This is a genomic window from Ralstonia sp. AU12-08, assembly GCF_000442475.1.
GTDB lineage: Bacteria > Pseudomonadota > Gammaproteobacteria > Burkholderiales > Burkholderiaceae > Ralstonia > Ralstonia insidiosa.
The window spans coordinates 1-51,415 of sequence record NZ_ASZV01000062.1 but is presented as its reverse complement, the minus strand read 5'-3'; the positions used below and the strand labels follow the sequence as shown (position 1 = coordinate 51,415).

The following is a 51,415-nucleotide window of genomic DNA, read 5'->3' as shown; positions in this document are numbered from 1 at the left end:
GATTCTGCCCCGCCCGGCGGGGCCGACAGCGGAAGTCGACGCGCGGATTGCGGACGTGGTGACGCTCGGTGAAAATCGCATCGGCAAGCGGCGCCCGCTATGGTTGGACCTCGGTGGCATCGCCAAAGGCTTTGCCGTCGACATGGCCGTCCTGAGTTTACGGCACCACGGCATCCGCAGTGGTGCCGTTTCGGCTGGAGGGGATCTGCGCGTCTTTGGCACACATGCGCAGCCCATCCACGTACGCAGTGCCAACGCGCCGGCTCGGCTGGAATTACTCGGTATGCTCGCCCACGGGGCCGCGGCCACCAGCGGTCACTATTTCGCAGAAAGCTTCGGATTGCCTCCCGGTACTGAGTCCATTCGATCGCAACAAATACTGACGGAGGCGCCCTGCGCAGAGCGGACTGTCACCGTTATCGCTCCTCGCTGTATCTGGGCGGACGCTCTTACCAAGGTTGCCATGCTTGCGGGCACGACGGCCCCTTCCACGATCCGCGCGCTATCGAGTTATCACGCACACGTTGTTGCATCATGACGCAATCCTCGCATCGACATCCGCTTAAAGGGACAGGCATCCGCTTGCATCCGTATCACTATTGGCTTGCTCTCGCCGTATTACTAGCGGTAGCGGTGTCTGGACTGGTGTGGACAGTTTTGCATGACCTGCTTCAATGGGCGGATGCGCCGGTCGTCCGCCAGATACTGCAATTGCACGGCGCCTTTGCGTTCTGCAGCCTGATTCTCTTCGGTTCCATGCTGCCGCAGCACATCCGCTTCGCGTGGGTCGCGCGCCGCAACCGCGTGACCGGCACGTTGACGGGAATCGTGTTCTTGCTGCTGACCATCAGCGCCTATGGTCTGTATTACGGCCCCGAAGATTGGAGTGGTCTTGCAAAGACTGCGCACCTTGTGATGGGCATCGCCGCTGTTGCGGCCGTTCCCCTACACATGCTCATCGGCCGGAAGCGCCACGAAGGCTATCGTGCGTCGGCGAGCAAGAGTGCGCGGCACTAGAGCGATTGAAGCGGATTGATGAGTCAGTCCAGCGAGCACGTGCAGCGAATGCCTCGACGTGCAAAAAAGCCCCGGAGGTGCGCTCCGGGGTGAGGGGGAAAGCCCGGAAGGGGGTGTTCCGGGGTTGAGCTTTCAGTTACTGGTGACCGCCGTCCGTGTAGGGATCGCGTGTGCCCATCGAATGCGCGCCATCGGTGTAGATGTCGCGCGCTGCGCGTCCACCATCGGTATAGGGGTCGCGCTTGCCCATCGCGTGACCGCCATCGGTATAGGGGTCGCGCGCGCCGGTAGCCATTGACGCGTTGGCGACGTTGATACCGAGCGCCAGCAACGCTGCCCCCATCAATGCGGATTTTTTCAGGATGTTCATCGCGTTTTCCTTCTTCAAGTTGAAACAAGACACTGCTATGCCAATGCAGTGTAGAAGGCTGGGGCTGACAGAAACGTGACCCTCGTATTACAAGTGCGACAGATCAGCGAGATTGATCCGGTATGCCACCTTCAATGCACGGCACGACAGGCGTCGGCGCATGTCTCGCAGGCACGCGCGCACTGCTGACAGTGCTCGTGGGAGTGCTTGGCACACTCGGCGGCGCAGGCTTGACAGATTTTCGCGCACAGCTCGCATATTGCAGTGGCTTGGGCGCTGCCTCGCGCCATCACGCCCACGGCGGCTTCGCAGATCTCAGCGCAATCGAGATCCAGCCGAATACAGGTGCTCAATGTCAGAACGTCCTTCTCGGTCAAGCAGGCGGTGGCGCAGTGCAGGCACGCCACGCGACACGCGGCGCATTCGTCGATGCAGGCTTGGAAGTGTTGGTGAGGCATTTGGGTTCTCCTTGATTGCCGACGTGCCGGAATGGCACGCTGCATGTACAGCAAGGAAAAAGCCTGGGCCTGGCCCCTGACGGGGAAGCGTTATCGCCATGTTGTGATGCACGCACAACCTTTCAAAGGCGTCATGCTCACGCAAGACTTCGGGCAGCTTGCACGACACATTGGCCGCCATAGGGGCCGACCTGACGGATGATGTCAGCGAGCGTGCCCCCCCAAAGTTCAGCAGCGGATCGGCAGCCGGACGGTGAATCGAGTGCGATCGTGCACGCGTGTGGCAGAAATGGTTCCCCCATGGGCGAGAACGATTGCTTTGGTGATAGCCAAGCCAAGGCCTGCTCCGTCCGATTCTGGGCGCGCACGCGACTTGTCTGCGCGAAAGAAGCGCTCGAAGATGAACGGCAGCACGTCGGGAGCAATCGCCTCGCCGTCGTTGTCGATCGTCACGGCGAGGCCCTCCTCGGTTGGCGTGATGGAAACGATCACACGGCCGCGCCTGGGTGTGTGCCGTATCGCATTCGACAACAGATTGCTGAAGGCGCGTCTGAGCATGAGCCGATCGCCACGCAGTTGCGCTTGTCCTTCCACTTGCAACTGCACGGCTTTGTCCTCCGCGAACGCGTCGTAAAACTCAAAGAGTGCGCGCACCTCGCCGGCAAGCTCGATCATCTCGGCACTGGGCAGCGTCAGGTTGTGCTCCATCTTGGCCAGGTAGAGCATGTCCGACACCATCCGAGCCAAACGCTGCAGCTCTTCTACGTTTGAAGCAAGGACGTCTCTGTACTTTGCAGGTTCGCGAATTTGTGAGAGAGCCACTTCGGTTTGCGTCAGCAGGTTGGTGATCGGTGTGCGTAGCTCGTGTGCGATATCGGTCGAGAAGTCGGTGAGTCGCTGGAAATCGCCCTGCAAGCGCGCGAGCATGCCGTTCAACGTCACGCCAAGATCGGCAACCTCGACCGGTACCATATCGACCGGCATCCGTTCGTCCAGGCGGTCCGCCGTCACAGACTTCGCCCGCGAAGCCATCGCGCGCAGCGGCAACAGCCCCCGCCGGGCCGCCCACCATCCAAATAGGCCGCTCGCCAGGGCGGCCAATGCGATGTAGAGCGTCAACGTCTTCCGAAACGCGCGTAGGAAATGCGCATGGATCTCAGTATTGATGCCCACCAATACATCCAGCGCACCGTCGTCGCGCAGCGGCACTTGCATATGCACCCCCCGGTATTGCTTGTCGCCCTGCTGCCAAACAAGGGCCCCGGAATGACGGCCTGCCTTGCGTAGCACGGCCAACACCTCCGCAAAGTCAAAGTCGGGGGTGGCAAACAAGGCCTGACCCTGTGGCGCCTGGACTCGCACAATCAGATCCGTGCGGTGCTGTAGCACGTCGTTGAGCCGACTAGAGACCTCGGGTGCAGAGCTACTCTCAACCACCCGGCGAATAACGTTCACGTTCTCGCCCAACGCCGTAAAGTCTTCCACTGCAAAATGCTCCTCCATGGCCAGGGCGATCAGAATGCCGAGGCCCAACAACATGGCCGCTGATGACAAGGAGAAATACGCGGTCAGCCGCGCCGTTAGTGAATGGCGCCTCATTACTCCCCGTCCTCCGGACCTTCGAGGACATAGCCCATGCCACGGACGGTATGGATCAATTTAGGTTCGAAGTTATCGTCGATTTTGGCGCGCAGGCGTCGAATGGCGACGTCGATCACGTTAGTGTCGCTGTCGAAATTCATGTCCCAGACTTGGGAGGCGATCAGGGACCGGGGCAACACCTCGCCATGACGGCGGGCTAGCAGTTCCAGCAGCGAGAACTCCTTACTGGTCAACGTGATTCGCTGACCGCCACGGGAAGCACGACGGCGAGTCAGATCCAGCACCAGGTCGGCCACCTGGATGCGTTCTGCAAGCGATGGCGCACTGCCTCGTCGAAGCAGAGTTCGAACACGCGCGAGCAATTCCGCAAATGCAAATGGTTTGACCATGTAGTCATCCGCGCCCAGCTCCAAGCCCTTGACCCGATCAGCGACGCTATCGCGCGCGGTCAGAAACAGCACCGGCACAGCCAGTTCAGTTGAGCGCAGTGCGTGCAGGATCTGCCACCCTTCGAGATCGGGCAACATCACGTCAAGAATCAAGAGGTCATAGTCGCCCGTCATTGCAAGATGTCGGCCGTCCAAGCCATTGCGGGCAAGGTCCACAACAAAGCCGGCTTCCGACAACCCCTGCTGCAAATATTCGCCGGTCTTGGATTCGTCTTCGACAACAAGGAGCTTCATGTCTGTCTCTTTATTACTTATGGCGCACGAAAAGTGCGACCGGTATCGTGTAGCGTACATGGAGCGGCATGGTTGCTGACCAACCTGACCAATATGTAATGTTTCGGTCAGGTTAAGGTAGCCTTGGAGTGATTAGGCTGCTCCTGCCGTACAAATCTCATCAGGGACTTACGCAAGGAATAAAGAGATGCGCAGCAATCGTGCAATGGGCGTGGTGCTTCCGAACCTTCCGCGGAGGCGATTTGTGCAAGGCTTGGCCGCCGGAGGGGTGATCGCTGGCCTGGGCTTGGGCGGGATGCCCGCGCGGGCGTCGCAGGCCCAGGGCACAGCCTTTGGCACCGCGCCCGTGCTGCGGGGCACCGAATTCGATCTGGTGATCGCTGAGACCCCAGTGAACTTTACCGGCAAGCCAGGCATGGCGACTACCATCAATGGCATGCTGCCTGGCCCAACGTTGCGGTGGCGTGAAGGTGACACGGTCACCATCCGGGTGACCAACCGTCTGCCGGAGCCCACGTCAATTCATTGGCACGGCATCATTCTGCCGTTCCAGATGGACGGCGTACCCGGGATCAGCTTTTCCGGCATCGCCCCGGGCGAGACATTCACGTATCGTTTCAAGGTCCAGCAGAGTGGCAGTTACTGGTACCACTCGCACTCCGGCTTCCAGGAAATGACAGGACTATATGGCGGTATCGTTATCGATCCCGCTGGCGAGGACCGCGTGCGGGCCGATCGCGATTACACCGTCTTGCTTTCCGACTGGACGGACGAGGATCCGATGCGCGTCCTCACCAAGCTTAAGATCCAAGGCGACTACTACAACTATAACCAGCCGACTGTGGTCGATTTCTTTCGCGATGTCTCCCGTGAGGGATGGACATCTGCCATGAACAAACGGCAGATGTGGAACCAGATGCGCATGAATCCGACCGATTTGGCGGATCTCTCCGGCGCGACGCTGACCTACCTCATGAATGGCGTGACGCCAGCGGGGAATTGGACCGGTCTATTTTCTCCAGGCCAGACGGTACGGTTGCGCTTCATCAACGGCGCCGGCAACACGTTCTATGACGTTCGCGTTCCGGGCTTGAAGATGAAGGTAGTGCAGGTTGACGGACAGGATATCGAACCGGTGTCGGTCGATGAGTTCCGCTTTGGCCCTGGCGAGACCTGCGACGTAGTGGTCTCTCCGACGGATGAGGCCCACACAGTGTTCGCGCAGACGATGGACCGGACCGGATATGCCCGGGGCACTCTGGCCGTGCGCCAGGGCGTGCAAGCCCCTGTGCCAGCGGTCGACAAGGCTGAATGGCTGACGATGGCGGATATGATGGGCGACATGGGAGGCATGTCTGGCATGTCTGGCATGTCTGGCATGTCTGGCATGTCTGGCATGGACCATGGCGGCATGGCAATGGCTCACAGCCAGCATGGAGCGATGCCGGGCAATGCCGCAAACTCCTTGAAGGTGCCGAGCAAGAAAGCCCGTCATGCGCGTACAGAGTACGGTCCCAGCACCGACATGCATGTCGATATGGCGCGGACCAACCTCGACGATCCCGGCATAGGGCTGCGCAACAATGGGCGACGTGTGCTGGTCCTGCAGGACATGCATACGATCGGCGGCCCTATGGACGCCCGCAGCCCTCAGCGCGAGGTGGAGTTACATCTGACCGGCAATATGGAGCGCTACGCGTGGTCGCTCGACGGAGTGGAGTTCGGCAAATCGACCCCCGTTCATTTTCGCTATGGGGAACGTCTTCGCGTCATTCTTCACAACGATACGATGATGACGCACCCGATGCACATGCATGGGATGTGGAGCGAACTTGAGGCGCCGGACGGCACATTCTTGGCGCGCCGACACACGATTCCGGTGCAGCCCGCGCAGCGCATTAGCTTCCTTGTCACGGCTGACGCTCTTGGCCGATGGGCTTGGCACTGCCATCTCATGCTTCATATGGATGCAGGTATGTTCCGTGAAGTGATCGTCGCCTAAGCCCGGATCGACAAGTCAAATGACCACGCATAAGCACGTTAAGACAGCACTGGCAGTTGCCTTGGCCCTTGTCAGCATCAGCGCCGCATCTGCACAGGAATCTACAGCGACCTACGACACCATGGCGCCAAGCTCGGGCGCCGACACTCAGCCAGCAGCCCGCGGCTCGATGCAGGGCATGGACCACGGCTCGATGCAGGGCATGGATCAGGGCTCGATGCAGGGCATGGACCACGGCTCGATGCAGGGCATGGATCAGGGCTCGATGCAGGGCATGGATCAGGGCTCGATGCAGGGCATGGATCAGGGCTCGATGCAGGGCATGGACCACGGCTCGATGCAGGGCATGGACCACGGCTCGATGCAGGGCATGGACCATGGCTCGATGCAAATGCAAGGCGGCTCGGCGCCACCTGATGCACGGGATCCGAATGCATACTCGGGTGGATATCAACTGGGTGTTGGCAAGTACGCGCTGAGCAACACCCGCCAACTCATGATGGCCGATGAACACAATTTCGGATCGTTCTTAATTGATCGCCTGGAGTGGGTGCGGGGGCCCAACTCCAATGCCGCGTCTTATGAGGCCCAAGCGTGGTACGGAAGCACTTACAACAAGGTTGTGCTGAAGGCGGAAGGCGATGTGAAAAAAGGTCGACTCGAGGAGGCGCGCACCGAGTTGCTGTGGGGGCACGCGATCACGACGTTCTGGGACACCCAGCTTGGGATCCGAAACGACGTCGGCTCGGGGCGTCCAGCGCGGAACTGGGCGGCTTTTGGCGTGCAAGGTCTGGCGCCATACTGGTTCAACATCCAGGCCACGGCATACGTTGGTAACAGTGGTCGTACTGCGCTGCGGCTGTCCACGGAGTATGAATTGCTGCTGACCCAGCGCCTCATCCTACAACCGCGCGTGGAGGCGAACCTCTATGGGAAAAATGATCCGGTTCTGGAGATCGGCAGTGGCCTGTCTAGCGCTAGCGTCGGACTGCGTTTGCGTTACGAATTCAGCCGGCAATTCGCGCCTTACATCGGCGTTGAGCGGTACCAGACGTTTGGCAACACGGCCAATATGATCAGGGCTGATGGAGGCCGCAGTGGCGAGACTCGGTTTGTCGCAGGCCTGCGAGTTTGGTACTAGTCGTTTTCTTTTTCACCACCAGTGGAGGTATTGATATGTTGAACCATCGTTACATTGCCAGCATTGTTGTCGCGGCCTCGGCCATTCTCGCCAGCACGGCTGCATTTGCGCATCCCAAGCTGTTGTCTTCCACGCCCGCCGACAAAGCCGAAGTAGCCGCGCCGGCAAAGATCGAGCTCAAGTTCTCGGAGAGTCTCTCGACGCAATTCTCGGGGGCAAATCTGGTGATGACGGAAATGCCCGGCATGTCGGGGCAAGATGCCATGAAGGTTGCTGCAAACGTCTCAGCAGGCGACGACCCCAAGACAATGGTCATCACGCCTGCCAAGCCCTTGATGACCGGGACGTACAAAGTCGAATGGCGCGCAGTTTCATCGGACACTCACCCCATGACGGGGAATATTTCGTTTAAGGTCAAGTAAAACCATGGCAGACGATTGGCTCAATATCGCCTTGCGGTTTGCGCTGTATCTGGATTTGACGATCCTGTTCGGTGTCTCGCTGTTCGGCGTGCAAGCGTTGCGGCCCGATCACCGAGCATCGGCGATTGCGCGTCGATACGTCTGCACCGTTGGAACCACTGCCGCCTTGGGCATCCTCCTGTCGCTGTGGAGCATCGTGGTGATGGCCAAAGCCATGACCGGTGCCACCGAGTATGGCGCCCTAACTAGCCATATCTTCGGCATGATCCTGACCACCACTACGGTCGGACTGGCCTGGATTGCGCGCTTGGTGGCGCTAGTGAGCTGCCTGGTCGTCGTTGCTTGGTTGGCAAAACGCCCGATACCTCATTTTGGGTTGTGTGCCGGCCTGGGCGCCGTGGCGCTCGTCACCGTCACTTGGGCTGGGCACGGGGCGATGCACGATGGTGCGACGGGATATCTTCATCTTGCATCCGATATTGCCCACGTCCTGGCCGCTGGGGCATGGGTCGGCGCATTAGCAGCGTTTGTGCTCCTGGCTTCCATGCGGCACGCGGCCTCAACGGAAGCGGTCGAGATTCTGAGCCATACGTCCAATGGCTTTGCCCGTCTTGGGACGTTGATTGTCGCCACTTTGCTCGCGACAGGGGTGTTCAACTATTGGCTGATCGTAGGCCCGACACTTGACGGACTCTTCTCTTCCCTTTATGGGCGTCTGTTGCTGCTCAAACTCGCCCTGTTTGGAGCGATGCTGGGCTTGGCAGCGGCCAATCGCTATCGATTGAGTCCACAGCTGGAGACGGCATTGGACGTAGGCGACCACTCTGACGCGGTTATAGCGCTGCGCCGAAGCCTTTGCATGGAGGCGGGACTCGCCGTAGTGATTCTCGCTGCGGTCGCTTGGCTTGGTGTGCTGTCGCCGCCGGGAACCTAGGCGATTTTGGCTGCACGAGAATAAGTACTATGACAAGACTATCGGGTATCAAGACTGTCTCAGCAATGAGGCGTTCCGTCATTGCAGGACTGGTGCTTTTGCCTGCCTTGGCTTGGGCACAAAAGACTGCATCCAAGACCCAGATTGAGGTCTGGAAGACACCAGCGTGTGGATGCTGCCGGGATTGGCTTTTGCATTTGCGGAACAACGGTTTCGAAGTGGTTGTACACGACGTCGAAGACACGGTCGAGGCAAGACAAAAAGTCCGCATGCCAGCGCGCTATGCCTCCTGTCACACCGGCCTTGTTCAAGGCTATGCGCTTGATGGCCATGTTCCGGCCCGTGAGATTCGGCGATTGCTGCGGGAGAGTCCATACGCGATTGGACTGGCGGTCCCTAGCATGCCAATTGGCGCGCCAGGTATGGACAGCCCTGCATATGACAATCGACACATGCCTTATAACGTCTTGCTGGTCGGCTTGGATGGCAACGCAACCGTATTCCAGCCGTATAAGTGAATGCGCAAAAAGCGTTTGGCGAAGTGCAGTCGGCTCCTTGCACATGTCGAGGAAATCTCCAGTCGAACCCTTGCGCAGTGAGGTGTTGCCCAATGGGTGGCACGCGTGAGAAACATGTCGGTTGCAGACCTTCCAGTCAACGTGCTGGCGACAATGGCGCTCGTCTTCGTAACATGGATTGCGCTGCTCATAGGCTTCGCCTGGTACTTGCGCAGAAAACGCGGAGCAAAGCATCCGTCAAATACACGTGCCGATGTCAATAGGCGCCGCCAAAACAAGAAATCCCGTTGTCGACGCTAACTACGCGATCATGGAGAAAAACGTCGACGTACCTAAGGACCCGCTTCAAAACTCTTTACGCGAGCGCTGGCGCAGAGCACACGGTGGCGGCATGATGGTGGACATGAAACAGACGACCTTGGGTCTGGACTGGACCAACAAGCGCACCAGGAAGCGCGATTTCTTGACTGAGATGGAGCGCGTCGTTCCGTGGACCACACTGGTGGGCCTCATCGAGCCGCACAGTCCTCGCGCCAAGACTGGCAGGCCGCCTTTTGCCATCGAGACCATGCTGCGGATTCACTTCATGCAGAACTGGTTCAGCTTCAGCGATATGGCAATGGAAGAGGCGCTGATCGACACGCCGCTGTACCGCGAATTCGCGCGACTGAACGTCGATGCCGACCGCTTGCCGGATGCGGTCACCATCCTGCGCTTTCGTCATTTGCTGGAGGCGCAAGATATCGGCACCAAGATGCTTGCTGCGGTCAACGACCTGCTGAGCGCGAAAGGCCTGATGCTCAAGGCAGGTACGGCGGTGGATGCGACGCTGATCTCGGCACCGAGCTCGACCAAGAACGGCACCGGTGAGCGCGACCCAGAGATGCAGTCGACCCAGAAGAGCGGCAACTGGTACTTCGGGATGAAGGCGCATGTGCGACCTGCAAAGTCGCATGAGTTCCTGTTTCACGAGGTAAGTTATCGATGAAACCGGTTGTTCCATCAACCGTTCCCTACCCGGACATGCTGAGCGGGCAACTGCTCGGTGTGAAGCTCCGGGGACAACGTACCCGCCGGATTAGCCGGTACTCGGTCCCGCGAGGGGCGTGGAAACTGCCAGCACAGAGGCGGTGAGGGGCTAGGGACGAGCGGTAACGATCAACACATGTGAACTTCCGTTAAACGTCGTCATCATTGAACAAGCCAAATGTGCTGACAGGCTTGAGCCAAACGGCAAGCGGCAAGGCATGGTCTTTGTGTGCTGGACCATCATGGACGGAACGCCGCCGGCGAATAGGAAGGATCCGACCCGCTCTGAAACTCATGTGGAACAGGGTAAGCCCGTAACGTTGCCTCCCAAGGCAGGCGAACCGCAAGGAACGTTGTTGGCGTTGCGGGTATAGGAACACGGAAAAAGCGAAGGCCTTCCTGTAATGGGAAGGATACCGACTGCGACATCGTCGGACGCGAAAGCGTCACCAGCACGCAGTGCTCGGTGCCATTTGAAGACCAGGTTCGGATTCAGCCCGTGCTCCATCGCCAGACGCGCCACCGATACGCCTGGCTCGCAGGCCAGCTTGGCCAACTGCCGTCGGAACTCAAGGGGGTAATTCGGGATGCCTCTACGTGAACGTCTCTTCGGTGCTTCTGTTGCCAGAGTGGTCCCCACTACTAATTTGGTGGGGATCACTCTGGCAACTTCCTCTCACACCGTCGAGACGGTGCTGGGGACACGCTTACGCGACAACGCCATCTTATCGTGCCGCTCTCGCCAGGCGAAGAGGTGCGAGAGGGACAGCGCGTCTACGTGAATCTCCAGGATTGCGGCCAGTTTGCCGTCCCAGCGTCCCAAGTGATGCTGCTGCGTCCTGCAGGCTAGCAGGCGCCTCTATTTGGTACGAGATACGGTATCAAGTTGTAGGAGCATCGTGGCCTGTGCCGCACTGAGCCGTTTGGATGTGAAGCGCGCCCGCGATTCGTTGGTCACACAGGGGCAGCATCCGTCGATCGACGAGCTATGTATCGCCTTGGGCAACGTCGGCTCGAAGACGACCATCCATCGCTACCTGAAGGAACTGGAAGAGGAAGAAGGCGCGGCATTGGCACGTACCGGCTCGCTTTCCGACACCATCCAGGATCTAAGCTCGGCTGGCGGCGCGCTTGGATGAAGAGGCGCAGACGATGATCGACCAGCAGCCCGCCGTGTCGGCCGCGCAGCGCCACGCCAGCCGCTCTGCAACAGCGAACCATCGAGGCCAAGCACTTGGCGCAGCAGGCCCAGGATCTCCCCGCAGGGCTGGCTGAGCATGAGGATTTCCGGCGCTTGTTGGACCACAAGTCAGGCACTGGAGCATTTCCGTAGCGCCCGCAAGGAGCGGCGCGGCCAGGAGGCACGCCGACACGAACAACAGGCTCAGCAACTCCAGGCGGAACTGCGCCGGACAACCCGATGCTGATCGTCAAGCAGGGCGAGATCACTCAGTTGCATAAGGACGGCGCCGGGTTGGTGGGGTAGCCGTCCTTTTCGTGCATTTTCTTACGGTTTCACTCGAACTTCCCTTGTGAATCAACAAGTTGCTAATTCACGGATTTCGCAAGAGCGCGTCCTTTTCGTGCCTCACGGTTTCAGACCGCCGGCACCGCCACCCAGAGGGGCATCCGGTAGACGCATACTCACTGCGCAGTGAATATGGCATTTCCGCCAAGTATCAGCGGCTGCGCTGGCTTGTGGTGCTGCAAGCTGTCGAGCCCGCCGCTTATGCCGTCGGGCCGGCCACAGTGAGCTGCTGATCGTCGCGCGTAACGTTCGGCACGTTGTCGCTCTGTTTAGCGATTGCGCTCGCGATAGCTCCACCGCCGACGCACGCAAGCCGCCGGGGAGCTGTTCGGTAGCGGCGGACTCATTCACGATTCGCCACCCGTCACGATGCCCCCGGCAGCTCTGTCGGGCTCGGCAAGCATGTCGCGCTCGAAGCGCCCATAGTGCAGAGCGAGCGTCGGCAGCACGATCAGGTTGAGCGCGGTGGACGTGATCAGGCCACCCAGAATCACGATCGCCATGGGCCCCTCGATTTCGTTGCCCGCCGCACCGCTCGTGACGGCGAGCGGCAGCAAGGCTAGCGCGGTGACAAGCGCGGTCATCAGGATCGGCACCAGCCGTTCCGATGCCCCACGCACCGTCGTATCCATGCTCCATGGAAGGCCGTCGACGTGCACGAGGTGTTCGTAGTGGCTGATCAGCATGATCGAATTGCGCAACGATATGCCGAAGAGCGTGACGAAGCCCACCATGCTGCCAAGCGATAAGTTACCGCCTGCGACCACGACGCTCAACACCCCACCCACCAGCGCGAACGGCAGGTTGGTCATAACAAGCAGCACACGCCGGCGGCTTTTCAGCGCTAGGAAGAGCAGCAGCGTGATACCGATCAGGGACATCGTGCCATAGGCAATGAGGTCGTGCTGCGATTGTGCGCGCGCTTCGCTTTCGCCGCCGAATACGGCATACGTCCCTGGGGGCATCTTGATTTCGTGGTTCACACGCGCTTGCGCCTCGCCCACGAAATCGCTGACCGGCCGACTGCCAAGATTGATCGATACCGTTTGCATACGCTGGCCGCCGTCGTGCGCGATTTGGTAACGGCCGAAGACCTGGCGGATCGTCGCGAGCTCGCGCAAGGGCACGGCAAGTCCGTCTGCATTGCGCAGCATCAGCGCGCCAATGTCGCCGAGCGTCTGGCGTGCTGACGGGGCAAGTACCACCGTGACATCGTAGCTGCGACTGCCTTGGTAGATCTGCGATACCGTGACGCCCGCGTAGGCAGCCTGGATCGCATCGAGCACTTCGACCGGCCTGAAGCCCCAGCGGCTCAGTTGGTCAGGCTTGAGCTTCACGTCGAGCTCAGGGATACCGGGTGGCGAGGCTACCTGCACGCTTGCCACGCCGTGGATCGCCCCGATCAGGCGCGCAATATCCTGGGCCGTGCGGTCGATCACATCGAGGTTGTTGCCGAACACGTTGACGACAACCGGCGCAGTTGCCCCTGAGATGGTCTCGTCAATGCGTTCGACAAGAAACGTGTTGACCGACGTGGTCAGCCCTGGAAAGCGCGCGAGCGCCTGCCGAACGCGATATAAGGCCCAGCTCTGGTCCGAAGCGCTCATCGGCTCAAGATCGATCTCGAATTCCGAGAGCTGGACGCCGGTCGGATCGACGACGTTATTGGCCCGGCCGGCGCGCTGTGCTACGAGGCGCACGCCTGGCACCTGCATCAACGCTTTCGATATCTGGGTGCCGATGCGCATCGACTCCTCGAGTGACGTTCCGGGTGCGAGCCCCATGTGCACGATGTAATGTCCCTCGCGCAGTTGCGGAATTAAATTGCCACTCATGAACGGCAGCGCGGCGAGGGCGGTCACACACATCAGCGCAACGGTCACCGTGACCGCCTTCATGTGCTGCTCGATTTTCATCAAGAGGGCCGTATAGCTTGCCTTGAGCCCGACAATCCAGTGCGGCTCGCGCGCCGGGAGCGGTCTGCGCGTGAGCAGTGCAAGCGCCATCGCAGGGGTGAGCGTGAGCGCCACGGCGAGCGAGGCCAATACCGCGAGAATGTAGGCGATGCCCAATGGTGCAAAAAGCTTGCCGGCCACGCCAGAGAGCGTCAGCAACGGCAGGAAGATCAGCATCACGATGAAGGTGGCGAACACCACGGCGCTACGGACTTCCAGCGAGGCCCGCAGCACCACGCGAAAAACGGCGAGCGGCTGCGGCAGCGCGCAGTTCTCGCGCAATCGCCGGTAGATGTTCTCGACATCAATGATCGCGTCATCGACCACCTCGCCGAGTGCGATCGCAAGGCCCCCAAGCGTCATCGTATTCAGGCTCACGCCCAAAGAAGTCAGCACGATGCTCGCGACGAGCAGCGAGAGTGGAATGGCGACGGCGGAAATCACTGCGGTGCGTACATTGAGCAGGAACAGGAATAGGACTGCCATCACCAGAACGGCGCCGACGATGAGCGCCGTGCGCAGGTGGCCAACCGACGTATCGATGAAATTGGCAGGACGAAACACGCCAGCGTTTACCTCGACACCGTGCTGGACCAGGACCGGCCCGAGCGCGTCAAGCGTCTTTTCGATGCTCTTCGTGATGGCCAGCGTGTTGGTCCCATATTGGCTTTCCAGCACCAACTGCACTCCGGCTTGACCCATGATCGAGGCGGCCCCGACAGGTGGCGTGCTGCCCCAGGCCACGGTTGCGACATCGCCAAGGCGCACCGCCGTGCCGTTGCTCCAGCGCAGCACCACGCCAGCGAGCTTCTGCGGTGTGGCAATCTGGCCGTCGGCGTTGACGGCGATGCGTTGATTATTGTTCTCGATGAACCCGGCGCCGCGCACACCGGTGGACAGGCGCGCTGCTGCGATGACGTCCTGGACCGACAGCCCATAGCGCATCAGCTTGGCCGGATCCACCTGAACTTGCATCTGGCGCGCGTCGCCACCAAACACGATCACGTCAGCCACGCCGGGGACGCTCAGCAGCTGCGGCCTGACAGTCCACTGTGCGATGTCGTACAAGTCCATCAACGAGCGCGTCTTTGACGTGATGCCAATGATTCGCACGACACTGGTCGTCGTCGTGAGCGGCAGGAGCCTGGGTGGCATGACACCCGTTGGCAGCGTTGCCGCCATCCCGTTGATGCGCTCGGTGACGAGTTGCCGGACCTGCAACACGTTCGTGTGATCGTCGAAGACGAGCGTGATCGCGGAAAGACCCTGCATCGACCTGGAGCGCATCGATTGCAAGCCGACCATACCGCCCAGGGCGTTCTCAAGCGGCTGCGTCACGAGCGTTTCGACTTGTTCGCTGGTCAACCCCGGCGCTTCGGTATGGACGATGCTCATCGGCGGCGCGAACTCCGGGAACACATCAAGCTTCGCGCGCGTGAGCGTATAGAGGCCGTAGCAGGCCACGACGATAGCCAGCGCGTAGATGACGCCGCGAAAGCGCAGCGAAAAGCGAATGATCGCGTTGAGCATGGACTGGCTTGAGTTCGCGTTGGATATGGCTGGGGGTGCACCCGGACAAGCGGGTGCTCCAATCTCACTCATCGCACTCGGGCGGATCCTTGCAGGCCGTGGCGATGCCCTGCGGCTTCAGTTCTTCGGAGAGCAGCAATTGAGCGCCTTGCGTTACCACAAGATCGCCGGCGTGAAATTCGGAGGTTACCTTGAAGCCTTGGTCGCCTTCTCCAGCCGGCGGCACATAGCGGCGCGTAAAACGATCGGGCGCGGTGCGCACATAGGCCCACGTCTGGCCGCCGTACCAGACCACCGCCTGCTCTGGAATCAGGAGTCCGGCATTCACTTGGCTCGACGTTGGTACGTTCGCGCTCGTGCGCGTACCCGCTGGCAGCGCTTGCTGGGCGATGTAGAACCATGGGTTGCCCTGCACGGCAGGATCGGCGAGTGGCGACGCGGAAAGTTTGCTAGCCGGAACCGACTTGCCTTCGGGGGTCTCGATCGTGATCCCGGCAGGTGCCACATCGCGGTAGCTCGCAGGCAGCGTGACGCGCAGCACCACTGCGCGACCCAACTGCAAATGCAGGAACAGATCGGACGCCGGCGTGATCGCCGCGTTCGTGAGGGCATCGCCAAATTGCTGGCGCATCGTGGCATCGAGGCCGCTTACCGCCGCATTGGCTGATTGCAGCTTGGCGTTATCCGTTTGCATGAGCGCTTGTGCGTCCTGCAGGCTCTTCTGCGAAATGTTGCGGTCATCCTCGAATAAGGTGCGGGTGCGCGCGTACTGCGCGCGCGAATTGGCGGCCTGCGCTGCAAACGTGCCGACGTCTGCTCGCGCAGCCGCCATCCGGTTGTGCAGGTCGAAGAGCGGCTGCAGGTCGATGACGGTCGCATAGGCGCTAATAGCGCGCTGTCCGGTGACGGCAACGAGCGGTGTCACCATGATGTGGCTTGCGCGCTGTTCCTCAGGACTGATGACGACGACCGTTTCGCCATTGACCGTTTGTACGCTCGGCTGGGGAGCGACCTGGGTGGCCACGGTGGGGGCGGAGGCGCCCGAGTTTGCGACTATCTGATGGATGTACCATCCAGCGCCAACGAGCAAGGCCAGCGAGGCGAAGGAAAAAAGAATCAGTCGAAGTTTCATTGCCGTGTCTCTTGCTCGGTTGGGGTTGCATCCATCACCCCTTGGCCGAGGGTTCGCTGCATGGCGTCCTCGAGTGCGCCGGCGGCCTGCTGGGCGGCGACGACAGCGTTCAGATGGGCAATTTCACTTGTTTGATAGTCGACCTGCGCCTGTGCGTACGTCAGACGGTCCGTGTTGCCGGCCGCAAGGCTGGCGGCCTGGCTATCGAGCTGCTTTCGGGCGTCGGTCCGATACGCCTCGGACAAGCGCATCGCCTCGAGGCTGGAGCGGTAACGGGCAAGCGCGTGATCGAGGTCGCTGAGAATGGTGTCCTGCAATGCTGCCGTTCGGGCGGCGGCCTCCTTGCGCTTGGCCTCGGCCTCCCGGATGCCGCCCTGGTTCTGGTCGAAGATCGGCAACGCGATGCCGGCGAGGCCAAATGCAATCTTGTTCGTTCCGGTGTCGTAGGTATAACCGAGGCCGAGGTGGATGTTGGGATACTGCTTCGCCACTTCGAGCTGCAATGCCGACTCGGCGGCGGCGTAGCCGGCAAGCGATGCGAGCAGGTCGGCCCTGTGGAAGATTGCCTCGCGCTGGGCGTCGGCAGCCGGCGGCGCAGGCGGCGCTGTGCCGAACGCGTCGAGATCGAACCGAATGCCATCGAGCGCAGCCGCCCTCACGCCGATCGCTGCCGCAAGTTGGGCACGGGCGTCCTGTTCAGCGCTGCGGGTTGCGACCAGATCGCTTTGCGCCTGGGTATCGGCGAGTACCGCCGCATCGACGTCGGGCCGGGAGAACTGACCGACTGCCAGGCGCTTCCTGCTCATTGCGGCGATCTCCCGCTCGGCCTCCGCCTTGCGCGACTGAGACACGATACGCTCGCGTGCGGCATAGAGCGCGAGCAGCGCGTCGCGGACTTGCGAGCGGACCTTCCATGCTTCATTCGCGATGTTCAGGCGCGCGGCTTCCGACAGGTGCGACGCCTGGTCGACGCGATAACCCCGCTTGTGTGCGGTCTCGATCGGGATATCGAGCGCTGGGCCGGTCGTGAACGGCGCGCCGGGACCGGGGTTGGGCGTCGAGTACTGAAAAGGAAATTGAAGGACCGGGTTCGGAATCTTGTCGGCAACCTCGATACCGGCTTTGGCTGTACCCCACCGGGCGCGCGCGATATCGAGCGCCGGGCTGTAGTACCAGGCTGCCAGACTAAGCATCTCTCGGTTCCAGCGCGCCGGTGGCCACGGCTGAACGTCTTGCCCGAGCTCGCGGGAGAGGTAGGCGCGCAAATCTTCGCTCACAAGCGAGCGCTCCTGGAACTGGAGGGCAAGCTGGGCTGGCGCGATCGGTTGTGCTTGGTATGTCGCACAACCCGCCAGCAGGGTGAAAGCAATCGGCAATGCTCGACGCATTTGGACATCCATTGGTCTTGCTGCCGTCCGGTTTGGCGGCTTAAGGCCCGGATGCTACGCCACTGCTTGTGAAATTTTTGTCAAGAACGAGCCGGATCCGTTCCAGGTCGTGCCGCTTCTGGGGTCGCCAGGGGCAGACGTAACCATACGCGCGTACCGCGGTCGGGCTCGCTGTGGAGATCGATGGCCCAGCCATACCGGTCGCATATCTTTTTCACGATCGACAGGCCAATACCGATGCCGCGTGTCGACGTTTGTTGCGGGGCCGCTTGATAGAACCGGTCGAACACATGCGGCAGCGCCTGCGGGGCAATGCCTGCGCCCGTATCCTCGATCTGCAGCCAACCGTCCTCATACGAGAAACGAATATGCCCGTGCGCGGTATAGCGGATCGCATTGTCAATCAGGTTCGAGAGCACGATGGCAAGTGCGGAACGATTTGCCATGATGTGCAGGCAGAGATCGACGTCGACCACCGTGTTGACACCTTTTGCAGTCAGGCTGTCCACGAAGGGCGCCAGCACTGTTTCGATCATGCGTGTCATGCCCACCGGTTCCTGGCGCTCTGCCAATTCCTCTCTTGCCAGTATCAGCAGCGCATCGACCGTCTCGCGCATGTTGTCGGTCGCTTGTTCGATCTGACGCAGTCGTGCGCGCGATTTTCCACCGATCGACGTGTCCTGTTCGAGCAGTTCACAGCTTGTCTTGATGGTGGTAAGAGGCGTGCGAAGTTCATGGCTGACGTTGCTGGTGAACGCCTTCTCGCGCTCCACCATGTCGGCCATGCGTTGATGGTACGCGTTGAACGCGTTGGCCAGCTCGGTGATTTCTACTTCGTCGTATTTGCCGGGATTGATCGACGCCGATCCGCCACCGAGCCAAAGCACTTTGACTTGCTGCGCCAACCCCACCACTTGGCGCACCAGCAGACCTGACAGGCCGTACGCAAGCCAGATCGTCAGCAGCGCAAAGACGCCGGTGCCGGCCATGAGTGCGTTGATGACTCGCTTGAATCGCTGCTCATAGGCGCCAAAGTCGTAGATCCGGTACAGCCGTGTATTGCCAAGCGGGACAACAACGACGTGGATCTCCTCGTCATTGACGATGATCTCGTGAGTGCCTGCGGAAAGCTCCTTGACCGTTGCGGGCAACGTGACCGTCGCCCGACCCGCGGTCGACACATAACCATTCATCCTCGCGTCAAACTGCGGCAGCAGAGCCGGATCGCTCTGGTACGACTGCAGCAGGTTCGCGATGTCATCGTGGATCAGCGCCGCGATCAGTTTCTCTTCCTGCGCTTCGGCAAGCGCTTTCACGCCCAGCGCCTGAGCGACCAGCAGGAGGATCGTCAGCGCTGAGAAGGCGAGCGCGACCTTGAAACGCAGGCTACTTCGCATCGGTATCGCCCACATTCAGCCGGTAGCCAAGACCATGCACGGTCTCGATGAGATTCACTTCGCCGTGAGTGGTCAGAGCGCGGCGCAGCGTATAGACGTGTGCACGAAGAGTGTCGCTGTCGCCAAGCTCCTCGCCCCATATCTGCGTTTCGAGTTCGACGCGGCTGAACACGCGGTTCGGGGATTGCATCAGGATGCGCAATAACAGCAGGCACTTGGGCGGCAGCTTTATAGGGCGAACGCCACGTTCGACGGAAAGTGTCGTCAGGTCAAGCCGCACGTCCGCACAGCATAGGACCGTTTGCGTAACCTGTCTCTTATAGCGCTTGATTAGGGCGGCCAACCGCGCGCCGACCTCCTTGAGCGAGAACGGCTTGACCAGGTAATCGTCGGCACCGTGCCTGAATCCAGTGAGCTTGTCATCCAGCGTGTCTTTGGCGGTCAGCATCAGGACGGGTGTATCGCGGCGCGCTTCCTCGCGCAGCCTGCGGCACAGCGTCAGACCATCCATGCCCGGTAGCGCCAGGTCAAGCAGAATGGCATCCCACGATTGGGATAGCGCCAGTTGCAGGCCTGCTGGGCCGCTCGACGCAGTATCAACCTCGTAACCGGCGCTCTCAAGGTAGTCGTAGAGATTGGTCGCGATGCTGACGTCGTCTTCGATCACGAGTACCCGCACAATGAGCTCCCGAACGCGCAAACACACGCGCATTGTGCCATTGCATCCCGTTGCGGGATGCCAATCTTGCTTGGACCGGGCAGCAAAGTGGGGCCTGGTAGGAGTCGCGCGCGACCAGATATCGACGATGGCCCATTCTACGTACCCGTAGTTTAAGTGGGTGACTGTGTCCAGCGATTCAGGGGGCCGCTCCACTGGTGCTGCTTTGCCGCGGCGCCGGCGCCTTGTCTATCGGTGCTTGGCTACGCAAGCGCTGGCTCGCCGCTCCGTAAGCTTAGTGCCGCGGATGGTTCGCCCTCGTTCGTTTGGGACCAGGTCAGCCGCAGCATCCCCGTTGCAGTTGGACAGGCGGGCAAGGCACCGAGCCGAACGAACAGAACACGCAGCAGTCCCCTGGCTTGGGCCGCAACAGCGTTTTGCAGTGCAGGCATTCGTAGTAGAACAGGCAAGCGTCCGTGGGCATGGTTTCCTGCTTAGCAAAGCCGCAGTGCGGGCACGTCAGCACGGATTCGAGGGTGACTGCACTCATGACGGGGTCACTTCTGCAGGGTGGACGGATAGCCTGCGTTCGTCGTCGCGCGGGTCAATGCTGCCGGTTGGGTCGTGTCAGCGTCATAGGTAACGGTGGCCGTTTTCCTGCCGAAGTCGACCTTTACAGCGCTCACTCCGGGCACCTTTTGCAGCGATTTCTTGACCGTGATGGGGCACAACTCGCACGTCATGTTTTGCACGTCGAGAGTCACGGTTTTCGGCGCAGCGGCCAGTGCTGTGAGAGGCAAGGCTGCGCATATGGCCAGCAACAGTTTGCGCATGAGTGTCTCCAATCAGTAGAACAGCGGGGCTAGCCACGGCACGGCCAACAGGCCGAGCAGCAAGGCGGCGACGACCCAGAACACCAGCCGCTGCCGCTCAAGTGTGCGTGGCTCAGCGCAGGCCGTACCCGGTGTGCAGGCTCGCGGCACCAAGTAGAGCTTGCGGAAGGCCAGCCCGAGAAACAGCAACGTCAGGCCGATAAACACGGGGCGGTACGGATCCATAGCCGTCAGGCTGCTCACCCATGAGCCGCCGATACCGAGTGCGAGCAACACCAGCGGGCCGACACAGCACACCGATGCGCCGATGGCGGCCAGGACGCCCGCAACCAGCGGGCCTTTCCCGGAGAACTGCATGCCCGACTCCTTGAACCTGTTTGCTCAAGTGTTAGTCTAGATTCCGTACTTAGGTACGGAATCAAGGAGAAAGTGATGGCTACAGACCTGACCATCGGCAGGCTGGCGGAAGCCGCCGGCGTGAATGTGGAGACGATCCGCTATTACCAACGGCGCGGCCTGCTGGATGAGCCGTCAAAACCCCTAGGCGGCCATCGGCGCTACGCCTCGGAACAAATCAGGCGCGTGCGCTTCGTCAAACGAGCTCAGGCGCTGGGGTTCACGCTGGACGAGGTGGGCACCTTGCTGTTGCTCGATGCAGCGTCTGCGTGTGGCGAAACGCATGCACTGGCTGCGCGCAAACTGGACTTGATCGACCGGAAGATGGCCGACCTAGCCGCGATGCGCCAAGTGTTGACCGGACTGGTACGGCAGTGCGAGGCAGGTGACGGCCATGCGACTTGCCCAATTATCGATGCGCTGGCGCAGGATTGAGCTCGCCGGTAGTGTCAGCATTTTCTCGTTCCGAAGCCTAGAAGACGCCACTGATCGGCTACCGAGGCTGCTTAGTGCGACTGCCCTGCGCTGGTAGCCCCTAAGGCGCACGCGTCCTGGTCCCTCCTGGCCCAGGACTGAGCACTGCGACCATCTTCCCCCCCGTTTCATGCCATCCTGATGCAGTCAAGTTAGGCCACTCGTCCACCCGATTCAGTCGTTACGACCCACTAGCATTGGGGGCACACCGATACGGATTGTGTCAAAAATCTGTCACCACAATGGGTTAGTACCCGTGTGCCGGGGAACACGCTAAGTCAAGAATGTTGCAATTCTGTGAAAATACAGCTGCCCCGGAATCAGGGCAGAACAGTCCGCACCGGGACATTATCCGCTGACATCGCCCTGTCTTTCCCGGCCCCTGCGAGCGCGGTGCCCATTCAGACGCAATATCCCGTGGCGGTGCAACTTTGCTGCCCTGAGCGGTGCGATGGCCATGCACAGTGCAGTTTCACGAAAAGCGGGCGCGCGCATCATTCACCAACAAATCGGATTCCGCGTCGATGACTCGAGTGGTTCGCCCACTGTCGCCCAAAGAATAGGACGCTGGATCATTTGTACTGTGAGCGAGCGCCGGAGTGACCTTCACATCGCATCACACGTGATAATCCGCCATTATCACGTGTGAGGAACCGCCTCCGAGGAGCCACCTTGACGCATCGATTTGGTACGTATATACATAGTACGTAATACGGTATCAAATACTAACGCCATGGCCCGTGCCGGACTCAGTCGTATTGACATCAAGCGTGCCCGCGATTCGCTGCTCGCCCAGGGGCAGCACCCGTCGATCGATGCGATACGTATCGCGTTGGGCAACACGGGCTCGAAAACGACCATCCACCGCTATCTGAAGGAACTGGAAGAAGAGGAAGGCGTAGCGCTCAAGCGGGCTGGCACGACCTCCGACGCCATCCTCGACCTGGTCGGCAGATTGGCGGCGCGCCTGCATGAAGAAGCGCAGGCGGTGGTTGACCAGCAGGTTACGGCTGCCACGGCACAACGCCAGCAAGTCCGGGCAGAAGCAGACAGGCTGTCGGCGGACCTCGCCGTGCTTCGCGCCGAGCTGGCGCAGGCTCACGCCACCATTACCAACGTGCGGGCTGCGCTCAGCGACACGCAAGCGGCGCTGCAGCAGCATGCCCTGGAGGCCGAACGGCTGGCGCAGCAGGTCCGGGACCTCACTGAACGGCAAGCCGAGCAAGAAGGCTTCCGGCGCTCACTGGAGGAGAAGCTGCAGCACGCGCACCAGGCGCTGGAACACTTCCGCAACGCCAGCAAGGAGCAGCGCGATCAGGACACGCGGCGGCATGAGCAACAGGTCCAACAACTGCAGGCGGAAATCCGGCAGGCCAACCAGGCGGTGATCGTCAAGCAGGGCGAAATCACGCTGTTGAACAAGGACGGCGCACGGCTGGTTGCGGAAGTTGGAGCGGCAACCAAGCGCGTCCGCGAACTGGAAGCACGCGGCGAGCAAACAGTGGCGGCGCTGAACCAAGCGCGCACCGACCACACGCGGGCGGAAGCAGAACGGGATACGTTGCGCGCGACGGTGCAGGCCCAGGCGGATGAGCTTGCGGCCGTGCGTGCGGAACGTGAGCAGACGGCGACCGAGTTGGCCAGGTTGGCTGCACGGCTCGAAGCCCAGCAGACGCTACTGACTGACTACCGGACACAGCTCGGGGTGGCGGGGCCGGCGGCCTGAAACCGTAAGATTCGGCACGAAAAGGACGTGCTCTTACGAAATCAGCATTTCCCCAACTTATTGATTCACAAGGTAAATTCGAACGAAACCGTAAGAAATTGCACGAAAAGGACGACTACCCCCACGTGGCGAAGTGTTCGACCTCGGCAAGAGCCTTTTCCAGTTTGCCGGCGTCGACGTGCAGGCTGGGCTCCATCATCCAGACAGAGCCCATGTCCATTCCGTTCGCCTCCGCTTCGACGAGTAGCTCGCGCTCGCGATCGTCCAGGAAAAACAAACTGCGGTGCTTTGTGAGTTCAATCGGCGCGTGCGTCGGCCTGACACGCGTCAGGCTCCCTGGGTGCTGTGAGCGGTTCCGCGCCAGGATGACCTGCTCAAGCAGATCCAAGTCTGCGCCGCTGTCCAAGAACTTCACGCCCAGGTGCTCCGCGAAAACAGCCTCGTACCCTCGGAGCCATCCGTGTTTGAACACGCGTTTCCGCACATCTTGGTCGACGTTGATATGGGCTGCGCGTTCCCAAGTTTCAAAGTAGACACGGAGCGCGCCGGCCAGCATGGACACGCACGCATGGCAGAGTACCTGGACGGAATCTGACGCATCGATCCAGTCCGACAGAAACGCCGGCTCCGAATTTTCGCTATGCGGCGGTACGTAGGGCGGCTGCTCCTCCTCGATCAACCGCATGCGCTCGACGAAAGGCGACGTCGAATCGCGGTAAAGCTGGCGTATGAAGCCAACCCGTTGTTTCAGGAAGAATGCAACGTCCATTGTAGGGCCTCGCGTAGGCAGGGATATGAGCGGTCATCCAACAAACGAAGGTTTGATAGTCACCTGCCGGCTCGCACTCGGGGCAGGCCGCGAGCCGCATAGCTGGACAGCGCCCGTCAGCTGCAACCAATACAAGCACGGGGTGACGGGATTGCAGACATCGGCCGTCGAATACAAGCTCGGTTGCAGTTAATCTAAGCACGCGAGTCCCGTCGGTTGCAGCTATTTCAAGCAAGAATCTGCGTGAAATGCAAGCCACTTCAGTTCTCGACGGCTGTGGCGCTTGGCGTCAATCCAATCCAATGGCCAGCAGGGTGACCATGAAATTCTTCTTCGATGAGAGTGGAAACACCGGTGGCGAAACCAGCACCGGCAAGGCATACGACTTCGATGGCCAACCAACCTTTGCGCTTGCCGCCATCGGCCTCCACGACCAGGATGCGACCGCGGCGGTAGTCGAGGAGATCAGGTCCGCGCACCGCATTCCGGCTGGCGAGTTGAAGTCCAAATCGTTGACCGGCAAGCCCGAGTTTGTCCGTGACCTGGTCGACGCCATTTGTGATCGAGCCCCACCGTGCTTCATTGAAGTCGTCGACAAGAGATTCTATGTGGTGATGAACATGGTTAGCAGCCATGTGCTCCCGCCGAGCACGGGTATCTTGGGAAGTCCGCAGGCGCACTTTGTTCAGAATGCATTTGCGGATTTTCTCTATCACTTCACGCCGGCGGAAGTGTTCGACGCGTTCATCGCCGCTTGCCAGGCCCCGTCCGATGCAGCGCTTCGATCGTCATTTGGCGCCTTGCTGGAGTTCTTGGATCGGTTTCCTGCGAGCGAGGTCGCTGTGGCGTGCCGTGAGATGACGTGTCTATCGTTGAGCGATTACGACGAGATGCTGGCCGACAAGGTTCCTACTGCGTACGCGCGTTTCTTGCCTTCGCCGGACACGGGCAAGCGCGGGAAGCCCGTTTCGATGCTGCCGAATCTGTCCTCGCTCACGAACATCTACGCTCGGATCAATCGGCACTACAAACGCGACCTATCGGCGATCGAGTTGGTGCACGACGAGCAGCTCCAATACGACCAGATTCTGACCAACAACAAGCAAGCGGCCGAAGCTCTCGGCGAGCATGCGGTCAACTTCTTTACACCGCACGCCGACTACAAATTCAGCGCGGCGGCGCCACTGACTTTCGCGAAATCCCACGACTCGATTGGTCTCCAGTTGGCGGACGTCATTGCCGGCTTTTGCATGAGGTACATCAAGGATTGGCTGTGCGATCCGAGAGGTATTTCAGATGCCGCGCATGCGACGTTTGAGCGCCTCCGCGGATTGCGAGACAACGGTACGGTCTGTGGCGTGAACCTTGTCGTTACCAACCAACTTGCCCATCAGGTGTTGTTCCCAGCCTACCGTGACTGAAAAGCGTTCAGCCCCTGTGATCGAGTAGCGGTGTATGTGGAGAGTGCGCGCGTTCTACGCCGGGTGCGGACTACATCGGCTATCCTTGCCGCTCACATAAAACGGGGGTTTCGTGGCAACGTACAAACAGCTTCTGGCGCAAAAAGCTAAGTTGGATTTGCAGATCGAGGCGGCACACCTTGCCGAAAAAGCAGCGGCGATTGCGCGGGCTCGCGAGATCGTGGAAGCGTACGGTCTGACCGCAGCAGATATCGGCCTCAAGGCGCGCGCCGGCAAGAGTGTACAAGCCAAATCGATCGTGCCGCCCAAGTATCGGGACCCGAAGACGGGCGCTACCTGGTCGGGCCGCGGCAGGGCGCCTGCATGGATTGGCAAGAATCGCGATCGATTCCTGATCGAAGCGTGACAAGCCCGGGGGCGGGGAGCAATGAAAGGGCCAACCGCCTCGGGACTGAAGTGCGCAATCTCACCTTATCTTGGTTAGACCCCTCGCGGAGAAGTGGGGGAGTCATAGATGGTCACCACTAGGCAGGGGAACCAGCCATCGGCGTAGGCCTGTTGCCGTACGATCACGGCGCCGGGTAGCAAGGAAGTTGGCGACACCCCGGGCTCGGCTAGGTCGACTGAAACCGACGTGCTGCCGTCGGGACGGATGTCAGTGAGCGGGATTTCCAGGACGGCGGAGAAATCCTTCGGGTCGCAGTGAGGGTCTTGCGGGCGGCTGGGCTGCAGCGCAGTGGCGACAACTGTCTCGCTGCCGCGGAAGTGTTTGTCCAGCGGCTGTCGTTGCGCCTTGAACCAAGGCATGCCCCAGCTCTTTTGATGCCGCCTCCCGTCCCGGTGATAGCTGGCGTGTGGGTTCCGTTTCGTCCCGCCAATAGGATTTTGGGGACGCGGAAAGATGACATAGACACCACTGGCGGAACGCGTAATTCGGAGCGCAAGGTACAACTCCGTGTCCCGGATGGCCACCGCATATTGGCGGGGTGCGGTCTGCGTGGGTAATGCCATAGGGACTCCGGATGGCGAACTCCATGGATTCTAGGTGCCTATGGCGGTGCCATTGTTCCCCGGACCCCAATCCCAAGTCTGCCAGGCCTTGTAGCAGTCGCCGGGCACAATGCGGGAGCACCAAGGCTCGACCATCGGAACAGCGCGCATCCACATTCCCAAGGCTTGAGCGGTTGGCCTCGACGTGCACCAACCCCTTTATCGCCGCCTGTTAAGCATCTGGTTGACGATAGCAAATCCGTTCACCATGCGCGCTCTCTAACTCATTGATTCTTCGTGGTCTCCTCAGAAAGTGATCATGTTTGCTTGCCTTCCGACCCGGAAGCAATTCGGAGCATTCGTTAGCCAAACTGAGCAATCATCAGGAATTGACGGCCATTGTCAGCATTGTTGGTCCGTTCTTCGCCAGTGCAGGGTACAGCTGAGCACCTTTTCATCACGACCTTGACGGGGGGCTGCGGTCTTGAAGAGTTGTCTTGGGCGACCCACGTGCGGGGTCATCCTTCGTTCTTGCGCCGGACGAAGATGAGTTGCAGATCCTGCTTTGCAGCGTCCCCCGAGGGGGCTATCGATTCGGCAAGGGCGTAGCGCTCGTCGTCGGCGCGAGTTCCGTCTTGCACTTCATACGACAAGCCGTGTGCCTCGAGCTCGTCGAGCAGTTCGCGCCAGTCCGTCTGATCTGTCACCGACACAGCTAGCGTGGAGAACCATTCGTCATAGAAGGTTCTCAAGTTTCGCCAAACATTTCTCAATTCTGCAGCTTGGCTAGAAATTGCGAACTTCCATTCATCGGATATCAGGGTTTCGTAGGTGAGTGCGTAGTGGCTCAAGTCCCCCTTGGCTTGAGCAAGGCGCAGGCAGAACACTGCCACATTCAGTCCAGCCCAGCACGTCTCACGCGAGCTGACGGGGTGGTACAGCGCGTCGACGTATTGCTTGACGCTTCTTTTGGACCGTGTTGGCGGAGAGGGAATGCTGACCCCAAGCTGTTCCACCGCTTGACGCCATGACATGACCGCGTTGACGGAGGCGCGATCTGTCTGAGAGAGCGACCAGATCGGCATCGCGAGAGCGCGATGTGCCGCGTCTGTGTGGCGTGCGAGCCGGTCCATCCACATTGTTGCCGTGCGGTCATCGCGTGCCAGGGCGCGCGGCAAATCCAATTTACGGTGCCCGAGCCGTTCCCACCAGCGCGTGGGCGCATCTGTCGCGAAAGCGTCCCCCATCAGCGTTTTCTCGATTCGATAGCCCGTGGGTGCGTTGAGCACTCGGCGTGCAATATCGAAGACCAGCCGGCTTTGGTAAGCCCGTAAGTGGACATTACCGCGGTACGCGGACCGCCATCCAGGCAGACCGGCACGGCTGAGCTCGATAAAGCAACCCGATAGCGGATCGCATTCGACGGGGTTGAACGCGTACACCTTCTTTCTCCCCGTGTCTAGGGACAATTGCTGTCATCAAGTGTGCCTTGATTGGCGGATCCGCTACAAGCATGTTGGCGATCAGATGCGATCGCATAGAAGCCTTCACGTTCGACGGGCAACGCCATGGCGAATTCAGAACGGCAGACGGACAGACGCGTTGCTTCGTACCTGCTCGAGCAACACGGACCACTCATGTGTGGGCGCAGCCTATGGGCGGCGCTTGGCTACACGTCAGCCCAAGCGTTCCGCCGTGCAGTCCGTGCCGGATCGGTGCCGATAAAAACGTTCACGCTGGAACATCGAAGGGGGCGGTACGCCAAGACGCTCGACGTGGTGGACTGGCTCGCAAACCTGGCGGCCGCTGACCGCAGCGAGGCGCCCGGAGGTTGAATTCAAGGAGATGACCATGCCGCCATGTTGAACAACGGGCAGCGGTAGGAAAAGAAAAACGCCCCAGTGCGGCAAACACTGAGGCGTTCTTGAGACTAGGTCGCTCGTCATCGAACTACGCGAACTGAAACCAAGTCTCTGCCTCTTTGCGCCACCTGTCAAGCTGGCGTGCCCTGTCGCGTTCCCCACATCCCTCGTCCCCGCAGTCCGACAAGTTGCTCCCTGTTCGCGGCGGTATCGGCTTGCGCGTGCGCTCCAAAGTGATGCAGGCGCCTCGTCGTACCCGCCGCTTGCTCGACGCGCAGTGCTCTCGGGCTGTGTCCATCCAGCGACCTTCAGGAGGCCGTATGTGGTCCTTTCGCGAGCACCGGTATGGCGGGCTTCATCGCCGCTACCGTGAATTCAATGGCGGGGTCCTGCGCTGCATTGACCCACTCAGGCGCGAGCCGATTGCCTTTCCCACCGAGCTGCACTACGAGAATTGGCTGCTGTACTGGGCGCAGCCCGGCGTTCGGCGCCTGCAGGTGGGTGGGCTTCGCCTGTACTGCATGCACCTTGGCCATCGCTTCAGCGTGCGGCCCGATCTGGTGGTCACGGACCACTCGGAGCAAATCCAGATCGTGATGGCCGCATCCACCCCAGCCAACGAGAAGCGCGTCCAACGGCTCGCTTTGGTGGCCAAGGCGCATGACCTGCAATGGGCAGCGCGCACGCGCGCCGAGATCCGCGCGGATCCCGTGTTGCTCAGCAATCTGGACAGGTTGCGGCAGTGCACGACGCTAAATGCCGACGATCGCGCCCCGGCGATTGAACGCCTCGTCCACGACAGCCTGCGCGCGGCGGACTCGACCACCCGGGGGCACCTACGACAGCGCACGGGGCCGCACGTGCCGCAGAGCCTGCTGGACGCCACGCTGCTGCGCTTGCATGCAGCCGGCGAGCTCAGTCTTGAGTTATCAGCCGCGCCGTATGGAGAGAACACGCTGGTACGTCGGCGCTAGGAGGGCCGGCCGTGCGCGAGCGTCCCGACTCGGTGCGCATCCAGGCCAAGCCTTCGCCGAGATTGCAAGGCATCGAAACGTCGCTTCCGGGCCGCTCCGGCACGATGTGGCGCGGCCTCACACTCCAGGAGTATCGAATGACAAACGAACATCGCTCGGACTACCCCAACCGTGGGTGGAATCGCATTCCGGAATGTTATCGCGCGATCGACACATGGCCCAGCGCAGACGAGTCGCTTCTCAAGGGCCAAAAGAACCGGTCACGCTATCGGCGGCTCTGTACGGGGATTCAGTTGTACCTCGAGCGTCGGCCGCTGGCCGACGTGCAGGCGGCCACGGGCCTGTCCAAACGGCGCTTCCTGGCCATCGTCGAACGCTGCCTGCAGGCTGCCCCCGACGGACGCATCTGGGGGCTGCGCGCGTGCGTGGACGGGGCGCGGGTCAACACGCTACAGCGATGCAAGGCGCTCACCGAGCACGACAATGACCACGCCGGCTACCAGGGGATGTTCCGGAAGTTCCTGCGCGATCACCCGGAGATCGAAACCCGGCTCATCAAGGAATTGAGCCGCAAGGGTGTCAAGAGCGCTGGGCCCAAGCGCCTCGCGTTTCGGGGTGCGCACCGTGCGTTCCTGCGCATCTGTAAGGAAGCGGGGATTGCCGAGAATGCCTATCCGCTCAAGCAGCAGAGCAAGGCGGTATGGGGGCTGCGGAAATGGATGCGAGAAGCGTTAATTCCGCATGAGGGAGCTGCTTGGGTCGCGCATGAGTATGGCGAGGACGCCGCAAAGAAGTACGCGTTCCAATCGGGCGATGGGCAGGCGAAGCGGCTGCCCTTGCCCTATGAAGCGTGGGAACTGGACGAGGTCACGATCGACGTGGAGGGCGTGTACGAGATTCCCAATGCCGCCGGCGACTGGGAGGAAGTGGCGCTGCGCCGCGCGTTCGCACTACGGGTGATCGACGTGGCCACCGGTGCAAAGCTTGCGAACCGTCTGGTCTTGGCGCCGCAGGCGTCTGCCGAAGACGTCGCCATGCTCCTGTGGGATGCGGTATCGGGTGTGGTGCTCAGTGAAGAGGTGCGGAACACGGGCCTCTTGCCGGGGGCAGGGTTCCCGGCCGCCGAAATTCCCGAATTGCGCTTCGCGGTGCCGCAGACGGTCTATCTCGACAATGCGCTGGCGCATCTATCCGATCACGTGCAGCATCTCATCAGCAGTCTGTGGGGCGCTAAGGCCAAGCTGGGCCGTCCCGGTACGCCTCTCGAGCGGCCCCATATCGAAGCGGATTTTGCGGTCCAAGCACGACAGTTTCTGCATCAGGTGCCAGGCACGACCGGATCGGGACCAGGCGACCCCTTAAGGGACAAAGGTGGGCGTCGCGTGTCCGTCACACTCTTGGCGGCGGCCATCGATTGCTACTGCGCCAACGCCAATGTGAGCCCGGCCGCAGCTTCGCATTACATTGCGCCGCTGGAGCGTTTGCGCCGTAGCCTGGCAAGCCGCGCGCTCGCTCCCACTTATTTGCCCGCGCATCTGCGCCGGCCCCATTTTTTCAACAAGCCTGTCCCGGTGCCGGTCCACGCTGATCTGCGATCTGGCCGCTGCCCGTACATCAACTACATGTATCAACGTTACAGCAGCAATCAGTTGCGGCGTTGTATCGGCCTCACGGGTAAGCGGATGTGGGTACGCCCCGATTTCGGGGACATGCGTACGGTGTTGCTGTTCGACGATGCCGGAAGCGAGTTCGGGCCGGTGCATGTCCAGGGTGCCTGGGGCAGGTTCCCGCACGACATTCGAATCCGCAAGCTCTATGGCCGCCTTAAGCGTGAACGGCAGCTCGGACAGCACCCCGAGGACGCGCCCCTGGAGTGCCTGCTCAACGCGCTTCGCAAGCGTGCGCCGGGCGACCGGAACGCGGCATTGCAGCTTGCCTACTTGGAGCAGTACCTGTTAGCGCACGGTGTCGGTGTGTCGCCCTTGGGCCTCATGGTGCCGGACACGTTGCCGATCGCCGAGGTGGCCGAGGGCAGTACCCGTGGCACCTCGCACATGCGACCTGTCCGCGCCGATGCGCCCACTGGGTCCGAGCCGGGTGCGGACGCGTCTCCGATCTTCAGTGCCAACCGTGTTCCGCGTGTTGTCGTGAGGAGGTGAGCATGAACCCCGACAATCAGCAACCCGATCCGCAGGGCAATCTCGTTCCACTGGAAGATGCCATTGTGTGGACCCCCGTGATCGAGCGGCTCGGAAAGACCGTCGCGGGATGGCTGCGCATGGACTCGCCGGGCGCGATGGTGTCTGGCAAGCCCCGGTTGGGCAAAAGCGCGGCGTGCAGGTATCTGGCCCAGACGTTGCCATCGATCATCGCGGCGCCTGTCGCCGTGGTGATCTGGAGCATCCCCGACAACCGGGCCATGCGCGAGCGCGATTTTATCCAGGAGCGGATGCTGCAGTCCGGTTGCGTTGCCGTCGCGCACCGCGATATCGCCGTCTTGCGCTCGCGACTGTATGACCGTCTCGCGCATCTAGCAGCGGAAGCGTCGTCCAAACGGGTAGTGATCATTATCGACGAGGCGCAGCATCTCTCGGCCGACCATTATGGCTACCTGATCCACTGCGCCAACGAGTTGCTAGACCGGCGCGTGCGACCGTTTTTCCTGCTGGTTGGGCAACCCGAGCTCGAGGACATGGCACGCAGGTGGAACGAGAACATGCTGCAGCAGGTGCACGGGCGCTTTCACACGCATGAATTCATCTTCACGGGCATCGCGCGCTCGGAGCTCGCCGAGGTCCTCGCGCAGATGGACGAGCGGCTCTCGCCGGAACGGCCGAGCCCCCCCGAGGCTCTGTTGCCCGCCGCGTATGCCGAGGGCTGGCGCTTGTCCGAGCTGGCGCCGCAGATCGGGCAGGCGCTGTTGGCCATCGCGACGCAGCACCACATCACCGGCGAAATCCTCGTGCCGATGCAGTACCTGCGCTCCACGGTGCTTGCCTTCTTTTCACGGGTGGTGGTGCAACGGCTGGATCCGCGTGCTGCCTCGGCGGCGCTCATGTTGAACTGCTTGCGGGACTCCGGTTTCATGAGCGTGATCGGGTACTACGCCGAAGCCGCACATCCACAGGACGATGCAGGAGGCGCATCATGAAAAAGCCCGTCGTGCAATGGGGGGCGCCCATACGCGAGCCGCATGCGGGCGGGCTATTAGGCGAGGCGTCCCTCTATGCGAGGTGGTGCCGGCTCTGCATGGGACTGAAGCCGGACATCTGCGAGCTACCCGACTTGCTCGGAACGCTGCCCGGCGCGCGCAAGATTCTCAATGCGGTGGCGGACCACCGCTTGCAAGCGCGACGCTATGACACCGTCCGGCAGCACCTGGCCTTGAGTGAGGTGGATTTCTGGTATGCCGCGGGACTGGATCTCTTTGACGACGCGCAGAGTGGGCTCAGTCCCGGGCGGCACCTTCGCTATTGCCTGCCGTGCCTGGAGCTGGGCTTTCACGCGGTGCTCTTCCAACACCTCACGTTGAAGGTCTGTCCGCTGCATCAGTATGCGCTGGAGATCCGCTGTCCCTACTGTGCCGCCCCGCTCCTGCCGAGTTGGCACCAGATCGCGAGATCGCCTTATGCATGTCAGAGCTGCGAGGCCTTGCTCATTAAGCCCGTCACCCAAGATGCTTGTTGGAAGCACGCGCAGCTGGCCGACGACGTGCTTGCGCCGCATCGCAAGAGGCTCGCACGGACCGTCGACCAAACGTCGCACCCGCAAAAGGAGCCGCACAGCCTGACGTTCCCGGCGACGCACCCAACGAACGCCGCGCGCGTGCATCGCCATGCGCTGCGGCATCTGGTTTGGGGTGATGCGGGTGTAGGCACCGATGCTGCGCACAAGGTGTTGCGTTTCGAGCTGGGGCCACAGGGCGCGCCGGCAAGTTGGCAATCAGTCCGGCAAGGGACGACGCAGACGACACTGCGCACGCTCGAAAAGTTGCGCGCTCTGTGCGGCGTGGACCAGCATTCCGTGGTGAGCGACCACACAAAGTCGAGCGTGCAGTACCGGACGCTGCGCGTCCAACCGGGTGCGAAGGTCGTGGCGCTCGCCTATTGTGAACTCGCCGTCCTGTACGGACTGCCCCCACTTGCCGGGGTGCCGAGCCACGCTTGGAGCTTGAGCCATTCTGGTCTGTGGCTTGGGCAGCAGTATCTGTCGATGCGGAGTTGCCAAGTTCCCGGTTCCGCGCTGGCGAATCAGGTGCTGGCCGAGTACGAGGTGCTGGGCCTTTTCTGTATCGTACTCAAGCGCTTGGTGGCGTTGCAAAAGGCCGAGCAGGTGGAGTGGGGGGGCTGCCCTCCACCGGACCAGTTCTGCCCAGCATGGCGCTGGATTCCTGAGAGCCGCCACCTATTTGTCCGGCCACGAGCCACCTGGTCACTGGTCGACTGGCTGGTCGCGCGTTACGCAGACCGGGTGATGCAACTGTCGCGGTCCACTGAACCTTGAGCCGCAGCGCCCAATGTATAGCGATTCTTAGCAAAGGAGGCCAGCGGTTAGAGTTCTTGCGAAGGCATCGATGCGTTTGCGCAGAAGCGGTGCGCCAATTGGCAAACCAAAGCCTGAGCCTGGGCGCACTGGTCCAACCAATAGGCCGCGTTTTAATCGCCATCGCTCTCCACATGGTCGCGCACGAAATCGATGTGGGCCTGCATGGCGGTGCGTGCTTCTTCGGGGCGCCGCGCCAGGATCGCCTTACCCAGCGCGAGGTGCTGCACCAGTAGTTGCTCGGACGCGCCGGGGGTCTGTTCGCGTATGTCGGTGCCGTTGATGGCAATGTGCTCGCGCAGCATGCCGATCACGCTGGTATGCAGATGCAGGAACATCGTGTTGTGTGAGGCCTGAGCAATGGCATCGTGCAGCATGGCGTCGGCGCTGGCTTCGGCGGCCTTGTCGTCGGCCTTGCGCGCGCGTTCGAGTTCGCGCAGCAGTGCGCGGATTCGTTTCAGGTCGGCCGCGTCGGCGCGCAGTGCTGCGAAGTAGGCGGTGGCGCCTTCCAGCACGCGGCGGAATTCCAGGATGTCGTCGCGCAGCGCTGGGTGATCCGCCACCAGTTGCCCCCAGGGCGAAGCAATACCGCTGCGCAGTTTGTCCGTGGCATAAACGCCCGCGCCGCGCCGGCTCTGTAACAGGCCGCGCGCCGCCAACCTTTGAATGGCTTCGCGCACGGTGTTGCGTGCGACGTCGTATTGCTCGGCAAGCTGCCGCTCCGACGGCAGGCGCGTCCCGGGCGTCCAGGTGCCGTCCAGCAGGGCAGTTTCCATGCGGCGCATGATCGTTTCCACACGCCCGCGTGCCTGCGTACCGACCGTCATCATCCACTCTCCTGCCTTGTTGCGCGCGAATTGGCCCAACCAATTTGAACTGTAGCGTATGAGCAGCAATTATGTCTCTAAAACGCGCACGGGCAGCCCCTGCCATGCGCAACATACCGGCGCTGCACATGCGCCGCCAACGCCTTGTGGAGCGAGACATGACGGATCGGCACTATCCCGCCGCCCCCGCGCACGTTTACCTGTTCGCGACCTGCCTGGTCGACCTGTTCGTGCCGGAGGCCGGACTCGATGCGGTCCGGCTGCTGGAGCGCGAGGGGCTGACCGTTCACTTTCCGCGCCAGCAAAGCTGCTGCGGCCAGCCGGCATACAGCAGCGGCAACCCACAGGAGGCGCGTGAAGTCGCGCGAGCCCAGCTCGATCTGTTTGCACAGCCCTGGCCGGTGATCGTGCCGTCGGGCTCCTGCGCGGGCATGATGCGGCATCATTGGCCCACCCTGTTCGACGACGATGCCGAGGGAGCGGCCAAGGCGTGCGCGCTTGCTGAGCGCGTCTTCGAACTTGGCGAGTTTCTGCTGCATGTGCTCAAGGTGGATTTCGGTCAAACGTCGCCGGGTGCTCAGGCGCCCGAGCGCGTGGTGCTGCACACGTCTTGCGCAGCACGCCGGGAAATGGGCACGCGCGGCCATGGCGTGGCGCTGGTCGACGCCTTGCCCGGCGTGACGCGCGTGGAGCATGCACGCGAATCCGAATGCTGCGGTTTTGGCGGCACGTTCTCGCTTAAGCACCCGGACATCTCGGGGGCGATGGTGAAGGACAAGATTGACTCGGCGTGCGCCACCGGTTGCGATCGGCTGGTCTCCGCCGACTGCGGCTGCATGCTCAACATCGGGCATGCGGCGCAACAGGCGGGCAAGCCTTTGACGGTCGAGCATCTGGCCAGTTTCCTGTGGCGCCGCACGGGTGGTGCCAAGGAGGGCGCACGATGAGCACGGCCTTGATGCAGCAGGGTGCGCGTGAGCGCATGCTCGAGCGCCTGCGCGGTGCCAACCCGACGCCCGCCGGCGCGGACGATGCCACAGAGTTGAGCCGCCGTATCGACGCGCACTATGCCGCCCAGCGCCCGGCCACTGCCACGACTCAGGCGGACCTGGTAACGGCATTGCAGACTGCACTGGAAGCCTCCCATGCCGAAGTCTGGCGTGCGGATGCCGGTTCCTGGCCGGCACTGCTGGCGCAGCAGTTGCACGCGGCTGGTGTGCAACGCCTGCTCCTGGATCCTGCCGGCGCGGCAGGCGCCGCCTTGGTGCAAGCGCTGCCGGCCTCGGTGCAGGCGATACCTTACGCGCGTCCGCTGGAAGATTGGAAAGCCGAGCTGTTCGACACCGTGGATGCCGGCTTCACGGTGGCCCGTTCCGGCATCGCCGCCACCGGCACGCTGGTGTTGGCACCCGACGCGGGCACGCCGCGCACGGTCTCGCTGGTGCCGCCGCTGCACGTTGCACTGGTCCATGCCGATACCCTGCATTCGGACCTGCACGCCGCAGTGCAGGCCGAGCGATGGTCTGCAGGCATGCCGACCAACCTGGTGCTCGTATCGGGCCCGTCAAAGACGTCCGATATTCAACAAACGCTCGCGTATGGCGCGCACGGCCCGCGCCGCCTGTGGGTGGTGATTGTCGAGGATGCCGCGCCCGCACAAGGAGACACGCCATGAGCGCCCGCCCCATGCAATTCGTCGCGCCTGCCGACTTCAAGGCGCGCGCCCGCGCCGCGCTAAACGACGACAAGCTGCGCAGCAGTTTTCGCGGGGCGATGGACTTCCTGCAAGGCAAGCGCGCCGTGCAGTTTCCCGATGCCGACGAGCTGGAGCAACTGCGCGATCTTGGCGAGGCGGTCCGCCAGCACGCACTGGCGCGTTTGCCCGAACTGCTGGCGCAACTGGAAGACAAGCTCTGCGCGGCCGGCGTGCATGTCCATTGGGCCGAGACCGCCGACGAGGCCAACGCGATCATCCACGGCATTGCCAAGGCACATGGTGCACGGCACGTTATCAAGGGCAAGTCGATGGCCAGCGAAGAGGTGGAGCTGAACCACTACCTGGCCGCGCGCGGGGTGAACTGCATTGAGTCCGACATGGGCGAGTACATCGTGCAGCTTGCCGATGAAAAACCCTCGCACATCGTCATGCCTGCCATCCACAAGACGCGCGCCGACATTGCGACGCTGTTCGAGGAGAACATTCCCGGTACGCCGTATACCGAAGACGTGGACGCGCTGATCCAGACCGGACGGCGCGCGCTGCGCCAGGCGTTCGTGGAGGCCGATATCGGCCTGTCGGGCGTCAACTTTGCGGCGGCCGATACCGGCACGCTGTGGCTGGTGGAAAACGAGGGCAACGGGCGCCTTTCGACCACCGTGCCCGACGTGCATATCGCCATCATGGGCATGGAAAAAGTGGTGGCGAGGCTGGAACACATCGTGCCGCTGTCGAGCCTGCTCACGCGCTCGGCCACGGGGCAGGCCATCACCACTTATTTCAACCTGATCTCGGGGCCGCGTCGCGCAGGCGAGCTGGATGGCCCGCGCGAGCTGCATCTCGTGCTGCTGGACAACGGCCGCACCCAGGCGTATGCCGACGCCCAGTTGCGCGCCACGCTGCAGTGCATCCGCTGCGGCGCGTGCATGAACCATTGCCCGGTCTACACGCGCATCGGCGGCCACGCGTATGGCACCACGTACCCCGGCCCTATCGGCAAGATCATCTCGCCACATCTGCTTGGCCTGGAGGCCACTGCCGACCTGGCAACCGCGTCCAGCCTGTGTGGCGCTTGCGGCGAGGTGTGCCCGGTGCGCATCCCGATTCCGCAGTTGCTGATCCGGCTGCGCACCGAGGCCAATCGCGACCCCGCCGAACAGGTGGCGCACCCGCTGCGCGGGCAGGGCGCCAAGTACCGTCGTGGCGAGCGCGTGATCTGGCGCTTCTGGAGCGGCGCGTTCGCGCACCCCGCGCGCTATCGCCTGTTCCGCTGGCTGGCGACGCGGCTGCGTGTGCTCGCGCCTTCGCAGCAGATGGGGTGGACGCAGCATCGCACACCGCTCAAGCCCGCCGCCCGCAGCCTGGCCGATCTGCTGCGCGAGCGCGATCAACCCGAATAGCACAAACACGGTATCGCGCCCTGGGCGCTGGTACGCATTGAAAGCCTCCGTGTCGCCTGCGGCACGACTGGGGCCGAGCGTGGTCAGCGCCGTCACACCCACAACGACAACGGCGACGCACGCCGGACCCATCGCAGGCATTCATTCCAACACAATCCATCAGGAAATCAGGAGACCGAAGTGCAACCCTGGACACAGATCTATACGCCGCTTGGCAGCTTATGGTTGTCGGCACTGGTAGCGGCTGTTCCCATCCTGTTCTTCTTCGTGGCGCTGGCGTTGCTGCGCTTGAAAGGCCACCTGGCTGCATCCATCACGCTGCTGCTGGCGCTGGGGGTGGCCATCTTCGCCTATGGCATGCCTGCGCAGCAGGCGCTGGCGGCGGCCGGCTTCGGTTTTGCCTATGGGCTGTGGCCGATTGCGTGGATCATCGTCACAGCGGTGTTCCTGTACAAGATCGTGGTCAAGACGGGGCAGTTCGATGTTATCCGTGCTTCGGTGCTGGCCATCACGGACGATCAACGCCTGCAGATGCTGCTGATCGGCTTTGCTTTCGGCGCGTTCCTGGAAGGCGCGGCCGGCTTTGGTGCGCCGGTTGCCATTACGGCGGCGCTGCTAGTCGGACTGGGTTTCAATCCGCTGTATGCGGCGGGGTTGTGCCTGATCGCCAATACCGCGCCGGTGGCCTTTGGCGCAATGGGCATTCCCATCATCGTGGCGGGGCAGGTGACGGGCATCGATGCCATGCACCTCGGCGCGATGGCGGGCCGGCAGTTGCCGCTGCTGTCGCTGGCGGTGCCGCTCTGGCTGGTGTTCATGATGGATGGCGTCAAGGGCGTGAAGGAAACGTGGCCTGCCGCGCTGGTCACCGGCGGCAGCTTCGCGGTGACGCAATACTTCACCTCCAACCATATCGGACCTGAGTTGCCGGACATCACGTCGGCGCTGGTGAGCCTGGTGTCGCTGGCGGCGTTCCTGAGGGTGTGGCAGCCACGTCGCGCGAGGCAGCCCGCAAGCGGCGCGGTGCGCGGCGGCACGGCGGCGCTGGCAGGGTTTAGTGGCGGTATGGCGGGCTGCACCCAGGCCGGCGCCACGCTCAGCCGGCAGGCGTCGCCCTACACACTGGGGCAGACGCTGCGTGCCTGGGCGCCCTTCGGCATCCTGACGGCCATCGTCACGGTCTGGAGCCTGCCGTCATTCAAGGCGCTGTTCGGGCCCAACGGCGCGCTGGCGGGCACGGTGCTCAAGTTCAAGATTCCCGGACTGGATCAGCTGGTGCTCAGGGCTGCACCTATCGTGGCACAGCCCAAGCCCTATGAGGCGTTGCTCAAGATCGATCTGCTGTCGGCTGTCGGCACGGCCATCCTGCTGACGGCGCTGATCTCGATTGTGTTGCTGCGCATGAAGCCGCTTGAAGCGCTCGCCGCCTTTGGCGAAACACTGGCGGAGCTGCGCCGCCCGATTCTGTCGATCGGGCTGGTGCTGGCATTCGCGTTCGTGGCCAACTATTCGGGCATGTCGTCTACGCTGGCGTTGCTGCTGGCCGGAACCGGAACGGCCTTCCCGTTCTTCTCACCGTTCCTGGGCTGGCTGGGCGTGTTTCTCACGGGCTCCGATACGTCATCCAACGCGCTGTTCTGCTCACTGCAGAGCACCACCGCGCACCAGATCGGGGTGTCCAATACGCTGCTGGTGGCGGCCAACACCACGGGCGGCGTGACCGGGAAGATGATCTCGCCGCAGTCGATTGCGGTGGCCTGCGCCGCTGCGGGGCTGGTGGGCAAGGAATCGGAGCTGTTCCGCTTTACCTTGAAGCACAGCCTGTTGTTCGCCGCCATCGTGGGCGTGATTACGATGATCCAGGCGTACTGGCTGACCGGCATGATTCCGAACTGAGTGGAAATGAGCGGCATCGCATTCGATGCCGCCTTTCACACTGCTCGTTCCCCGCACGGTTAGGCGACTGCGCCCTGTGTGCCAAGTTCAGTCAGCGGTAACTGCGACGAAGCTACCAAACCTACTTATTCAATCGAATATCCAAGGGCGCTTCCCATGCACACAGAGTGAGGCCCGACCGTAAGCTTTACAAGAAGCTCCCTTTTCGGACGGCGTCACGTCGATTCATGGCGGTGAGCTTCCCGTAGATGTTCTTCAGATGCCACTTCACGGTCTCAGGTGAAATCGCGAGATGTCGAGCGATTTCCTTGTTGGATCGAGCCTTGGCCACAAGCTCAAGAATTTCACGTTCGCGTTGACTAAGCGGATCTGTTGTCTGTCGAGACGGGAGGCTGTCAGGCGGGACTTCAGGGCAGAGCGTCTGAAGTAACACTGCCAAACTACGCGCGTAGGCAAGTGTTGGCTCAGACAGGCCTGTTGGCGGACTTTCCAGCAGCGAGTCAAGCAGCAACTTCATTGACAGCCCTTCGTCCAAAAACGTCCGCCGCATCCCGCTTGCCTCACTAATGCTCAGCGCAGAAACGAGGTGTGCTATCGCGTCGCTTGGCCGTCCCGAACGGTGCAGCAGCGTGGCGATTCGGACTTGGAACTGCACGGCGCGGTACGTGCGCCCGGCTGCTTCCGCAGTTTGGGCCAATGCCTCAAGCCTTTTGTAGGCACCATCGAACTCACCTGCTGCCATGAGCCATTCCACCTCGGCGTACTCTCTGGGGTCGCCTCAGAAAACGGAAAATAAAGCACGCTAAGCCGGTTGCAGTGGTCGTAACGGCCTGAACTTGCCCGCGCCGATCTTGGCGCTGCTGCGCCAGAGGTAGTCGCCGGTCAGGTTGATGTGCTCCCAGCCCAGTGGCGACAGGTACTGCAACAGGGTGTCATCGACAGCTTGGCCGTGGCCACGTAAGGCGTTCGCGGCACGCTCCAGGTAGACCGTGTTCCACAAGACGATGGCCGCCGTCACCAGGTTGAGGCCGCTGGCCCGGTAGCGCTGCTGCTCGAAACTGCGGTCGCGGATTTCCCCAAGGCGGTTGAAGAACACGGCGCGGGCCAGCGCGTTGCGCGCCTCGCCCTTGTTCAGCCCGGCATGCACGCGGCGGCGCAGCTCGACGCTTTGCAGCCAGTCCAGGATGAACAGCGTGCGCTCGATGCGCCCCAGCTCGCGCAGCGCCACGGCCAAGCCGTTCTGGCGTGGGTAGCTGCCCAGCTTGCGCAGCATCAGCGAGGCTGTCACCGTGCCCTGCTTGATCGAGGTGGCCAGCCGCAAGATTTCGTCCCAATGGGCGCGGACGTGCTTGATGTTGAGCGAGCCGCCGATCATCGGTTTCAGCGTCTCGTAGGCGGCATCGCCCTTCGGGATGTAGAGCTTGGTGTCGCCCAGGTCGCGGATGCGCGGCGCGAAGCGGAAGCCCAAGAGGTGCATCAACGCAAAGACGTGATCGGTGAAGCCTGCCGTGTCGGTGTAGTGCATCCTCGATGCGCAGGTCGGATTCGTGGTAAAGCAAGCCGTCGAGCACGTAGGTCGAGTCGCGCACGCCGACGTTCACAACCTTGGTGTGGAACGGCGCGTACTGGTCGGAAATGTGGGTGTAGAACGTCCGGCCTGGGCTGCTGCCGTATTTCGGGTTGATGTGGCCCGTGCTGTCGGCCTTGCTGCCGGTGCGGAAGTTCTGGCCGTCCGATGATGACGTGGTGCCGTCGCCCCAGTGCTCGGCGAACGGTTGGCAGAACTGCGCGTTGACCAGATCGGCCAGCGCCGCCCCGTAGGTTTCGTCCCGGATGTGCCAGGCTTGCAGCCAGGCCAGCTTGGCGTAGGTCGTACCGGGGCAGGACTCGGCCATCTTGGTCAGACCCAGGTTGATCGCGTCGGCCAGGATGGTGGTCAGCAGCAGGTTTTTGTCCTTGGCGAGGTCGTCCGATTTCAGGTGCGTGAAATGGCGGGTGAAGTCCGTCCACTCATCGACTTCGAGCAGCAGTTCGGTGATCTTGACATGTGGCAGGATCATGGCTGTCTGGTCGATCAGCGCCTGCGCGGTGTCGGGTACCGCCGCATCCAGCGGCGTGATCTTCAGGCCCGACTCGGTGATGATCGCATCCGGCAGGTCGTTGGCCGCTGCCATGCGGTTGACCGTGGCAACCTGCGTTTCCAGCAGCGTCAGCCGGTCGTGCAGGTACTGGTCGCAGTCGGTGGCCACGGCCAGCGGCAATTCGCTGGACTGCTTGAGGCTGGCGAACTTTGCGGGCGGCACCAGGTAGTCCTCGAAGTCCTTGAACTGGCGCGATCCATGCACCCACACGTCGCCGGAGCGCAGCGCGTTCTTGAGTTCGGAGAGCGCACACAGTTCGTAGTAACGCCGGTCGATGCCGGTGTCGGTGATGACCAGCTTCTGCCAGCGCGGCTTGATGAACTCGGTCGGTGCGTCGGCGGGTACCTTGCGGACGTTGTCGTTGTTCATGTCGCGCAGCACCTCGATGGCGTCGAGCACGTCCTTGGCGGCTGGCGCGGCCCGTAGCTTGAGCACGGCGAGAAATTCCGGTGCATAGCGCCGCAAGGTCGCATAGCTCTCGCCGATGCGATGCAGGAAATCGAAGTCCTCGGGTTGCGCGAGTTTCTGCGCCTCGGTGACGCTCTCGGCGAAGGCATCCCAGGGCATGACGGTCTCGATGGCGGCGAACGGATCGCGGCCGGATTGTTTGGCTTCGATTAACGCTTGGCCGATGCGGCCGAACAGCCGCACCTTGGCATTGATTGCCTTGCCGGACGCCTGGAATTGCTGCTGATGCTTGTTTTTGGCGGCGTTGAACAGCTTGCCCAAGATGCGGTCGTGCAGGTCGATGATTTCGTCGGTGACGGTGGCCATGCCCTCTATGGCGAGCGCGACCAGGGTCGCGTAGCGCCGCTGCGCCTCGAACTTGGCCAGATCGGCGGGCGTCATCTGACCGCCCTCGCGGGCGATCTTGAGCAGCCGGTTCTGGTGAACCAGCCGCTCGATGCCGGCGGGCAGGTCGAGTGCCTGCCACGCCTTGAGGCGTTCGATGTGTTCGAGCATATGCCGCGAATTCGGCTTGGCCGGTGACTGGCGCAGCCAAGCCAGCCAGGTCGTCTTGCCGTTGTCACGGCGCTTGAGCAGATCGTCGAGGCGGCGACGATGCACGTCTGACAGCGGTTCGGCCAGAGCGTCATATATGCGCCGGTTAGCGCGAGTGATCGCTTCGGCGCTGGCTCGCTCGACGGCGTTGAGGGCAGGCAGAATAGTCGCCTGCCGGCGCAGATGGTCGATCAAAGCGCTGGCCAGCACAATGCCCTTATCGGTTTGCATGGCCAACTCGGTCAGCGTGTGGACACCCTGCCGGTAGTGGCTCATGGTGAACGGCTGGAAGCCGAACACCGTTTGCAGTTCGACCAGGTGCTCGCGCCGGGTCTGCTCCCGCTGCCCGTACTCGTCCCAGCTTTCGACGCTAACCTTGAGCTGGTCGGCGACCAGCTTCAACAAGGGCGGAAACGGTGGCTCATCGGCGCCAAGGATGATACCGGGAAAGCGCAAGTAGCAGAGTTGGACGGCAAAGCCCAAGCGATTCGCAGGCCCGCGCCGCTGCCGGATAATGGAAAGATCGGTATCGCTGAACGTGTAATGTCGAACTAGGTCGTCCTTGGTGTCCGGCAACGCCAGCAGGCTTTCCCGCTCGGCGGCGGACAGGATGGAACGACGCGGCATATCTATTGATCCAATCTCAAGTATTGATACAGGGTCTCCCGGCTCACACCAAACTCACGGGCCAGCTTCGCTTTTTGTTCGCCGGCGGCGGCACGCTGCTGTAGATCGGCTACCTGTTCGGGCGACAGCGCTTTCTTGCGGCCCCGGTAGGCTCCGCGCTGTTTGGCGAGCGCGATGCCTTCCCGCTGCCGCTCGCGAATCAAGGCCCGCTCGAATTCGGCGAACGCCCCCATGACCGACAGCATCAGGTTCGCCATCGGCGAATCCTCGCCGGTGAAGGTCAGGCTTTCCTTGACGAACTCGATGCGCACGCCGCGCTTGGTCAGCTTTTGTACAAGGCGACGCAAGTCATCGAGGTTGCGCGCCAAGCGATCCATGCTGTGAACCACCACGGTGTCGCCTTCGCGCACGAAGGCCAGCAGCGAATCAAGCTCGGGCCGCTGCGTGTCCTTGCCCGACGCCTTGTCGGTAAACACCTTGCCGACTTCGACATGCTCCAGTTGCCGTTCCGGGTTCTGGTCGAAGCTGCTGACCCGGACGTAGCCGATGCGTTGACCCTGCAAGATGCCTCCCAATACGAAAGTGTCAGGAAAAAATCTATGACCTTTCGCCGTATGTGTCAAGAAATATAAATACCAACTCTATTCTGACGATATTGGGTGACTCTTCCTGACATCAGGATAGGGTATGCCTCAATCTGACGGTAGCGAGTCGCAGGCGTTCGGATCGGCATCGGTTTCGTTCCCTGTCTTGGCACGCGCTTCGAAGCGTTGATAACACTCCAACCCGCAGAAGTGCTCGACGTATTCCGCGCCTTCCGGGGTGAAGGCGGCATCGAGCGGGATTTCCTTGCAGCACACGCAGCAACTGGTGGTGGTCGAGTCACTTGCATTCATGGTGGCACCCCTCCATTGACTGACGAAGACGGCGAATGCCGCCGCCGGCATTGGCTTCGCGAACAGGAAGCCTTGTCCTGTGTCGCAGTCCGCTTGTCGCAATAGATCAAGACTCGCCGATGTTTCCACGCCTTCAGCCACCACATCCATGCCCAGCCCGTGCGCAAGCTGAATCACGGTGTGCACGATGGTTTTGTCGCGGCGGTCGTTGGCGAGCCCGGCGACAAACGATTGGTCGATCTTGAGCGTGCTGATTGGGCAGCACTTCAGATGTTGCAGACAGGAATACCCCGTCCCGAAGTCATCGGCGGCGAAGCGCACACCGATCTGCCGCAAGGCGTCCAGGGCGGGGAAGATCGCCGGATCACCAAACGCGACCGATTCGGTCAGCTCGATTTCGAGATACTCGGCGGGCAACTCGGCATCAGCCAGCACGCCCTTTACCCACCCGTCGAAGTCCGGTCCCACTTGGCTCGCCGAAACATTGACGGCCAGCCGGAACGGTCGCCATGCCAGCATTCGCCAGTCACGCATCTGGCGGCAGGCTTCGCCCAGCACCCAAGCGCCGATTTCAGGCATCAGGCCGGACGATTCGACCACGGGCAGGAACTGGCCCGGTGGCAATAGTCCAAGCGTCGGATGACGCCAGCGCAACAGGGCTTCCGCGCCGACAATCCCACCACTGCGCAGATCGACGACGGGCTGGTAGTGCAGTTCAAGCTGCCCGCGCTCGACCGCTTGGGCCAGTTCCGGCGTCGTCCATCCATCCGGCCGGAAAGCGCTCATTCTCTTTCCCTGAATGCCCGCAACGCCCGCGACAGGGACAGAAGGAACAGGCCGGTCAAACCGAGCGCCGCGATGACCCAATGCTCGCCGAGGAAAGCACCGGCGGTTGTGCCGGCCAGCACGACAGCGAGGATGGGCAGGTGGCAGGGGCAAGTCAGCACAGCCAGTCCGCCCCACAGGTAGCCGGTGATCGGTTTGTGCGTCTCGGACGGCAAGCGCTCGGGGTTGTTCATGGCAGACTCTCCGCGTGCTGTGCCGGCTCGGTCGGCAGGGTGGCCAACTGCACTTCCAGATCGGCCAACGCTTCGCGCCGACGCTCGACGAACTGACGCAGCAGGGCAAGCTGCGCGGCCGCTTCGTCGCCGTCCGCCGCATCCAGCGCCCGGCACAGCCGCGCCAGCGCGTCGAGGCCGATGCCCGCCTCGAAGGCCGCCCGCACGAAGCACAGCCGTTGCAAGGCGGCGTCATCGAACAAGCCGTAGCCGCCTGGTGTGCACGCCACCGGGCGCAGCAATCCGCGCAGCAGGTAGTCGCGCACGATATGCACGCTCACCCCGGCATCAAGAGCCAGCCGGGACACCGTGTAGGCGTTCATTGAACACCTCCTTTTTCTCACCCGGCGCAGCAGGAAAGCTGCTTCACATCCTTGTTGAAGGTCTGCGCCGCGAGCTTCAACCCCTCGACCATCGTCAGGTAGGGGAACAACTGGTCGGCCAGTTCCTGCACCGTCATGCGGTTGCGAATGGCCAGAGCCGCCGTCTGGATCAGTTCACCCGCTTCCGGCGCGACCGCTTGTACGCCGATCAGCCGATGGCTGCCTTCCTCGATAACCAACTTGATGAAGCCGCGTGTGTCGAAGTTGGCGAGCGCACGCGGCACGTTGTCCAAGGTCAAGGTGCGGCTGTCGGTCTCGATCCCGTCGTGGTGGGCTTCCGCCTCGCTGTAGCCCACGGTCGCCACTTGCGGATCGGTGAACACCACGGCCGGCATTGCGGTCAGGTCGAGCGCCGCATCGCCGCCGGTCATGTTGATCGCGGCACGGGTGCCGGCCGCTGCCGCCACATAGACGAACTGCGGCTGGTCGGTGCAGTCGCCGGCCGCGTAGATGTTCGGGTTGCTCGTGCGCATGCCTTGGTCGATGACGATGGCACCTTGCGCATTGACAGTGACCCCCGCTGCGTCCAGCGCGAGGCTGCGCGTGTTCGGTGTCCGACCGGTGGCAACCAGCAGTTTGTCGGCGCGCAATTCACCGTGCGTGGTGGTCAGCACGAATTCACCGTCCATATGGGCGACCTGGCTGGCTTGCGTGTGCTCCAGCACCTCGATGCCCTCGGCACGGAAAGCGGCTGTCACCGCCTCGCCGATGGCCGGGTCTTCACGGAAGAACAAGGTATTGCGCGCCAGGACCGTGACCTTGCTGCCCAGCCGGGCAAAGGCTTGCGCCAGCTCCAGCGCCACCACCGACGAGCCGATTACGGCAAGGCGTTCGGGAATGGTGTCGCTCGCCAGGGCCTCGGTGGAAGTCCAGTAGGGTGACTCTTTCAAGCCCGGAATCGGCGGGACCGCCGGGCTGGCACCCGCGGCGACCAGGCAGCGGTCGAACATCACGACGCGCTCGCCACCCTCGTTCAAACGGACGGTAAGGCTCTGGTCGTCCTTGAAGCGCGCCTCACCGTGCACAACGGTGATGGCCGGATTACCGCCCAGGATGCCTTCGTACTTGGCGTGCCGCAGTTCGTCGACGCGGGCCTGCTGCTGGGCCAGCAGCTTACTGCGGTCAATCGTAGGCACAGTTGCCGCAATACCGCCATCGAACGGGCTTTCCCGGCGCAGATGGGCGATGTGGGCGGCGCGGATCATGATCTTGGACGGCACACAGCCGACATTGACGCAGGTGCCGCCGATGGTGCCGCGCTCGATCAGCGTGACCTGCGCGCCTTGCTCGACGGCCTTCAGCGCCGCCGCCATCGCGGCTCCACCGCTGCCAATGACCGCTACCTGCACCGGGGGCTCGTTGCCACTGTGCTTTTCGGCGGCGGCCATCCATCCCCGCACCTTGTCGAGCAGTCCGACGCGGTTGTCCGCCAGTGGCGCATCGGCTAGCGTTGCCTTGTAGCCCAGTCCGGCCACGGCGGCAGTCAGCGCGTCCGGCGATGTGCCCGGCACGATGGCGAGTTGCGCTGTGCCCTTCGGATAGGACACCAGCGCCGACTGCACGCCTGGCACTTTTTCCAGCGCTTCCTTGACGTGCGCCGCGCACGAGTCGCAAGTCATGCCGGTGATTTTTAGATGGGTCATGCAACAGATCCTTTATCGTTTGTGGCGCCAGACAATGACGTCCGTTGTGCTGCGGTGCCGTTTTCAGTGACTCACTGCTTGACGCTGGACGGATAGCCCGCGTCTGCGGTTGCCTTGGTCAGCTTCTGCACGCTGGTCTTGGCATCGTCGAAGGTGACGACCGCTTGGCGTGTCTCGAAAGTCACGTCAACTTTGCTGACGCCTTCGACCTTGGAAATCGCCTTCTTGACAGTGATCGGGCAGGCGGAGCAGGTCATGCCCGGTACGGACAGCGTGACGGTCTGGGTGGCGGCCCAGACGGGGGCAACAACGGCGGCGAGGGCGAGGGAGGCAAACAGTTTCTTCATGGTGAACTCCGATCAGTAGAAAAATGGCATGACGTAGGGAAATCCGAGCGCGACCAGAACCAGCGCGGCCACGATCCAGAAAATGAGCTTGTAAGTAGCTCGCACTTGGGGAATCGCGCAGACCTCACCCGGTTTGCAGGCCGCTGCCTGCCGGTAGATGCGCCGCCAGGCGAAGAACAACGCCACCAGCGCCACGCCGATAAAGATGGGGCGATAGGGATCCAACACCGCCAAGTTGCCGATCCAAGCGCCGCTGAACCCCAAGGCGATCAGAACCAACGGCCCGAGGCAGCAAGCCGAGGCGAGGATGGCGGCAAGCCCTCCAGTGAAGAGCGCGCCGCGCCCGGTTTTTGGTTCAGACATGCGCTTGTCCTTTCGAATTGAAATTGGATAGCGTAACCTTACTTCCGTACTCATGTACGGAGTCAAGCGATATGGAAAACAATTTGGAGAACCTGACCATTGGCGTTTTCGCCAAGGCGGCCGGGGTCAATGTGGAGACCATCCGTTTCTATCAGCGCAAGGGCTTGTTGCTGGAGCCTGACAAGCCCTATGGCAGCATCCGCCGCTATGGCGAGGCGGATGTAACGCGGGTGCGCTTCGTGAAATCAGCCCAGCGGCTGGGCTTCAGCCTGGATGAGATCGCCGAGCTGCTGCGGCTGGAGGATGGCACCCATTGCGAGGAAGCCAGCAGTCTGGCCGAGCACAAGCTCAAGGACGTGCGCGAGAAAATGGCTGACCTGGCGCGCATGGAGGCCGTGCTGTCTGAGTTGGTGTGCGCCTGCCATGCGCGAAGGGGGAACGTTTCCTGCCCGCTGATCGCGTCACTACAGGGTGGAGCAAGCTTGGCAGGTTCGGCTATGCCTTAGCGTGCTTTATTTTCCGTTTTCTGAGACGACCCCAGCCTTGAGAGAGATTTCATGGGCGACGACCGGTGTCAGCTTGTCCGGGGCGGCCAATCGCCGCGGCAAGTAGAGCTTGCGCTCGGCCAGATTGCGCAGACGCGGGCACAGATCGAATCCAAGCAGCTTCGCAACCGCCATGCCGACGCTCGTATATCCATGCGTGTCGACGGAAAGTCGAAGCAAGCCACCGTCGTCGCGCGTGTCATTGTGGCGCACGACGCCTTCGATCGCGACGCCAGCTTGTCGCTCGTTGAGCACGATCGGCTGGTTGTACACAATTCCGTGCTGGTCCAGCACGTGCGTATAGATTCCGACCGCGTGGGTGCGCCGCCGGGGATCGGCGCGGGCATAGAAAAGGTGGGGTGAGGTGTCGAGGCTCATGGAGTCGCTCGAGGCTCGTTGTCCGTCTCCCCATAGTTCGGTGATCGTGTGAGTCCGCTGGAACTCAATTACCCGATCATTGGCACGTGCCAGTCGGCCTGGCATCTCCAACGCGCGCATCAGTGTTGAAATGTGCGCCGCGTCCAGCTGGGGAATCATCGCTGCGACAGCCTTGGCATCGATCTCAGTGCCGTGTGCGATCAGCGCGCCGTACAACGCCACGAGTTCGTTCGCGTCACGCGCTCTTCGGGCCAGGAGGACTGCGCTGAAGCCGGTGCGGGCGTCCATCTCCATGATCAGATCCGCGAACTGGGCTGTACCGATGGCCTTGAAGAGCATGTCGCGTGTCTTGCGAGGCAGACCATCCGTGGGCAGCGCCTCCAATGCCGACAGGTGCAGCGTACCGTCTGAGCCGATCGTGACCCGGCCGGCCTCGCGCGCCTCATCCAAGGCCGCAAGATTCACCTTGAGGTGCTCCGACAGGCGGTCGATAAACGCATTGGCCGTCGATGGCAATGCCAGCGACGACAGATGTCGGTCGCGTTCGTTTTCCCATTGCGTCGATGGAATCAGCAGTTGATCCCGTTCCCGGAAAGATAGACTGTGATGAATCCACACGGAGCCACGTCGCAGGCCTTTGCGCAGGCCGGTGATTGCCGAGGCTTCCAACGCATGCAGTGCACGTTTGCGATCGTCATTCTCGATAAGGTCATGCCAACTGCCGCTGGCTGGCACCTCACTGCCGCGGGGTAGCTCACTCGCACCGCTATCGTGCAATTTGGTAACGAGCGCCAATTGGCGCAGGCTGGGTTCCGCTTCCCGGCCGGCAAAATCCAGTTCCCGCAGCGATGTGAGTAGAGCTCGGATCCGCTGATTGTCCTCAGTCAGTGTCTCGCGCACACTGGCTGCATGGCTCATGGCGGGCTTGCTAGGTAAATCCCCCAGCAGCTTGCCGATCTCCGCGAGCCGCTCCTCGGCCGAACGTTCGGCCTCGCCGACGAGCATCTTGATCGCTAGCAGGCGCTGGCGGTAATCCGCGGCAGAGCGGGCCTGCTTGGTCGTGGTCTTTTCGTAGGCCTGTCGGACCAGATCGGAGACCCGTCGCCCTGTCTGATAAAGCAGGGAGTCTGTCAATTCCAGTAAGGTCACTCGAAGGAAGAAAACCAGTTCCAGCGTGCGCGTCGACGCCTTCAGTTCTCTGATCTTAACGGGGCGGCGCGCCTCGATGCGCTTGGCCCAGGCCCGCTGCTTCTCCATAGGCACCGCGTCCAGTTGCCAGGTATGCGCTCCGAGTTCCTTCAGGAATCGTATTTTCTCGAGCGTTTCGGCAATGGTTGTCGGGCTGTGACGTGCTGGCGGGGTCTTCAGCCACTCAAGAACGGTCACTCCCGACGTTTCGTGACGGGTCGACAGAACCGCGTCCGCACGCGCAAGTTGAGATTCCGGGATGGTAGCCTCGATCATGGCTACCACAGCTCGCTCGATTTCCGCCCAGATCGAGCGGCCGAGATCGCGCAACGCTCGCTCGGCCGGGATCAGGATCCGCCGCTCGTATAGCCAGGAGCGCGCGTGCTGTAGCAGGTCCTCGGGCGTCAGAGATTCTTTTGCATCCTGGCGCATCCACGCCCCAAGCCCTGCCCAATGGTCTGGCCCAATCCGTGTCAGCCCGAGATAGTCGCAGGCCCAGACTTGGTGGTCATAGAGCGTCTTGTAGCGGTGATACATGGTCCGCAGCGACGCGATGGTTGGCGTCGGCACGCCAAGGCGCTCACCGATGTAACGCAGCAACTGACGCGGCAGGGTGCCGACATGGTCCAGCGTATGGCCGCTCGCCCGAAGAAAGACCAGCTGGATTGCCGCGCCGGCGCGCCAGTCTCGTCGAAACCGCTCATTCACTTCCGCCATGTCGCTGTCGGTGAGCGCAAAGTACCGCTCCACGTCGAACTCCGACATTTTGGCGGGCAAGCGGTCGATTCCCACATAGCGAAATTCCATGCCTGGCATTTCCCTACCTCCTTGCGGCGGCGCGGTGCGTGGGCAGCTATGTTACCGCGAGATCTCTCAGAGTCTGCCGACGGTCGCGGGAGTCGACCGACAAGCCCTGCCAGTAACGGCTTTCAGGGAAAGCGCCAGATTTAGCACGAAAAGTACGATTACCCCCTTGAGTGCGCTCGCCTCGCCCGCGGCGGTCTGGCGCGCGGCCCGCTCGCTGGCCAGGTCGGCGTCGAGTCGTGCGCGCTCGTCTTCCAGCGCGGCGATGCGCCGCTCGGCGAATTTGAGTTGGGAGGCCAGTTGCGCGCGCTCGGCCCGCACCGCGTCGCGCTGGTGCGCGGTTTCCTGCAGGAGCTGCTTCGACAGCGCCTCGTAGCGCGCCTGGGTGGTGGCGATCGCCTCGGTGTGGGTGCGCTCGCCCGCCGTGGCGCGCTCCTGGGCGGTCGCCA

Annotated in this window: 46 protein-coding genes and 4 pseudogenes; 22 read left to right on the top strand and 28 right to left on the bottom strand. The window is 62.0% G+C overall.

Going from position 1 to position 51,415, the window contains the following annotated elements; translation table 11 throughout:
- Together C404_RS58170 and C404_RS0130635 are read left to right on the top strand one after the other, a co-directional pair.
- Nucleotides 1-538, top strand: a 538-nt coding sequence (locus C404_RS58170) for an FAD:protein FMN transferase (protein WP_021197820.1), incomplete at its 5' end; no start/stop codon positions are given.
- A complete protein-coding gene (locus C404_RS0130635; protein ID WP_009241642.1) occupies nt 535-1,017 on the top strand; it encodes a hypothetical protein in 483 nt (160 codons plus the stop codon). The genes C404_RS58170 and C404_RS0130635, both read left to right, overlap by 4 nt.
- A gap of 136 nt (nt 1,018-1,153) precedes the next feature.
- Here C404_RS0130635 and C404_RS58165 read toward each other — a convergent pair whose 3' ends face one another.
- From C404_RS58165 to C404_RS58150, 4 genes are all read right to left on the bottom strand, one after another.
- Complete coding sequence (locus C404_RS58165; protein ID WP_009241641.1) at nt 1,154-1,387, bottom strand: hypothetical protein; 234 nt, start codon at nt 1,385-1,387, stop codon at nt 1,154-1,156.
- A gap of 131 nt (nt 1,388-1,518) precedes the next feature.
- Nucleotides 1,519-1,845, bottom strand: a complete 327-nt coding sequence (locus C404_RS58160; protein WP_004635299.1) for a four-helix bundle copper-binding protein — start codon at nt 1,843-1,845, stop codon at nt 1,519-1,521.
- Nucleotides 1,846-2,073: 228 nt separating this feature from the next.
- Complete coding sequence (locus tag C404_RS58155; protein ID WP_012435842.1) at nt 2,074-3,444, bottom strand: heavy metal sensor histidine kinase; 1,371 nt, start codon at nt 3,442-3,444, stop codon at nt 2,074-2,076.
- Complete coding sequence (locus C404_RS58150) at nt 3,444-4,130, bottom strand: heavy metal response regulator transcription factor (RefSeq protein ID WP_009241638.1); 687 nt, start codon at nt 4,128-4,130, stop codon at nt 3,444-3,446. Before C404_RS58150 ends, C404_RS58155 begins: the two co-directional genes overlap by 1 nt.
- Nucleotides 4,131-4,317: 187 nt before the next feature.
- Between C404_RS58150 and C404_RS58145 the strand changes: the two genes are divergently transcribed.
- The 6 genes from C404_RS58145 to C404_RS58125 all read left to right on the top strand — a co-directional run bounded on the left by C404_RS58145 (nt 4,318) and on the right by C404_RS58125 (nt 10,135).
- Entirely contained in the window at nt 4,318-6,132 is a 1,815-nt protein-coding gene (locus tag C404_RS58145; protein WP_012435841.1) for a copper resistance system multicopper oxidase, read from the top strand.
- Nucleotides 6,133-6,151: 19 nt separating this feature from the next.
- On the top strand, nt 6,152-7,273 hold the full coding sequence (locus C404_RS58140; protein WP_021197817.1) for a copper resistance protein B: 1,122 nt from the start codon (nt 6,152-6,154) through the stop codon (nt 7,271-7,273).
- 35 nt (nt 7,274-7,308) lie between these two features.
- The gene (gene copC / locus C404_RS58135; protein ID WP_004635311.1) at nt 7,309-7,695 is read left to right on the top strand and encodes a copper homeostasis periplasmic binding protein CopC; all 387 of its coding nucleotides are present in this window, start codon (nt 7,309-7,311) and stop codon (nt 7,693-7,695) included.
- A gap of 4 nt (nt 7,696-7,699) precedes the next feature.
- Entirely contained in the window at nt 7,700-8,629 is a 930-nt protein-coding gene (gene copD / locus C404_RS58130) for a copper homeostasis membrane protein CopD (protein WP_004635312.1), read from the top strand.
- A 29-nt stretch (nt 8,630-8,658) separates the two neighbouring features.
- Nucleotides 8,659-9,147 carry a DUF411 domain-containing protein gene (locus tag C404_RS59770; RefSeq protein ID WP_080633406.1) on the top strand — a complete coding sequence of 163 codons (489 nt, stop codon included), beginning with the start codon at nt 8,659-8,661 and terminating at the stop codon, nt 9,145-9,147.
- Between the two features lie 403 nt (nt 9,148-9,550).
- Entirely contained in the window at nt 9,551-10,135 is a 585-nt protein-coding gene (locus tag C404_RS58125) for an IS5 family transposase (RefSeq protein WP_256731011.1), read from the top strand.
- Nucleotides 10,136-10,576: 441 nt separating this feature from the next.
- Here C404_RS58125 and C404_RS60925 read toward each other — a convergent pair.
- Nucleotides 10,577-10,816, bottom strand: a pseudogene (locus C404_RS60925) (transposase); the annotation flags it as partial.
- 259 nt (nt 10,817-11,075) lie between these two features.
- Between C404_RS60925 and C404_RS60805 the strand changes: the two are divergent.
- Nucleotides 11,076-11,315 (top strand): DNA-binding protein, encoded by a 240-nt coding sequence (locus C404_RS60805; RefSeq protein WP_009241632.1) that lies wholly within the window; start codon nt 11,076-11,078, stop codon nt 11,313-11,315.
- Between the two features lie 736 nt (nt 11,316-12,051).
- Here C404_RS60805 and C404_RS58115 read toward each other — a convergent pair.
- From C404_RS58115 to C404_RS58085, 8 genes are all read right to left on the bottom strand, one after another.
- Entirely contained in the window at nt 12,052-15,189 is a 3,138-nt protein-coding gene (locus C404_RS58115; protein ID WP_021197814.1) for an efflux RND transporter permease subunit, read from the bottom strand.
- Nucleotides 15,190-15,253: 64 nt separating this feature from the next.
- Complete coding sequence (locus C404_RS58110) at nt 15,254-16,321, bottom strand: efflux RND transporter periplasmic adaptor subunit (protein WP_021197813.1); 1,068 nt, start codon at nt 16,319-16,321, stop codon at nt 15,254-15,256.
- Nucleotides 16,318-17,709, bottom strand: coding sequence for a TolC family protein (locus tag C404_RS58105; protein ID WP_031330288.1), 1,392 nt, complete (start codon nt 17,707-17,709; stop codon nt 16,318-16,320). Before C404_RS58105 ends, C404_RS58110 begins: the two co-directional genes overlap by 4 nt.
- A gap of 80 nt (nt 17,710-17,789) precedes the next feature.
- Entirely contained in the window at nt 17,790-19,106 is a 1,317-nt protein-coding gene (locus C404_RS58100) for a sensor histidine kinase (RefSeq protein ID WP_021197811.1), read from the bottom strand.
- A complete protein-coding gene (locus C404_RS58095) occupies nt 19,096-19,785 on the bottom strand; it encodes a response regulator transcription factor (RefSeq protein ID WP_031330287.1) in 690 nt (229 codons plus the stop codon). Before C404_RS58095 ends, C404_RS58100 begins: the two co-directional genes overlap by 11 nt.
- A gap of 316 nt (nt 19,786-20,101) precedes the next feature.
- Nucleotides 20,102-20,314 (bottom strand): GDCCVxC domain-containing (seleno)protein, encoded by a 213-nt coding sequence (locus C404_RS60800; protein WP_081659386.1) that lies wholly within the window; start codon nt 20,312-20,314, stop codon nt 20,102-20,104.
- Between the two features lie 7 nt (nt 20,315-20,321).
- Complete coding sequence (merP, locus tag C404_RS58090) at nt 20,322-20,597, bottom strand: mercury resistance system periplasmic binding protein MerP (RefSeq protein ID WP_021197809.1); 276 nt, start codon at nt 20,595-20,597, stop codon at nt 20,322-20,324.
- Nucleotides 20,598-20,609: 12 nt separating this feature from the next.
- On the bottom strand, nt 20,610-20,954 hold the full coding sequence (locus C404_RS58085; RefSeq protein WP_021197808.1) for a mercuric transporter MerT family protein: 345 nt from the start codon (nt 20,952-20,954) through the stop codon (nt 20,610-20,612).
- A gap of 75 nt (nt 20,955-21,029) precedes the next feature.
- On the opposite strand from C404_RS58085, the gene merR reads away from it, so the two are divergent.
- Together merR and C404_RS58075 are read left to right on the top strand one after the other, a co-directional pair.
- Complete coding sequence (gene merR, locus C404_RS58080; RefSeq protein WP_021197807.1) at nt 21,030-21,428, top strand: Hg(II)-responsive transcriptional regulator; 399 nt, start codon at nt 21,030-21,032, stop codon at nt 21,426-21,428.
- Between the two features lie 772 nt (nt 21,429-22,200).
- Nucleotides 22,201-23,193, top strand: coding sequence for a DNA-binding protein (locus C404_RS58075; RefSeq protein ID WP_012435778.1), 993 nt, complete (start codon nt 22,201-22,203; stop codon nt 23,191-23,193).
- A 115-nt stretch (nt 23,194-23,308) separates the two neighbouring features.
- Here the strand turns inward: C404_RS58075 and C404_RS58070 are convergent, their stop codons facing one another.
- Complete coding sequence (locus C404_RS58070; protein ID WP_021197806.1) at nt 23,309-23,962, bottom strand: hypothetical protein; 654 nt, start codon at nt 23,960-23,962, stop codon at nt 23,309-23,311.
- A 320-nt stretch (nt 23,963-24,282) separates the two neighbouring features.
- On the opposite strand from C404_RS58070, the gene C404_RS58065 reads away from it, so the two are divergent.
- Together C404_RS58065 and C404_RS58060 are read left to right on the top strand one after the other, a co-directional pair.
- A complete protein-coding gene (locus tag C404_RS58065) occupies nt 24,283-25,383 on the top strand; it encodes a DUF3800 domain-containing protein (RefSeq protein WP_021197805.1) in 1,101 nt (366 codons plus the stop codon).
- A gap of 112 nt (nt 25,384-25,495) precedes the next feature.
- Nucleotides 25,496-25,789, top strand: coding sequence for an H-NS histone family protein (locus tag C404_RS58060; RefSeq protein ID WP_031330286.1), 294 nt, complete (start codon nt 25,496-25,498; stop codon nt 25,787-25,789).
- 74 nt (nt 25,790-25,863) lie between these two features.
- On the opposite strand, the gene C404_RS60795 is transcribed toward C404_RS58060, so the two are convergent.
- A complete protein-coding gene (locus C404_RS60795; protein ID WP_220687850.1) occupies nt 25,864-26,190 on the bottom strand; it encodes a hypothetical protein in 327 nt (108 codons plus the stop codon).
- A 701-nt stretch (nt 26,191-26,891) separates the two neighbouring features.
- Complete coding sequence (locus C404_RS58050; protein ID WP_137884850.1) at nt 26,892-27,815, bottom strand: hypothetical protein; 924 nt, start codon at nt 27,813-27,815, stop codon at nt 26,892-26,894.
- A gap of 740 nt (nt 27,816-28,555) precedes the next feature.
- Between C404_RS58050 and C404_RS58045 the strand changes: the two genes are divergently transcribed.
- The 4 genes from C404_RS58045 to C404_RS58030 are packed head-to-tail and all read left to right on the top strand — an operon-like array spanning nt 28,556 to nt 33,712.
- Nucleotides 28,556-29,209, top strand: a complete 654-nt coding sequence (locus C404_RS58045) for a hypothetical protein (protein ID WP_021197801.1) — start codon at nt 28,556-28,558, stop codon at nt 29,207-29,209.
- Between the two features lie 11 nt (nt 29,210-29,220).
- A complete protein-coding gene (locus C404_RS58040) occupies nt 29,221-31,368 on the top strand; it encodes a hypothetical protein (RefSeq protein ID WP_021197800.1) in 2,148 nt (715 codons plus the stop codon).
- 2 nt (nt 31,369-31,370) lie between these two features.
- Nucleotides 31,371-32,360 (top strand): ATP-binding protein, encoded by a 990-nt coding sequence (locus C404_RS58035; RefSeq protein WP_021197799.1) that lies wholly within the window; start codon nt 31,371-31,373, stop codon nt 32,358-32,360.
- Nucleotides 32,357-33,712 (top strand): hypothetical protein, encoded by a 1,356-nt coding sequence (locus tag C404_RS58030; protein ID WP_021197798.1) that lies wholly within the window; start codon nt 32,357-32,359, stop codon nt 33,710-33,712. Before C404_RS58035 ends, C404_RS58030 begins: the two co-directional genes overlap by 4 nt.
- A 152-nt stretch (nt 33,713-33,864) precedes the next feature.
- Here the strand turns inward: C404_RS58030 and C404_RS58025 are convergent, their stop codons facing one another.
- Nucleotides 33,865-34,578, bottom strand: coding sequence for a FadR/GntR family transcriptional regulator (locus C404_RS58025; protein WP_031330285.1), 714 nt, complete (start codon nt 34,576-34,578; stop codon nt 33,865-33,867).
- A gap of 158 nt (nt 34,579-34,736) precedes the next feature.
- Between C404_RS58025 and C404_RS58020 the strand changes: the two genes are divergently transcribed.
- From C404_RS58020 to C404_RS58005, 4 genes are all read left to right on the top strand, one after another.
- Nucleotides 34,737-35,525, top strand: coding sequence for a (Fe-S)-binding protein (locus C404_RS58020; protein WP_021197796.1), 789 nt, complete (start codon nt 34,737-34,739; stop codon nt 35,523-35,525).
- Nucleotides 35,522-36,253: a LutC/YkgG family protein gene (locus C404_RS58015; RefSeq protein ID WP_021197795.1), complete on the top strand. Its 732-nt coding sequence runs from the start codon at nt 35,522-35,524 to the stop codon at nt 36,251-36,253. The genes C404_RS58020 and C404_RS58015 overlap by 4 nt, the downstream gene beginning before the upstream one ends.
- Nucleotides 36,250-37,695, top strand: a complete 1,446-nt coding sequence (locus tag C404_RS58010; protein ID WP_021197794.1) for a LutB/LldF family L-lactate oxidation iron-sulfur protein — start codon at nt 36,250-36,252, stop codon at nt 37,693-37,695. Before C404_RS58015 ends, C404_RS58010 begins: the two co-directional genes overlap by 4 nt.
- 180 nt (nt 37,696-37,875) lie before the next feature.
- Nucleotides 37,876-39,591, top strand: a complete 1,716-nt coding sequence (locus C404_RS58005; RefSeq protein ID WP_021197793.1) for a lactate permease LctP family transporter — start codon at nt 37,876-37,878, stop codon at nt 39,589-39,591.
- A gap of 187 nt (nt 39,592-39,778) precedes the next feature.
- Here C404_RS58005 and C404_RS58000 read toward each other — a convergent pair whose 3' ends face one another.
- The 9 genes and pseudogenes from C404_RS58000 to merT all read right to left on the bottom strand — a co-directional run bounded on the left by C404_RS58000 (nt 39,779) and on the right by merT (nt 48,051).
- Nucleotides 39,779-40,333: a helix-turn-helix domain-containing protein gene (locus tag C404_RS58000; protein ID WP_021197792.1), complete on the bottom strand. Its 555-nt coding sequence runs from the start codon at nt 40,331-40,333 to the stop codon at nt 39,779-39,781.
- A 60-nt stretch (nt 40,334-40,393) separates the two neighbouring features.
- Nucleotides 40,394-43,361 (bottom strand): annotated as a pseudogene (locus tag C404_RS57995) (Tn3 family transposase).
- A gap of 2 nt (nt 43,362-43,363) precedes the next feature.
- The gene (locus C404_RS57990; protein ID WP_031330283.1) at nt 43,364-43,924 is read right to left on the bottom strand and encodes a recombinase family protein; all 561 of its coding nucleotides are present in this window, start codon (nt 43,922-43,924) and stop codon (nt 43,364-43,366) included.
- Nucleotides 43,925-44,053: 129 nt separating this feature from the next.
- Complete coding sequence (locus C404_RS60785) at nt 44,054-45,043, bottom strand: DUF3330 domain-containing protein (protein ID WP_021197789.1); 990 nt, start codon at nt 45,041-45,043, stop codon at nt 44,054-44,056.
- Nucleotides 45,040-45,276 carry a broad-spectrum mercury transporter MerE gene (gene merE / locus C404_RS57980; RefSeq protein WP_003132004.1) on the bottom strand — a complete coding sequence of 79 codons (237 nt, stop codon included), beginning with the start codon at nt 45,274-45,276 and terminating at the stop codon, nt 45,040-45,042. The genes C404_RS60785 and merE overlap by 4 nt, the downstream gene beginning before the upstream one ends.
- On the bottom strand, nt 45,273-45,638 hold the full coding sequence (merD, locus tag C404_RS57975; protein WP_000995360.1) for a mercury resistance co-regulator MerD: 366 nt from the start codon (nt 45,636-45,638) through the stop codon (nt 45,273-45,275). Before merD ends, merE begins: the two co-directional genes overlap by 4 nt.
- A gap of 17 nt (nt 45,639-45,655) precedes the next feature.
- Nucleotides 45,656-47,341 (bottom strand): mercury(II) reductase, encoded by a 1,686-nt coding sequence (merA, locus tag C404_RS57970; RefSeq protein ID WP_011514825.1) that lies wholly within the window; start codon nt 47,339-47,341, stop codon nt 45,656-45,658.
- A gap of 71 nt (nt 47,342-47,412) precedes the next feature.
- Entirely contained in the window at nt 47,413-47,688 is a 276-nt protein-coding gene (merP, locus tag C404_RS57965; RefSeq protein ID WP_003131987.1) for a mercury resistance system periplasmic binding protein MerP, read from the bottom strand.
- Nucleotides 47,689-47,700: 12 nt separating this feature from the next.
- Nucleotides 47,701-48,051, bottom strand: coding sequence for a mercuric ion transporter MerT (gene merT / locus C404_RS57960; protein WP_006224622.1), 351 nt, complete (start codon nt 48,049-48,051; stop codon nt 47,701-47,703).
- A gap of 71 nt (nt 48,052-48,122) precedes the next feature.
- On the opposite strand from merT, the gene C404_RS57955 reads away from it, so the two are divergent.
- Nucleotides 48,123-48,557: a mercury resistance transcriptional regulator MerR gene (locus tag C404_RS57955; protein WP_003131969.1), complete on the top strand. Its 435-nt coding sequence runs from the start codon at nt 48,123-48,125 to the stop codon at nt 48,555-48,557.
- A 33-nt stretch (nt 48,558-48,590) separates the two neighbouring features.
- On the opposite strand, the pseudogene C404_RS57950 reads toward C404_RS57955, so the two are convergent.
- Both C404_RS57950 and C404_RS57945 read right to left on the bottom strand, forming a co-directional pair.
- A pseudogene (locus C404_RS57950) lies at nt 48,591-50,978 on the bottom strand (Tn3 family transposase); the annotation flags it as partial.
- Between the two features lie 57 nt (nt 50,979-51,035).
- Nucleotides 51,036-51,415: pseudogene (locus C404_RS57945) on the bottom strand (DNA-binding protein); the annotation flags it as partial.

Excerpts from the sequence above, each read along its gene's own strand:
- C404_RS0130635 (WP_009241642.1), top strand. The coding sequence starts at position 535 with ATGACGCAATCCTCGCATCGACATCCGCTTAAAGGGACAGGCATCCGC.
- C404_RS58165 (WP_009241641.1), bottom strand. The coding sequence starts at position 1,387 with ATGAACATCCTGAAAAAATCCGCATTGATGGGGGCAGCGTTGCTGGCG.
- C404_RS58160 (WP_004635299.1), bottom strand. The coding sequence starts at position 1,845 with ATGCCTCACCAACACTTCCAAGCCTGCATCGACGAATGCGCCGCGTGT.
- C404_RS58155 (WP_012435842.1), bottom strand. The coding sequence starts at position 3,444 with ATGAGGCGCCATTCACTAACGGCGCGGCTGACCGCGTATTTCTCCTTG.
- C404_RS58150 (WP_009241638.1), bottom strand. The coding sequence starts at position 4,130 with ATGAAGCTCCTTGTTGTCGAAGACGAATCCAAGACCGGCGAATATTTG.
- C404_RS58145 (WP_012435841.1), top strand. The coding sequence starts at position 4,318 with ATGCGCAGCAATCGTGCAATGGGCGTGGTGCTTCCGAACCTTCCGCGG.
- C404_RS58140 (WP_021197817.1), top strand. The coding sequence starts at position 6,152 with ATGACCACGCATAAGCACGTTAAGACAGCACTGGCAGTTGCCTTGGCC.
- copC (WP_004635311.1), top strand. The coding sequence starts at position 7,309 with ATGTTGAACCATCGTTACATTGCCAGCATTGTTGTCGCGGCCTCGGCC.
- copD (WP_004635312.1), top strand. The coding sequence starts at position 7,700 with ATGGCAGACGATTGGCTCAATATCGCCTTGCGGTTTGCGCTGTATCTG.
- C404_RS59770 (WP_080633406.1), top strand. The coding sequence starts at position 8,659 with ATGACAAGACTATCGGGTATCAAGACTGTCTCAGCAATGAGGCGTTCC.
- C404_RS58125 (WP_256731011.1), top strand. The coding sequence starts at position 9,551 with ATGAAACAGACGACCTTGGGTCTGGACTGGACCAACAAGCGCACCAGG.
- C404_RS58115 (WP_021197814.1), bottom strand. The coding sequence starts at position 15,189 with ATGCTCAACGCGATCATTCGCTTTTCGCTGCGCTTTCGCGGCGTCATC.
- C404_RS58110 (WP_021197813.1), bottom strand. The coding sequence starts at position 16,321 with ATGAAACTTCGACTGATTCTTTTTTCCTTCGCCTCGCTGGCCTTGCTC.
- C404_RS58105 (WP_031330288.1), bottom strand. The coding sequence starts at position 17,709 with ATGCGTCGAGCATTGCCGATTGCTTTCACCCTGCTGGCGGGTTGTGCG.
- C404_RS58100 (WP_021197811.1), bottom strand. The coding sequence starts at position 19,106 with ATGCGAAGTAGCCTGCGTTTCAAGGTCGCGCTCGCCTTCTCAGCGCTG.
- C404_RS60800 (WP_081659386.1), bottom strand. The coding sequence starts at position 20,314 with ATGAGTGCAGTCACCCTCGAATCCGTGCTGACGTGCCCGCACTGCGGC.
- merP (WP_021197809.1), bottom strand. The coding sequence starts at position 20,597 with ATGCGCAAACTGTTGCTGGCCATATGCGCAGCCTTGCCTCTCACAGCA.
- C404_RS58085 (WP_021197808.1), bottom strand. The coding sequence starts at position 20,954 with ATGCAGTTCTCCGGGAAAGGCCCGCTGGTTGCGGGCGTCCTGGCCGCC.
- merR (WP_021197807.1), top strand. The coding sequence starts at position 21,030 with ATGGCTACAGACCTGACCATCGGCAGGCTGGCGGAAGCCGCCGGCGTG.
- C404_RS58075 (WP_012435778.1), top strand. The coding sequence starts at position 22,201 with ATGGCCCGTGCCGGACTCAGTCGTATTGACATCAAGCGTGCCCGCGAT.
- C404_RS58070 (WP_021197806.1), bottom strand. The coding sequence starts at position 23,962 with ATGGACGTTGCATTCTTCCTGAAACAACGGGTTGGCTTCATACGCCAG.
- C404_RS58065 (WP_021197805.1), top strand. The coding sequence starts at position 24,283 with ATGAAATTCTTCTTCGATGAGAGTGGAAACACCGGTGGCGAAACCAGC.
- C404_RS60795 (WP_220687850.1), bottom strand. The coding sequence starts at position 26,190 with ATGCCTTGGTTCAAGGCGCAACGACAGCCGCTGGACAAACACTTCCGC.
- C404_RS58045 (WP_021197801.1), top strand. The coding sequence starts at position 28,556 with ATGTGGTCCTTTCGCGAGCACCGGTATGGCGGGCTTCATCGCCGCTAC.
- C404_RS58035 (WP_021197799.1), top strand. The coding sequence starts at position 31,371 with ATGAACCCCGACAATCAGCAACCCGATCCGCAGGGCAATCTCGTTCCA.
- C404_RS58030 (WP_021197798.1), top strand. The coding sequence starts at position 32,357 with ATGAAAAAGCCCGTCGTGCAATGGGGGGCGCCCATACGCGAGCCGCAT.
- C404_RS58025 (WP_031330285.1), bottom strand. The coding sequence starts at position 34,578 with ATGACGGTCGGTACGCAGGCACGCGGGCGTGTGGAAACGATCATGCGC.
- C404_RS58020 (WP_021197796.1), top strand. The coding sequence starts at position 34,737 with ATGACGGATCGGCACTATCCCGCCGCCCCCGCGCACGTTTACCTGTTC.
- C404_RS58015 (WP_021197795.1), top strand. The coding sequence starts at position 35,522 with ATGAGCACGGCCTTGATGCAGCAGGGTGCGCGTGAGCGCATGCTCGAG.
- C404_RS58010 (WP_021197794.1), top strand. The coding sequence starts at position 36,250 with ATGAGCGCCCGCCCCATGCAATTCGTCGCGCCTGCCGACTTCAAGGCG.
- C404_RS58000 (WP_021197792.1), bottom strand. The coding sequence starts at position 40,333 with ATGGCAGCAGGTGAGTTCGATGGTGCCTACAAAAGGCTTGAGGCATTG.
- C404_RS60785 (WP_021197789.1), bottom strand. The coding sequence starts at position 45,043 with ATGAGCGCTTTCCGGCCGGATGGATGGACGACGCCGGAACTGGCCCAA.
- merE (WP_003132004.1), bottom strand. The coding sequence starts at position 45,276 with ATGAACAACCCCGAGCGCTTGCCGTCCGAGACGCACAAACCGATCACC.
- merD (WP_000995360.1), bottom strand. The coding sequence starts at position 45,638 with ATGAACGCCTACACGGTGTCCCGGCTGGCTCTTGATGCCGGGGTGAGC.
- merA (WP_011514825.1), bottom strand. The coding sequence starts at position 47,341 with ATGACCCATCTAAAAATCACCGGCATGACTTGCGACTCGTGCGCGGCG.
- merP (WP_003131987.1), bottom strand. The coding sequence starts at position 47,688 with ATGAAGAAACTGTTTGCCTCCCTCGCCCTCGCCGCCGTTGTTGCCCCC.
- merT (WP_006224622.1), bottom strand. The coding sequence starts at position 48,051 with ATGTCTGAACCAAAAACCGGGCGCGGCGCGCTCTTCACTGGAGGGCTT.
- C404_RS57955 (WP_003131969.1), top strand. The coding sequence starts at position 48,123 with ATGGAAAACAATTTGGAGAACCTGACCATTGGCGTTTTCGCCAAGGCG.